This is a genomic window from Microcoleus sp. FACHB-672 (genome assembly GCF_014695725.1).
Lineage (GTDB): Bacteria > Cyanobacteriota > Cyanobacteriia > Cyanobacteriales > Oscillatoriaceae > FACHB-68.
Map to the genome: position 1 here is coordinate 519044 of NZ_JACJOU010000019.1, position 57671 is coordinate 576714.

51 protein-coding genes and 2 pseudogenes (2 of these 53 running past the window's edge) are annotated in these 57671 nt (G+C 46.6%); 28 read left to right on the forward strand and 25 right to left on the reverse strand.

Annotated features, from left to right (window positions below):
* Positions 1 to 74, forward strand: the final stretch of a protein-coding gene (locus H6F56_RS25875; protein WP_199312877.1) for a PAS domain S-box protein. 3400 nt of this gene lie to the left of the window's left edge; the window shows 74 of its 3474 coding nt (coding positions 3401–3474); its start codon lies beyond the left edge, outside the window; its stop codon occupies positions 72 to 74.
* Positions 75 to 207: 133 nt separating this feature from the next.
* Here the strand turns inward: H6F56_RS25875 and H6F56_RS15770 are convergent, their stop codons facing one another.
* Both H6F56_RS15770 and ilvN read right to left on the reverse strand, forming a co-directional pair.
* Positions 208 to 963, reverse strand: a complete 756-nt coding sequence (locus H6F56_RS15770) for an alpha/beta fold hydrolase (RefSeq protein WP_190669763.1) — start codon at positions 961 to 963, stop codon at positions 208 to 210.
* A gap of 223 nt (positions 964 to 1186) precedes the next feature.
* Positions 1187 to 1705 (reverse strand): acetolactate synthase small subunit, encoded by a 519-nt coding sequence (ilvN, locus tag H6F56_RS15775; RefSeq protein ID WP_190669765.1) that lies wholly within the window; start codon positions 1703 to 1705, stop codon positions 1187 to 1189.
* A 185-nt stretch (positions 1706 to 1890) separates the two neighbouring features.
* On the opposite strand from ilvN, the gene H6F56_RS15780 reads away from it, so the two are divergent.
* Positions 1891 to 2259, forward strand: coding sequence for a BON domain-containing protein (locus H6F56_RS15780; protein WP_190669767.1), 369 nt, complete (start codon positions 1891 to 1893; stop codon positions 2257 to 2259).
* 268 nt (positions 2260 to 2527) lie between these two features.
* Here H6F56_RS15780 and H6F56_RS15785 read toward each other — a convergent pair whose 3' ends face one another.
* The 3 genes from H6F56_RS15785 to H6F56_RS26405 form a co-directional block, all read right to left on the reverse strand.
* The gene (locus H6F56_RS15785) at positions 2528 to 3823 is read right to left on the reverse strand and encodes a cation:proton antiporter (RefSeq protein WP_323798606.1); all 1296 of its coding nucleotides are present in this window, start codon (positions 3821 to 3823) and stop codon (positions 2528 to 2530) included.
* A gap of 243 nt (positions 3824 to 4066) precedes the next feature.
* Positions 4067 to 4879 (reverse strand): carbon-nitrogen hydrolase family protein, encoded by an 813-nt coding sequence (locus H6F56_RS15790; RefSeq protein ID WP_190669771.1) that lies wholly within the window; start codon positions 4877 to 4879, stop codon positions 4067 to 4069.
* 304 nt (positions 4880 to 5183) lie between these two features.
* Positions 5184 to 6830 (reverse strand): WG repeat-containing protein, encoded by a 1647-nt coding sequence (locus H6F56_RS26405; RefSeq protein WP_190669773.1) that lies wholly within the window; start codon positions 6828 to 6830, stop codon positions 5184 to 5186.
* Between the two features lie 521 nt (positions 6831 to 7351).
* Here H6F56_RS26405 and H6F56_RS15800 point away from each other — a divergent pair.
* Positions 7352 to 7567 (forward strand): hypothetical protein, encoded by a 216-nt coding sequence (locus H6F56_RS15800; protein ID WP_190669775.1) that lies wholly within the window; start codon positions 7352 to 7354, stop codon positions 7565 to 7567.
* Between the two features lie 695 nt (positions 7568 to 8262).
* Positions 8263 to 9066, forward strand: a complete 804-nt coding sequence (locus H6F56_RS15810; protein ID WP_190669777.1) for a phytanoyl-CoA dioxygenase family protein — start codon at positions 8263 to 8265, stop codon at positions 9064 to 9066.
* Positions 9067 to 9402: 336 nt separating this feature from the next.
* Here H6F56_RS15810 and H6F56_RS15815 read toward each other — a convergent pair whose 3' ends face one another.
* Positions 9403 to 10596 carry a pentapeptide repeat-containing protein gene (locus tag H6F56_RS15815; protein WP_190669779.1) on the reverse strand — a complete coding sequence of 398 codons (1194 nt, stop codon included), beginning with the start codon at positions 10594 to 10596 and terminating at the stop codon, positions 9403 to 9405.
* A gap of 144 nt (positions 10597 to 10740) precedes the next feature.
* Between H6F56_RS15815 and H6F56_RS15820 the strand changes: the two genes are divergently transcribed.
* Positions 10741 to 11952 (forward strand): M20 metallopeptidase family protein, encoded by a 1212-nt coding sequence (locus H6F56_RS15820; protein WP_190669781.1) that lies wholly within the window; start codon positions 10741 to 10743, stop codon positions 11950 to 11952.
* Positions 11953 to 12123: 171 nt separating this feature from the next.
* The gene (gene modA, locus H6F56_RS15825; RefSeq protein WP_190669783.1) at positions 12124 to 12906 is read left to right on the forward strand and encodes a molybdate ABC transporter substrate-binding protein; all 783 of its coding nucleotides are present in this window, start codon (positions 12124 to 12126) and stop codon (positions 12904 to 12906) included.
* A gap of 29 nt (positions 12907 to 12935) precedes the next feature.
* Here modA and H6F56_RS15830 read toward each other — a convergent pair whose 3' ends face one another.
* Together H6F56_RS15830 and H6F56_RS15835 are read right to left on the reverse strand one after the other, a co-directional pair.
* The gene (locus H6F56_RS15830; RefSeq protein WP_190669785.1) at positions 12936 to 13313 is read right to left on the reverse strand and encodes a response regulator; all 378 of its coding nucleotides are present in this window, start codon (positions 13311 to 13313) and stop codon (positions 12936 to 12938) included.
* 127 nt (positions 13314 to 13440) lie between these two features.
* Positions 13441 to 16122, reverse strand: coding sequence for an ATP-binding protein (locus tag H6F56_RS15835; RefSeq protein WP_190669787.1), 2682 nt, complete (start codon positions 16120 to 16122; stop codon positions 13441 to 13443).
* Between the two features lie 420 nt (positions 16123 to 16542).
* Between H6F56_RS15835 and H6F56_RS15840 the strand changes: the two genes are divergently transcribed.
* On the forward strand, positions 16543 to 16830 hold the full coding sequence (locus H6F56_RS15840; RefSeq protein WP_190669789.1) for a YiaA/YiaB family inner membrane protein: 288 nt from the start codon (positions 16543 to 16545) through the stop codon (positions 16828 to 16830).
* Positions 16831 to 16928: 98 nt separating this feature from the next.
* Here H6F56_RS15840 and H6F56_RS15845 read toward each other — a convergent pair whose 3' ends face one another.
* From H6F56_RS15845 to H6F56_RS15855, 3 genes are read right to left on the reverse strand one after another with little or no spacing between them, the layout of a single operon-like run.
* Positions 16929 to 17387 (reverse strand): ferredoxin, encoded by a 459-nt coding sequence (locus tag H6F56_RS15845; RefSeq protein WP_190669792.1) that lies wholly within the window; start codon positions 17385 to 17387, stop codon positions 16929 to 16931.
* Entirely contained in the window at positions 17387 to 17773 is a 387-nt protein-coding gene (locus H6F56_RS15850) for a DUF1257 domain-containing protein (protein WP_190669794.1), read from the reverse strand. Before H6F56_RS15850 ends, H6F56_RS15845 begins: the two co-directional genes overlap by 1 nt.
* Positions 17774 to 17824: 51 nt before the next feature.
* Entirely contained in the window at positions 17825 to 18034 is a 210-nt protein-coding gene (locus H6F56_RS15855) for a DUF2997 domain-containing protein (protein ID WP_190669797.1), read from the reverse strand.
* A 398-nt stretch (positions 18035 to 18432) separates the two neighbouring features.
* On the opposite strand from H6F56_RS15855, the gene bioU reads away from it, so the two are divergent.
* On the forward strand, positions 18433 to 19464 hold the full coding sequence (gene bioU, locus H6F56_RS15860) for a (S)-8-amino-7-oxononanoate synthase BioU (protein WP_190669799.1): 1032 nt from the start codon (positions 18433 to 18435) through the stop codon (positions 19462 to 19464).
* A 110-nt stretch (positions 19465 to 19574) separates the two neighbouring features.
* On the opposite strand, the gene H6F56_RS15865 is transcribed toward bioU, so the two are convergent.
* The 5 genes from H6F56_RS15865 to H6F56_RS15885 all read right to left on the reverse strand — a co-directional run bounded on the left by H6F56_RS15865 (position 19575) and on the right by H6F56_RS15885 (position 25383).
* Positions 19575 to 20174 carry a hypothetical protein gene (locus H6F56_RS15865; protein ID WP_190669801.1) on the reverse strand — a complete coding sequence of 200 codons (600 nt, stop codon included), beginning with the start codon at positions 20172 to 20174 and terminating at the stop codon, positions 19575 to 19577.
* Positions 20175 to 20244: 70 nt separating this feature from the next.
* The gene (locus tag H6F56_RS15870) at positions 20245 to 21390 is read right to left on the reverse strand and encodes a type II secretion system F family protein (protein ID WP_190669803.1); all 1146 of its coding nucleotides are present in this window, start codon (positions 21388 to 21390) and stop codon (positions 20245 to 20247) included.
* A 174-nt stretch (positions 21391 to 21564) separates the two neighbouring features.
* On the reverse strand, positions 21565 to 22671 hold the full coding sequence (locus H6F56_RS15875) for a type IV pilus twitching motility protein PilT (protein ID WP_190669805.1): 1107 nt from the start codon (positions 22669 to 22671) through the stop codon (positions 21565 to 21567).
* A gap of 145 nt (positions 22672 to 22816) precedes the next feature.
* Positions 22817 to 24829, reverse strand: coding sequence for a GspE/PulE family protein (locus H6F56_RS15880; RefSeq protein ID WP_190669807.1), 2013 nt, complete (start codon positions 24827 to 24829; stop codon positions 22817 to 22819).
* 410 nt (positions 24830 to 25239) lie between these two features.
* Positions 25240 to 25383, reverse strand: coding sequence for a hypothetical protein (locus H6F56_RS15885; protein WP_190669809.1), 144 nt, complete (start codon positions 25381 to 25383; stop codon positions 25240 to 25242).
* A gap of 404 nt (positions 25384 to 25787) precedes the next feature.
* Here H6F56_RS15885 and grpE point away from each other — a divergent pair, with 404 nt between their 5' ends.
* The 5 genes from grpE to rsgA all read left to right on the forward strand — a co-directional run bounded on the left by grpE (position 25788) and on the right by rsgA (position 31187).
* Positions 25788 to 26552: a nucleotide exchange factor GrpE gene (grpE, locus tag H6F56_RS15890; RefSeq protein WP_190669811.1), complete on the forward strand. Its 765-nt coding sequence runs from the start codon at positions 25788 to 25790 to the stop codon at positions 26550 to 26552.
* A gap of 125 nt (positions 26553 to 26677) precedes the next feature.
* Positions 26678 to 28543, forward strand: a complete 1866-nt coding sequence (gene dnaK / locus H6F56_RS15895; RefSeq protein ID WP_190669814.1) for a molecular chaperone DnaK — start codon at positions 26678 to 26680, stop codon at positions 28541 to 28543.
* Positions 28544 to 28708: 165 nt separating this feature from the next.
* Positions 28709 to 29830, forward strand: a complete 1122-nt coding sequence (gene dnaJ / locus H6F56_RS15900; RefSeq protein WP_190669815.1) for a molecular chaperone DnaJ — start codon at positions 28709 to 28711, stop codon at positions 29828 to 29830.
* Positions 29830 to 30087, forward strand: coding sequence for a sulfurtransferase TusA family protein (locus H6F56_RS15905; RefSeq protein WP_190669817.1), 258 nt, complete (start codon positions 29830 to 29832; stop codon positions 30085 to 30087). Before dnaJ ends, H6F56_RS15905 begins: the two co-directional genes overlap by 1 nt.
* Entirely contained in the window at positions 30084 to 31187 is a 1104-nt protein-coding gene (gene rsgA / locus H6F56_RS15910; RefSeq protein WP_190669819.1) for a small ribosomal subunit biogenesis GTPase RsgA, read from the forward strand. The genes H6F56_RS15905 and rsgA overlap by 4 nt, the downstream gene beginning before the upstream one ends.
* Positions 31188 to 31478: 291 nt before the next feature.
* Here rsgA and H6F56_RS15915 read toward each other — a convergent pair whose 3' ends face one another.
* Entirely contained in the window at positions 31479 to 33308 is a 1830-nt protein-coding gene (locus H6F56_RS15915; RefSeq protein ID WP_190669821.1) for a bifunctional serine/threonine-protein kinase/formylglycine-generating enzyme family protein, read from the reverse strand.
* 109 nt (positions 33309 to 33417) lie between these two features.
* Between H6F56_RS15915 and H6F56_RS15920 the strand changes: the two genes are divergently transcribed.
* A complete protein-coding gene (locus tag H6F56_RS15920; RefSeq protein ID WP_190669823.1) occupies positions 33418 to 35490 on the forward strand; it encodes a prolyl oligopeptidase family serine peptidase in 2073 nt (690 codons plus the stop codon).
* 37 nt (positions 35491 to 35527) lie between these two features.
* Here H6F56_RS15920 and H6F56_RS15925 read toward each other — a convergent pair whose 3' ends face one another.
* Positions 35528 to 36016 carry a hypothetical protein gene (locus tag H6F56_RS15925; protein WP_242032019.1) on the reverse strand — a complete coding sequence of 163 codons (489 nt, stop codon included), beginning with the start codon at positions 36014 to 36016 and terminating at the stop codon, positions 35528 to 35530.
* A 269-nt stretch (positions 36017 to 36285) separates the two neighbouring features.
* Here H6F56_RS15925 and H6F56_RS15930 point away from each other — a divergent pair, with 269 nt between their 5' ends.
* On the forward strand, positions 36286 to 36642 hold the full coding sequence (locus tag H6F56_RS15930; protein ID WP_190669825.1) for an FHA domain-containing protein: 357 nt from the start codon (positions 36286 to 36288) through the stop codon (positions 36640 to 36642).
* Here H6F56_RS15930 and H6F56_RS15935 read toward each other — a convergent pair.
* Both H6F56_RS15935 and psbQ read right to left on the reverse strand, forming a co-directional pair.
* Positions 36639 to 37760, reverse strand: coding sequence for an NAD(P)/FAD-dependent oxidoreductase (locus H6F56_RS15935; protein WP_190669827.1), 1122 nt, complete (start codon positions 37758 to 37760; stop codon positions 36639 to 36641). The two genes, H6F56_RS15930 and H6F56_RS15935, sit on opposite strands and share 4 nt — an antisense overlap.
* Before the next feature lie 189 nt (positions 37761 to 37949).
* Entirely contained in the window at positions 37950 to 38399 is a 450-nt protein-coding gene (gene psbQ, locus H6F56_RS15940; RefSeq protein WP_190669828.1) for a photosystem II protein PsbQ, read from the reverse strand.
* Positions 38400 to 38755: 356 nt separating this feature from the next.
* On the opposite strand from psbQ, the gene H6F56_RS15945 reads away from it, so the two are divergent.
* Positions 38756 to 38980, forward strand: coding sequence for a hypothetical protein (locus H6F56_RS15945; RefSeq protein ID WP_190669830.1), 225 nt, complete (start codon positions 38756 to 38758; stop codon positions 38978 to 38980).
* Between the two features lie 155 nt (positions 38981 to 39135).
* Here the strand turns inward: H6F56_RS15945 and H6F56_RS15950 are convergent, their stop codons facing one another.
* Positions 39136 to 40311, reverse strand: a complete 1176-nt coding sequence (locus tag H6F56_RS15950) for a histidine kinase (RefSeq protein ID WP_190669832.1) — start codon at positions 40309 to 40311, stop codon at positions 39136 to 39138.
* Between the two features lie 270 nt (positions 40312 to 40581).
* Between H6F56_RS15950 and H6F56_RS15955 the strand changes: the two genes are divergently transcribed.
* Both H6F56_RS15955 and H6F56_RS15960 read left to right on the forward strand, forming a co-directional pair.
* Positions 40582 to 42207, forward strand: a complete 1626-nt coding sequence (locus H6F56_RS15955) for a DUF2079 domain-containing protein (protein ID WP_190669834.1) — start codon at positions 40582 to 40584, stop codon at positions 42205 to 42207.
* 265 nt (positions 42208 to 42472) lie between these two features.
* Positions 42473 to 43660, forward strand: a complete 1188-nt coding sequence (locus H6F56_RS15960) for a glycosyltransferase family 4 protein (protein WP_190669836.1) — start codon at positions 42473 to 42475, stop codon at positions 43658 to 43660.
* A 201-nt stretch (positions 43661 to 43861) separates the two neighbouring features.
* Here the strand turns inward: H6F56_RS15960 and H6F56_RS15965 are convergent, their stop codons facing one another.
* Complete coding sequence (locus H6F56_RS15965) at positions 43862 to 44857, reverse strand: endonuclease/exonuclease/phosphatase family protein (protein ID WP_190669838.1); 996 nt, start codon at positions 44855 to 44857, stop codon at positions 43862 to 43864.
* A gap of 421 nt (positions 44858 to 45278) precedes the next feature.
* Between H6F56_RS15965 and coaD the strand changes: the two genes are divergently transcribed.
* Both coaD and H6F56_RS15975 read left to right on the forward strand, forming a co-directional pair.
* On the forward strand, positions 45279 to 45830 hold the full coding sequence (gene coaD, locus H6F56_RS15970) for a pantetheine-phosphate adenylyltransferase (RefSeq protein WP_309236547.1): 552 nt from the start codon (positions 45279 to 45281) through the stop codon (positions 45828 to 45830).
* On the forward strand, positions 45740 to 46441 hold the full coding sequence (locus tag H6F56_RS15975; protein ID WP_242032020.1) for a hypothetical protein: 702 nt from the start codon (positions 45740 to 45742) through the stop codon (positions 46439 to 46441). The genes coaD and H6F56_RS15975 overlap by 91 nt, the downstream gene beginning before the upstream one ends.
* Before the next feature lie 67 nt (positions 46442 to 46508).
* Here H6F56_RS15975 and H6F56_RS15980 read toward each other — a convergent pair whose 3' ends face one another.
* On the reverse strand, positions 46509 to 47081 hold the full coding sequence (locus H6F56_RS15980; RefSeq protein WP_190669842.1) for a GNAT family N-acetyltransferase: 573 nt from the start codon (positions 47079 to 47081) through the stop codon (positions 46509 to 46511).
* A gap of 686 nt (positions 47082 to 47767) precedes the next feature.
* Between H6F56_RS15980 and H6F56_RS15985 the strand changes: the two genes are divergently transcribed.
* The 3 genes and pseudogenes from H6F56_RS15985 to H6F56_RS15995 all read left to right on the forward strand — a co-directional run bounded on the left by H6F56_RS15985 (position 47768) and on the right by H6F56_RS15995 (position 50070).
* Positions 47768 to 48493 (forward strand): hypothetical protein, encoded by a 726-nt coding sequence (locus H6F56_RS15985; RefSeq protein ID WP_190669844.1) that lies wholly within the window; start codon positions 47768 to 47770, stop codon positions 48491 to 48493.
* 90 nt (positions 48494 to 48583) lie between these two features.
* Positions 48584 to 49485 (forward strand): annotated as a pseudogene (locus tag H6F56_RS15990) (alpha/beta fold hydrolase).
* Positions 49486 to 49713: 228 nt separating this feature from the next.
* Positions 49714 to 50070 (forward strand): hypothetical protein, encoded by a 357-nt coding sequence (locus H6F56_RS15995; protein ID WP_190669847.1) that lies wholly within the window; start codon positions 49714 to 49716, stop codon positions 50068 to 50070.
* 92 nt (positions 50071 to 50162) lie between these two features.
* Here H6F56_RS15995 and tsaD read toward each other — a convergent pair whose 3' ends face one another.
* Complete coding sequence (tsaD, locus tag H6F56_RS16000) at positions 50163 to 51212, reverse strand: tRNA (adenosine(37)-N6)-threonylcarbamoyltransferase complex transferase subunit TsaD (RefSeq protein ID WP_190669849.1); 1050 nt, start codon at positions 51210 to 51212, stop codon at positions 50163 to 50165.
* 168 nt (positions 51213 to 51380) lie between these two features.
* Between tsaD and H6F56_RS16005 the strand changes: the two genes are divergently transcribed.
* From H6F56_RS16005 to H6F56_RS26410, 5 genes and pseudogenes are all read left to right on the forward strand, one after another.
* A complete protein-coding gene (locus H6F56_RS16005) occupies positions 51381 to 51884 on the forward strand; it encodes a Photosystem I reaction center subunit III (protein ID WP_190669851.1) in 504 nt (167 codons plus the stop codon).
* A gap of 42 nt (positions 51885 to 51926) precedes the next feature.
* Entirely contained in the window at positions 51927 to 52055 is a 129-nt protein-coding gene (locus H6F56_RS16010; protein WP_190669853.1) for a photosystem I reaction center subunit IX, read from the forward strand.
* Between the two features lie 297 nt (positions 52056 to 52352).
* Positions 52353 to 52838 (forward strand): photosystem I reaction center subunit XI, encoded by a 486-nt coding sequence (locus H6F56_RS16015; RefSeq protein ID WP_190669855.1) that lies wholly within the window; start codon positions 52353 to 52355, stop codon positions 52836 to 52838.
* Positions 52839 to 52994: 156 nt separating this feature from the next.
* Positions 52995 to 56375 carry an SBBP repeat-containing protein gene (locus tag H6F56_RS16020; protein ID WP_190669858.1) on the forward strand — a complete coding sequence of 1127 codons (3381 nt, stop codon included), beginning with the start codon at positions 52995 to 52997 and terminating at the stop codon, positions 56373 to 56375.
* Between the two features lie 73 nt (positions 56376 to 56448).
* Positions 56449 to 56718 (forward strand): annotated as a pseudogene (locus tag H6F56_RS26410) (transposase); the annotation flags it as partial.
* A 331-nt stretch (positions 56719 to 57049) separates the two neighbouring features.
* On the opposite strand, the gene H6F56_RS16025 reads toward H6F56_RS26410, so the two are convergent.
* Positions 57050 to 57671: the 3' portion of a transposase gene (locus H6F56_RS16025; protein ID WP_309236548.1), read on the reverse strand. The gene runs 140 nt beyond the window's last position; only the last 622 of its 762 coding nucleotides appear in the window; the start codon falls outside the window, past its right edge; the stop codon is at positions 57050 to 57052.

Consider the following 57671-nt stretch of genomic DNA (forward strand, 5'->3'; position numbering starts at 1 on the left):
ACGGGGGCCATATCTGGGCTGAAAGCCGCTTGGGTGAGGGTAGCACCTTCTGCTTTACGCTGCCGGCGAGATAAAGCGCCGATTGGGGATTTTTGAGTTTTGAGGGAGAGAACAGTATTGAGTGGGCGAGGAGGTGATAATAAAGCCGGTTGACGCCGACTCGTTTTTTAGGAGCAAAATCAAGATTAGGCTAACGTTAATCAGTCGTTAATTATCATTAGATTTTGCCGTTAATACTGAGGCAAGGAGATCAGGGCGAGATAAGTGCGGGCAGTGTCCTCCAGGCAGTTCTATAGCATCAACGCCCAAGCGTTTACGTGCAGCGTAGCGTGACCATGCAGGAGAAATTATCCGGTCATCCGTACAAAGAATGTATTTACAATCAACATTGGGTAAAGACTTCAACGGACTGGACTCAACAATATAGGCCATTGATTGCTGTGACCGTGTTTTTGAAAGTGCCCAGTCCATGACATCGGGTTGACAATCGTGATAGAACAATCTCCTTAATACAGCTTCATCTGAAAAATCTTGACCAACCGAATCTGGATTAAATATATAAGGTTCATCATCGAATTGTTCGAGTTGACTTGACTCTTTAGGTTGGTAATTTAATGATTGGAGCTGCTCTGAATCGAGATGATGAGCAAATTGGTCAAGCGTACTCATTCCAGGGCAAGGAATCAGCGCTGTAAGAAATACCAGTTGCCGGACTGGATGTGCTTCTGCAACCAGGGGAATAACAGTACCAGCCATTGAGTGCCCCACTAGCACAAGATCATCATCAGTTTTGGGCAGCACTTGCAATACTACATCTACAAATTGCGATAAGTTTGCAGAGGCATCTTCAATCGGCAAATCCATTGCAACTGTCTTATGACCTTGGGCTTCTAAGTAAGGAATTAACAAATCCCAACACCAAGCGCCTTGGAAGGCACCATGAACTAGACAAAAAAGACTCATAGCGCTTTTAGGTAAATTTTCCGGCTTGTACCTATCTTCTAGAAGCTCAAACAGTTAAGTTTTGGGTGGGAGAGGGGGAGATGAGTTTTGAGCGCTGAATGGGGAGAGTATGAGAAGGCGTGAAAATACACAAAAACCTTAATTTCCTTAGCCCCATGCCCCTACCTTTAGGTTGGCGAAGCCTTGACCTTACCTAAAGGTAGGCGCAGCCTTGCCCCATTCCCTAAATCTTAGCTTCCAAAGACTTGAGATACTCGGTATTGACACCTGATTCGCGGGTAAGGGCGATTTTGCCGGTGCGGGCAATTTCGCGAATGCCAAATTTGTTAAGTACCTGCACAATGGCAACCATTTTGCCCGGATCTCCCACCACTTCTAAAGTGAGTGAATCTTCTGCAACATCCACGACACGGGCGCGGAAAATCTGGGCCAATTCAATCACTTCTGAGCGGTTATTGCTATTAGCATTAACCTTGACGAGCATTAACTCTCGCTCGACGCAGGGAATCTCGGTAATATCCTGTACTTTGAGGACGTTAATCAATTTGTAGAGCTGCTTGGTCAGTTGCTCAATGATCCGGTCATCACCGGGTACGACCATCGTAATCCGAGAAATTCCCATTTGCTCAGCCGGCCCAACGGCTAAGCTTTCAATATTAAAACCACGACGGGCGAACAAGCCGGCAATGCGGGTAAGGACTCCCGCTTCATCTTCAACCAGGACGGAAAGGGTATGTTTCATAAGTTACAGGAAACGCTGCTGTGGGTGAGCAACCGGAGTTTTTAAGCAGCTTATATCTATCTAAAGAATCATTTTACTTGACCTGCTGCGATTACAGAGGTTTTTAACAATATCATGGGGGAGATTAGCCAGAGTCTCAATCACTGGTGAATCAAATTTGTTTAACCTGATTGGAGAAAAAGCTTATGGGTTGGTTAAAAAGATTATTTGGGCTGGAAAAACCACAGAATCAACAGGCTACCGTTCAGGCACCTGATCAACCGCAGCAGAGTTATACAGTGCCGGCTGCACCACAAACACCGGATATCCCACCAGAACGGTTAGGCTTGAGTGGAGAATATGACCAAAGCGGTCTTGCCAAGCGAGTTGCTTTGGCGTTTGATGAAGATGCAGAAGTCGCTGACCTGGACAGAGTTTGGGTGGCTCAAACCGGCGGCACCGTTGTATTAAAAGGGGACGTTCCCAGCCAGGATAAGCTAAACAAACTGGTGTCAATCGCAAAGGGAACTTACGGTGCTACGGGTGTTGAAACCGATCAAGTCAACGTAGGCTAGGCCGGTTTAAAGTTTTAAATACTCGCTTGTTTTCAGGCGCTTGTCTGGAAATGAAGCGGTGACTTAACTTGGGATTTTATCTCATTCTATGTAGGGGGGCTTTATGAAGCGCCCCTACAGTCGTTTTGTGAAGCCGCCATTTGTGCGGCGGCTGGTTTTGAGGGGTTGATTGTAAATTGTTGCTACTTGGCTAATCACGCAGAAAACCAGGCCGGCCTCGCACCCTCCCAGGCGTTGACCTGGGAACGGGGGAGATGTTACGAGAATCTTATTCGGATTTTTGAGGGGTGTCAGCAACTGCCGGTTGTTGAAAGACAACCCGTAATAGGGGCGGCGCAATAAAGGTCGTCAAGATCACCATCAGAATAATCGCAACTTCTAGAGCTTCTGAGAGTGCACCACTGTCTGATCCAACAGCGGCAAACACAAGTCCCACTTCTCCTCGCGGGATCATGCCGATACCAATGGCTAAGCGGTTGATCTTTTCTTGACCAAAGACGCTGAAACCGGCAGCCACTTTACCCAGAATAGCCACCAAAATCAGGAAGCTGGCGATGATCAGACCTTCTCGATTGGCGGGAACGGCTGGATTGAGAACGCCTAGGTTGGTTTTAGCCCCTACGGAGACAAAAAAGATCGGCACCAGGATATCGGCAATGGGGATGATCTGTTTTTGCAACTCTTTGCGCTTATCTGTCTCATCTAAGACGAGTCCAGCAGCAAACGCGCCTAAAATCGCTTCTAAGTGGATTGCCGCGCCAATATAGGACAGAATCAACGCGAAGATAATAGCCGGCATGATGATCTGGCCGCGTGTTTTCAGTTGATCGGCCAGTGCTACAAACCATTGGTTAATAAAACGCCCCAGCAGAATCGCACCGACGAGGAAAACGCTGGCACTGATAATCAGATAAACGACGTTGAACACGTCCACTTCGCCGGTTTTGGCCAAACTTGCCACCACGGCTAGGATGATGATCCCCAGAACGTCGTCGATCACCGCCGCGCCAATGATAATCTGACCTTCTTTAGATTTGAGCGCTCCAATTTCTGTAAGCACTCTGGAGGTAATTCCAATGCTGGTAGCGGTTAAAGCAGCGCCGGCAAACACTGCTGGAACAGTCGGGAAATGAAACAGAGTAATTAGCCCGACGGTGCCGGCAACAAACGGCAGTGTCACTCCCACGACGGCGACAAGGGTTGCCTGAAACCCGGCTTCTATTAGTTCTCTTAAGTTCGATTCCAGACCAATTTCAAACAGCAGAACAATCACGCCCAATTCGGCTAGAACCGAGATGACTTCGCTCTGAATGTGAAATGTGGCCTCTGCTGTCTCAGGAGTCAAGCCGGCAGTAGCTTGAAGCAAAGCGATGATCGCAGAACCAGAACTGTCTGCTACGGCTTCTGGAAATACCAGCAGATGCAAGGCTGAAACGCCGACGATCACCCCAGCTACCAGTTCACCCAGTACGGGTGGGAAACCCAGCCAGTTAGAAAATTCCCCACCGATTTTGCTGGCTAGGTAAATTACAACTAAACTCAGCAGCACGCCGGCTAGGATCATTGGGCCTTGGGCTTCTGTTGCCGTTTCGGTTGCGGCTGCGAGAACCGGCCCCAGCGAGCCGGCTGCTAGGCTCCAGTTGGTTGGGATGAACGTGCTCACCCCGGTTATAACATCAACCATTACTTCCGCAGAACTCATCCTGTTTAATGTACCAGTCAAAAGCTGTGGGGTGGGCAATTGTGCTTTGTTGTGGAATTCCACAACTTGCCCACCTTGCGGTCAATTTTGGTTAATTCAGGCTTTTTAGACAAAAACGCGATGCAGTAGGGAGGGCATTTGCCGGCGCACTTGCTCAATACGGCTGGGTTCAATTTCGGCGATTGCAACTCCCGGTCTGTCGCCGGCATCGGCGAGAATTACGCCCCAAGGGTCGATGATCATGGCGTGGCCGTGTGAGTGGCGCATGGCGTAGTGTCGGCCTGTTTGTGCCGGTGCAATGACATAGCAGGTGTTTTCAATGGCTCTCGCTTGCAGCAGCACTTGCCAGTGATCTTTGCCGGTGTAGGCAGTGAAGGCGGCGGGGACGAATAAAATTTCCGCGCCTTTGTAGGAAAGGTGCCGGTACAATTCGGGGAAGCGGACATCATAACAAACGGAAAGTCCGATGTTACCGAGATGTTCCGAGGGATAAACCGGCGGTAGTGTTGTGCCGGCCATCACGGTGCTCGATTCTTGATAAGTGTTGCCATCGGGCAAGTTCACATCAAACAGGTGCACTTTTTTATACCGAGCCTGTTCGGTGCCGGTGGGATCTACTAGCAGTGCTGTGTTATAGACTTTGCCGCTGTCTTCCGGTACTGGGAAGCCACCGCCCACGATTGTCACCTGAAAGCGCTGGGCCATCGTTTTGAGGAATTTTTCACTCTGCTGCGCGATCTCTTCGGCTTGGGCAATCTTGTCCTTTTCTTCTCCTAGGAAGGAGAAGTTTTCTGGTAAGCTGACCAACTCGGCACCACGACGCACGGCAAGATCAATCAATTCTTCTGCCTGAACCAGGTTTTTTTGCAGGTCAGGCAAGCTGGTCATTTGGAGAGCGGCGGCGAGATAAGATTTCATGGATTGAATTGACTGTGATTGAGCGATAGATTGGCAATCGATAGGTCTCGTTCTACTAGAGTACCCAGATCCAAAATATCTTGCTACTCAGCGTTTTATTACTTTTTCTCACTAAACTTTTAGATGCTTTGCTAATTCCCTAGCTTTTGAGAAGCCCTGACAATTCTGTTACTTTTGAAAATCGATATTTATTTGCTCGATATTTTACCCTGAATGTGTTTATATTTCAATAGGTTTATTAAAAAATAGAGACGCAAATATTTTTAACGTCTCTACCTCAATAAAAATTACAAATGGCTAAAAACTATTTGAGTGGGTTGCGAAGATAAACCCGCTTGCCGCCTTCAAAAACTCCATTGGCTAGCACCTCGTCATTACGCCATTTTCCGCCAATGGCGATTCGTGCCACGCCTTCAGAAAAAGATTCAGCATCCCCAAATTGCGGATAAACTACATACTTGCCGGTTTTATCAATGTAGCCATAGGCGTAGCCAATTCCTTCGGGGCGATTTATTCTGACAAGGGCTAGCCCTTCTGAAAAAGGTTCAACCAGTTGAAACTTCTGCGGGATTACTATCTTGCCGGTTTTGTCAATATAGCCAGATTGGTTAACCGGCGCTAACCCTTCTGAAAAAGACCAAGCGCTGGTAAATTGGGGCTGAATAACAAATTTTCCCGTCTTATCGATATAACCAAATTTGTCGCCTAGTTTGACGGCTGCCAGTCCTTCTGAAAATGACTCAGCTTGGTAATACTCGGGCTGAATGACAAAATTGCCGGTGGTGTCGATATAACCGATTTTCCCATTAAATTTAACTTTTGCGAGTCCTTCTGAAAATGACTCTGCTTCATCAAATTTACTAGGGATGGCAATTTTGCCGGTTTTATCGATATAGCCATATTTGCCATCTCCTTCGACAATGCCGACTGCCGCGAATCCTTCGGCAAAGGGTTTGCAGTTATAAAAGTAATCAGTGTTAATGCGCTTGCCGGTTTTGTCTATATAGGCATCTCTGTTATCGATTTGAACGTAGGCAATTCCTTCAGAAAAAGGCTGGGCAATGTCATACTGTGGCTCAATGACCATTTTGCCTGTGCTATCGATATAACCAAATTTTTCGCCAATTTTGACGGCTGCTAGCCCTTCTGAAAATTCATTGCCGACAGTAAATTGTGGTTGAATCACAATCTTTCCGGTTTTGTCGGCATAACCAAATTTTGTATCATTGAGGGTGCCGGTACTGAATGCTGCCAGCCCTTCGGAAAAATTTGATGCCCAATAAGATTGTGCCGGCGGCGAGATATAATTCAGTCTTGCAATGTACTGCGGAGAAACTGCCTCTGGAATTTGCAAAGCTTGAGCAATTAATGCAGTGACTTCACCCCGCGTCGCATTTTGATTCGGTTTTAATTGTTTGACATTGGGATAATTCACCACAAGATTTCCAAAAATTGCAGATGACACTGCAGTGATTGCATAGTCGGGAACTTGCGTCGCATCCTCAAAATACTGTTTTAGCATTTCCACAGATGGTGAAGGGGCGCTATAGTTCAAACCCTTAGTAAGAATGACTAATGCTTGCACCCGCGGGAGGGTTTGATTGGGTTTAAATGTTCCGTCTGGATAGCCGGCAAAGAAGCCATTTTCAGAGGCAGCTTGAATCGCTTTATAAGCCCAATGTGTGTTAGGGACATCTGTGAAGTTAGCCGGCTTGCGAACCGGCTCGGCATTGGGAAAGGCTTTTAGCAAAATCGCGGCAAATTCAGCGCGGGTAATCGTTCCCTCTGGACGAAAATCTCCCTCTGGATAGCCACTAATTAAATTTCGTTCTTGTAGTTTGACAATTGAAACTTGCGCCCAGTGGGTTTGAACGTCAGAAAAGGTTAAAGCAGTTGCCATCGATGGACTCCATAAATAAATCACAGCTAACGGTATGTATTCAAGCGTCATAGGTTTAATCAGGATAGTTTATTTAAGTTAAAAATATAGCATTCCCTCTAATGTATAGGCATTGTAATTATTCTGAGTTGCCACAAATAATTCAGAATTACTACATAGACAGATTTTATTAATTTTTTAAATTAAATTAAGATTGATATTTGATGATGAAAACATCAGTTAGAATTTTGACAAAGCGCCTTATAAATTAAAGCCTGTCAGTTAGGTGCCGGCTTCATGCAAGTTTTGCAAATTATCAAAATATATTTTTCGCCTCGCTGGATGCCGTAATGATCGAAGGAACCGGCACGCAAAGCAAAGGCAAGCATATTACAAATAAACTTAATTTTGTCAACTATCGCAAGGTATATAAGTATACTTTTGAGAGGAGCTATTTTAAACGGCTGCGGTTGTAGCTGTTTCTTTGGATAGAGATCGCCCTATTTATCCTGCTTTACGAAACAATATAAAGTGAGGCGGGTCTTAACTAACTAACAAAGATTTTGAATGTTAGTGTTTAGGGGGCTGTAACAATGAATGGAATCCGTCCGATTGTCAAGCAAGCATTAGCCACCGGCTATCTTACGGTTGAAGCGGAAGAACAGTTACGTCAGCTTTTACAAACGACTAAGTACAGCATCGAAGATTTTAGAGCTTTCATTACCTTACAGCAAGAAGCAATGAAAGGTCGGGTCATGCAAGAATCTCGTGAATTGCTGCGTTCTCAATATATTTCCGCAGCGGCTTGAACCCTTTATCTAAATTTCGCAAAAGTTGGTTTAATATAAGTGAGCCGGCAGCGGTTGAGTAAAAATGCGAAGAAAGCCAGCATTAAATAAAATTTGGATGCCGGCAGGACAAACTTTTTCAGGTCGTTAGAATAGATTTTTTTCGGGAAAGCGTACAAAGATGGTAGCGAAGAAGCGCGAAGAACTATTAGCAATGGTGGCAGCACACCGGCAGGATTTGCAGGAAATGGGTGTGAACTCTTTAGACTTGCTGGGTTAGGAAGCAAGAAATGAAGCCGATTCTAATAATAATCTAAACCTTTTAGCCAATTTCGAGCGACCGTGCGGGCTATTTCAATTCTTCCGCGTTAAACACTACTTAGAAAATATGCTTGGCTGTCCTGTGAATTTGGCAACGGAGAAGGCTGAGAGAGCGTATTTACAATCGCCGATTCTCCAGGAAGCCCTCCGTAGCTTCTAAAGATTGGCGACTTAGCATTTAATATAGCTCAGCTCGCTGTCAACTTAATAAGCATTTTTATCTAATTTGAATCAAATAATCACGAACGCCGACACCCTCGGTTAAAAATGAAAATCAGGGATAATACTTAGCAATAAAAGGCTGAGTCCGCTGTTCCGTAACGATTGATTAAAACCGGCAATTTTTAGCTTTCTACGTCACCACAAAAGCCGAATGAAATGCTAAAAATTGAAATATGAAGCAACAACGGTATAATCAACAACAAATTGAATCGTTCGCCCAAACGGTGTTGAACGATGGCTATTGCGTGTTGCGCGATCACTTTTCCACCGCAACACTGAATGTTTGGCGCGAAGCGTTTGCGCCTTTGCTACACGATCATATCGAGCGCGAAGGTAAACTTCGCAATCGCGGCTCAGCTCGTTATTATGTTACCCTTCCTTTCAACGCTCCCTTTGCCGATCCCAGTATTTATGAAGATGAGGATGTGCTAGCGCTGGTTGAGCGTTTGGTGGGTGAAGATGCGGTGATGTGCCAGTTGGCAACAGACACGCCGTTGCTGGGTTCTGACTATCAAGATGTGCACCGAGATGCGCCGCCGCTTTTCCCGGAAGCTGGCATAGAAACGCCGCCCTTCCAGTTAGCAATTAACTTTCCACTCGTGGATGTGACGCTGGAAAATGGCCCGTTTGAGGTAGTGCGGGGCACGCACATGATCTCCAAGGCGGAAGGGTTGCAGCGCTTGGAGTCGGGTGAGATCAAGTTAGAGCCGGTTTTGATGAAAGCCGGCGATGTGATGATCCGCGATGTGCGGGGACTTCACCGAGGCACTCCGAACCGCACAGAAATACCCCGTCCGATGGTAGTCATTGGCTACAGCCGGCGCTGGTTATATCGTCCGGAGGTTTGCATTCACATTCCCCGTGCTTCCTATGATGCACTTTCGGAACGCGCCCGTCATTTATTGCGCTTCAATCCGATTGTTGAATCCCTGGAAGAGAAGCCGGCAGTTGAGGTTTATCAAGCGTTTGCTTACTAAGAAATGATGTGATAGGCGTTCGCTCTGTAACATAAAAAGGGCGAGCGCTTTTGCTTTTTTTGATATTAAATTACTTGCAAAAGTCTTGAATTGCCAATAGGTCTTAAATACAAGCTTTTAACTCATCTGTGTTTATATGTAGTTAAAAAAGACTTTTCTAATTCACTTCGCTAAATTACAGGGGGGATAAGTAGATCGATAGCGAAACTCATCTTACAAATAAAGCTTTTCACTTTTTATAGCGTTTCCGGCTCCCGTGAGGTACATGATAGAGGCTCAAAGCCTTGCCCTATATTGCCCCATCTGTACCTCATCCGATAGAGAACCGCTATATTTTCACTCCAGTCCTAACTGTTGCTTTAAGGCTGCCGGTGTATTTTTTGCGCTCTGCAACCCTTGCACATCATCCCACTTCGTACCCTCATTCCAGGTAATGTTTTCGAGATTTGCGCTTCTGAGGTTTGCGGTTCTGAGGTCTGTGCTTCTGAGGTCTGCGCTTCTGAGGTTTGCGCCACTGAGGTTTGCGTTGTAATAGAGTTTTGCGCGAAGATTTGCGCCACTGAGGTTTGCACCACTGAGGTTTGCGTGAATGAGGTTTGCACAACTGAGGTTTGCCTCACTGAGGTTGGCGCGACTGAGGTCTGCGAAGTCGAGGTTTGCGCTACTGAGTTGTGCCCCACTGAGGTCTGCACGGCTGAGGTCTGCGTTTTTGAGATTTGTTCTACTCATATCTGCGCCTTTAAGATTTGCCCGTATGAGGTCTGCACTAATGAGGTCTGCACCAATGAGATTTGCGCCTTTAAGATTTGCCCGTATGAGGTCTGCACCACTGAGGTTTGCATGACTGAGATTTGCGCCACTGAAGTTTGCGTCACTGAGGTATGCGCCACCGAAATTTGCGTCAATGAGGTCTGCACCTCTGAAGTCAGCGCCTCCGAGGCTTGCGTGAATGAGGTTTGCGCCTCTGAAGAATTTACCAACTATAGTGTTGAAATTGGATATTACCTCGCCAAAACAATTGCTGTAGCTAATGATGTGAAGTAATCGGTTCTCGTCAAAACCTTCAGTGTCTTTTTTGCCGCAGGGATAGAAGGCGATTTCATCTTTTAGGTAATCTTTTGATAGAGCGTAGCGATGCAACTCTAAGAGTAAAATCATGACACTCAAGCCGGCATAAATGTCTACCTGCCGCTGTCCTATCTTTTGAGTTGGCAGTTGCTCTTTAAGTAACCGCATTTTTTTCTGAGGGAAATTTTCTGCCGGCGCGTCAATAAATTCCCCATCACACCAGCGAAGATAAAAATCTTCCAGACGCTGGAATAACTGCACGGGTCGAAATTCATCACTTGCATCTAGCAACGACATCAAAGCTTCCACAACTTCTGGCGTTAATGCTTCACCACCCAGCAAATCGTAAATTTCCCAATGTAGCTGCTCATCAGTGAGATTAAATCCTTTCTCTTCATGTTCTACTTGTGTCCACTTCTCTAGACTTTCTAGCAATTGTTCAGGCTGTAGGTTAGATGACATACCTTGCTCTTTGTGTTGATGCTTAAAATATAATCTAAATTTAGGTTTAACACCCTAAAGTGTGCTTACCTCAGCAATAAAAGTGTACACATCGTCAAATGTAAAAATTGATAAAATAAGAAGAGTTTTGTAACAAGTGACACAATGATTGCTCCCTCTATTACCCCAACTTCCGTTAATCTTTCTCAACTGCGACCGACTATTTATGAACTGCAACCACAATTAGTCGAGTGGCGTCGCCGGCTGCATCAACAACCTGAACTTGCTTTCAAAGAAAAGCTAACAGCGGAGTTTGTCTCGCAAAAATTGCGGGAATGGGGAATTGAGCATGAAACCGGCATCGCAACCACCGGCATTGTCGCCACGATAGACAGTGGCAAACCCGGTCAAGTGCTGGCGATTCGGGCGGATATGGATGCACTGCCGATTCAAGAGGAAAACGAAGTGCCCTACAAATCGCAGCATGATGGCAGGATGCACGCTTGCGGTCATGATGGGCACACAGCAATTGCCCTCGGCACAGCCTACTATCTCTCGCAACACCGGGATGATTTCGTCGGCGCAGTTAAGATTATTTTCCAGCCGGCAGAAGAAGGGCCGGGGGGCGCAAAGCCGATGATTGAAGCCGGTGTGCTCAAAAATCCGGATGCAGACGCCATCATTGGCTTGCACTTGTGGAACAACCTCCCCCTCGGTACAGTAGGCGTTCGCACCGGCGCGTTGATGGCAGCAACCGAATGTTTTTACTGCACGATTCAGGGCAAAGGCGGACACGGGGCGATGCCGCATCAAACCGTTGACTCGATTTTAGTCGCTTCCCAAGTTGTGAATGCCTTGCAAACGATTGTGGCACGGAATGTAAATCCGTTAGAATCCGCAGTGGTTACGGTAGGTAAATTTCAGGCAGGCACTGCACTGAACGTGATTGCCGATAGCGCCCAATTAAGCGGAACTGTGCGCTATTTTAACCCAACTTTGGGCGAACACCTTCCCCAGCGACTTGAGCAAATCATTGCCGGTGTTTGTAACAGTCACGGCGCGACTTATGAACTCAAATATGTGCGGCTGTATCCGCCGGTAATTAATGATGCGGCAATTGCAGAATTGGTGCGTTTTGTAGCAGCTTCGGTAGTAGAAACGCCTGCCGGCATCGTTCCAGAATGCCAAACAATGGGCGGTGAAGATATGTCTTTCTTCCTGCAAGAATTGCCCGGTTGCTATTTCTTCCTCGGTTCTGCAAACTTGTCGAAAAACTTAGCTTATCCTCACCACCATCCCCGCTTTGATTTTGATGAAGCTGCCCTTGGGATGGGAGTAGAAATCTTTGTGCGCTGTGTTGAAAAATTCTGTATTTAGACGTGAATAAAGAGCAAAATCAGGGATGCTGGGGTGAGTTTAGTCTGAAATTGACAGGTGCTGGTTTTCAATTTCACGCTTTACCCGTCCCCACTCCATTTTTGCTAGATGTCTAATCCTTTGCTTCTACAGTCTTACTGCATCACAGATAGATAACTTTATGGAGTTGCTTTGAAGAGAACACCAATTCTGACTTTAATTAACTGGATAGCTATTTTCTGTCTGTGTTTAGCCGGTTGTACTCAACAAGCTAAACCTGTAGCCCTCACAATATCTGCCAACCCAAGTTTAAAAGAAACTCTCCTAGAAGTTAGCGAACTTTACACTCAAAAAAAACCGAACGTTACAGTTACTTATAATACTGGTGGTGCCACTTTCCTGCAAGAACAAATTCAACAAGGCGCACCCGTTGATATTTTTATTACAAACAACCTAAAAGTAATCAAGACTTTACAATCCCAGGATTTGATACTTGCTAATTCTCCTCAACCCTTTATAAAAAATGAAATTGTATTGATTACACCTAAAAATTCCACCAGCATCTCGAAATTTCAAGACTTAACCAGTGATCGAGTCGAAAAGGTAGCAATGGGAGAACCAAATAACACACCAAGTGGAATATATGCAAAAGAAGTTTTAACCTTCTTTAAAATTTTTGCTCAAGTGAAAAAGAAAGCGGTTTTTGGCGAATATTCGCTTCAGCTTGTTAAAGATGTTGCTGCGGGAAAAGCAGATGCTGGTATTGTCTACCGTTCAGATACACGATTATCAGATAAAATTAAGATTGTCGCAGTCGCGCCTGAAAATTCTCATTCTTCGTTTGTCTATCAGGTAATGGTAATTAAAAGTAGTAAAAATATCCCTTATGCTCAGGACTTTATCCAATTCTTATCAAGCGAAAAGGCTTTAGATAAGCTTCAAAAAGCTGGTTATTTAAGGGTAGACAAAAATTAATTCTTATGGTAGTTAAATAATTCAGAAATTTATAGTCCTAAAATTGTTTTTGATTTTTCAAGAACTTCATCGGGATCGAATGGTTTTGTCATGTACAAATCAGATCCAACTTCTTTACCTTTTTGTTTGTCAAATTCTTGACCTTTGGCTGTTAGCATAATAATGTAAATATTCAGCATTCCCAGTTTATTTTTAACAACGTCGCACACTTCAAAGCCATTCATTTTTGGCATCATTACATCAAGAAAAACAAGTTCGGGTTTTTCGCTTTGGATGGTTTCAAGCGCTTCTTCTCCATTAGTTGCTGTGAGCAATTCTACACCTTCGTCTTCAAGTTCTTCTAGGGTTTGTTCTAGGAGAATTCTGATATGCGGTTCATCATCTACGATTAATATTTTTTTTGTCATATATTTTATTTTTGGCAAAGTGTGAGTTGAGATTAGCTGATCTGTTAAATCTGTCGTTGCAAAGATTAAGATTCTTTAACCGCAGATTCCGCAGATAAGATTGATGGTGAGATGCAGGGATGAAGGGTTATGGAGGATCTTGAGGGGGGTGATTCTGGATGTCTTTTTCTGCTTTTCCACGAGCTAGTAAAAGGAAGAAGACGTTTTCTAGTCCGTTTTTAAATCTTAAGGTTTTAACTAGGTCGTGTTGTTGCGAGAACAGAGAATCTACAATAATCATATCAGGTTTGGTGGATAATGCTTTTTCAATGCATTCTGGGCCATTAAACGCTTCGACGACGCTATATCCTTTGGTTTGCAGCATATCAGCTAAAATCCTCACGGTTGAGGCATCTTCATCAACAACGAGAACTTTCTTTTTAGACATTCCTTGAGAAATGAGTAAGCCGATTTCTTTCAGCAAGTCTTCGGTATTTACCGGCTTTGTAAAATAGCGATCAATTCCCAGCCGGTAGCCGCGATCTTTATCCTCAATAATTGATAAAATTACGATGGGAATGCCCATTGTCAATGGGTTATTTTTCAAGACAGCCGCCACATCAAATCCGTTGATTTGAGGCATCATGACATCTAAAATAATTAGGTCAGGTTTTTTTACTTTCACCTGGGAAATGGCATCCATTCCATCTGTAGCTTCCCAAACTTCATAACCTTCGGCTTCTAGTTCCTGTCTCAGGAGTTGGCGAATGTGGGCTTCATCATCAACAACGAGAATTGTTTTATGATGTTCTGCCGGCAAGGGCGTCGTTTGGACAAGGCTGTGTTTTAATTGCCTAACAAGGGTGTCAATATTAATTTTTTCAATTTCGACATTCGTCCGAAAACCGATAGGTAAAGAAAATGAAAATTGACTTCCCCTACCCAACTGACTTTCCACCCAAATTTTCCCGCCATGATGTTCGACAATCTGCTTGGAAATCGGCAATCCTAAACCCGTTCCCTTCGGTTTGTCAGTTAGAGTGTCTCCTACCTGCTTAAATCGCTCAAAAACTTTTTCGAGATCATTGGGTTCGATGCCGATGCCGGTATCAATGATATTGATAATAATCTCATGATTGTGCCGACTGGCGGTACAAGTTATCGTGCCGGCTTCGGTAAACTTTACAGCATTGGAAATTAAATTAATAATTACCTGAATCAGCCGATCACGATCTCCCAATACCTCTGGCAGTTTATCTTCTACGTTTAAAACTTTTTCTAGATTTTTCTGCTGAAATAAGGAAGATGTCGCCGAAAAGGCACGTTCGATAATTTCCGCTATGGAAACCGGCTGCATTTGCCACTCTATTTTGCCGGCTTCCATCTTCGCAATATCCAAAACATCATTAATTAGCGAAGTCAGGCGCTCACCTTCTAACACAATAATGTTGATATTTTCTCTGACCTGCCTAATGGTTTTTTGAGTCTTACCATTGTCAGATTGAATTAAAGGAAATAAACCTTCTTCCAGTTTTTTCTTAATAATTTTTGCAAATCCCAGAACGGATGTTAAAGGCGTCCGCAGCTCGTGAGAAACTGTGGAAATAAAATCCGTTTTCATGCGGTCAATTTCTTTCTCTGCGGTGATATCGCGGATCAAAATCACCGAACCGATAAAATCAGCGCCTAACTTTAAACTCTCATCGGCTGCCGGCCCGCTTTCGTTAGCAGGATCATGAGAATTCTTGTAAATACCCGTTGCCAAGGCTTGGCCCAACCGGCCTTCCGCCAGTTCCAACTCTGCCGTAAACACTTCTCTGGGGCGTCCCCTAGTTTTCTCTACCAGTTCTACAACCTCAGTTTTTGACAACTCCAAGCAGTGTTTACCCGTCAAATCGACTGCCGGCAAACCAAACATCGCCAGCAGTGCAGGATTAAACCGGCCTATCTTGCCGGCAGGATCGATCACGAGCAAACCATCGGCTAAGTTGTCAATAATCGCGCCTAAATTCGCCAAGGTATCTGCTAATTCAGTGCTTCGTGCCTCCATTCCCTTCAGGAGGTTGTCGATCTGTTCTGCCATTACATTTAGGGTGTTTGCCAGGATGCCAACCTCGTCATAAGATGCCACTAACGCCCGCACTTTCAAATCGCCGCCCCCCATCCGTCGGGCTGTATGAGTCAACCGGCTGAGGGCGCGAGAAATTTGAGACACCATGAAAAACGCGATCCCGCTTGCCAGCAAACTCACAATCAGCCCCAGTAATAATAAAGACTGATCCCGAACAGCGCTGCCGGCTGACTGCCGATCCAGGGAATATGCCACAGTATCCAACTGGTTTGCTAAGAAAGTGCCCAGATTATTAATGGCTTGAAGATAGCCCTCTTCTGCATCTGGGGTAGCGGTTAGATATTCTTCTAAATTGGGCCTATAAATCTGCCAGGTGTCTTCTACTTTGCCTAACTGAACCAGCACGGTTTGATCGGTAATGGGAGGGACGTTCAATTCAGTTGAACCCTGATGCAATGCACTTAGCAACGTCTCAAACTGCTCAATTTCGTCTTTCATTTCTCGACTTAGGGCAGCTCGATTCTGGGGGTTGGTTTGGGTGCTGCGAGCATTGGCCAAATAGGCCAGTTTAAAAACGTTTCCCCGCTGTGAGGCAATCCGCGTGCTCAAGGAGCTGGCACTGACTGCCTGGTTAAGCGCCATTGCCCCAATCCCTACAGCCATCAAGTTAAGAGTCACAAGTGCACCAAACAGCAGACTCAATCGGTGGCGAATACTAATTTGAAAGCTTTGGTGGGGTCTGTCTGAGCTAGGGTTCATGCAAATAATTTGCCTCAATCCTTTCTTTGATAAGCTAGCGTATATCTAATTCGCTCTGGGGCAACTAGATAAAAAGCTTAATTCCTCCCGGCTGGGTTGATTTGGGCGCACACAGTCTTGCGCCCCTAACTTGCTTTCCTAAAGTTGGGGCTTCTACCATCAACATTTGTGAAAAAAATACTAATTATTTTTGTACAAATAATCTAATTTTTATATAATTTCTCTGCCCTTGTGCCAGTTGCTCAATCGCCACAAGCTCATGCAAGTTAAAGGCACCTAATCGTCTTTAAAGGGATGTATAAACAGTGCCAATTATAAAAACTGTCCCTGAAACAAAAAGTTTCCTGATTCTCAAATTCTATATTTGATTCAAATAATATTTGCGCTGGAAATTTAAGTTTCGCTGGAGGCGACAGGGCTATGCAACCATTAAATACGGGTTCTCATCAAGCACATAGTGCCGCTTGGGTAATTCAGGCATGGGCATCGTTTGTCATATCCGTTGGAGCGACAGGTGCCGGCATCCTGTACTTACCTGTAGATGGCTGGGTAAAAAGCTACATGGGCATGGGTTTAGTTTTCACTGTCGGCTCTACCCTCAGCTTAGCGAAAACCGTGCGAGACGAGCATGAAACGAAACGACTTGCAGCTCGCATTGATGAAGCCAGAGTTGAAAAATTACTCGTAGAACATCATCCTTTAAAATAACACCTCTACTGACTCAACCCGGAAGGGTTTACTGGCAAAAGGTTTATAGAAATATTTAAAGCCCGCATCTGCGGGCTTTATTTGTATATCTTCGGCTTTTATGGCTGAGATTTGCGCCGTTTATCCAGTTTTTGCCGGCGTCGGTTACTCGCAATGACCGCATGATCGATAGGAAATCCCACAACGGGGATAACCTGATATTTCCGCTCTTCTTCAAGTTGTTTGATTTCCGTATAATCAGTCCAATGAATGCAATCAACCGGACAGGTGTCAATAGCTTCTTGAATTAACTCTTCGGAATCGCCATCTTGGCGAACCACGCGAGAGCGGCCATAGTCGGGTTCAATGTAGAAAGTGTTGCGGGCGACGTGAGCACAATGCTTACAGCCAATGCAAGTAATTTCATCGACATAGACGCCCTTTTGCCGCAAGATACCGCCAAGTTCCGGCTCTAAACCGGAACGTTCCGGGCCATTGCGTAAAGCACCTCCTAGCTCCGGTTCCAGCCCCGACCTTTCAGGTTCTTGGGTGTCTGCCGGTGGAGAAAAGTCTGACATTAGGCACTCCAGCGTTGCAGCACTAGGCGAATAGAACCATCTTCATTTTTTTGCTGTTCAGACACTTGGAAGCCTTGCTTTGCGGTTTCATTCACAACGGTATGGTACGCGTAGCGCTGTGACACCATATTAATGAAGCCATCCACAGACCAAGCTTGCTGCCAAAACTGTAGATCAGCAACCAGTTCATATTCTTGGCCATTCCAGCTGAAGCCAACATCGTAACCATTGTTTTGTTCGATGGCAATTTCAGCGTTGTAGGTTTGTCCCTTATAGCCCCGCACTTCTTTGGGGCCGGCTTTCCAGTCAATCCCTAAATCGGTTAAAGCGGCTTCCAGGGAGGTCAGATTGCGGATTTGGGTTTTAATTTGGCTAAAGTGTGACATTGTTTTTTCCTAAGTAAATAAGTAAATCAACCTGAGCTAAACGGAAAAATTTCACCACTCGCTAAAAGTCGTCTGGGCCGTTGCCGTCGCCGACTGGTGAACTGTTTGGGCAAAAAATTCAGAGGTTTGCTCTACAGAGAGCACGTGTCCGAGCTGGGCTTCAATTGCGGCAGTGACCTCCGCGCAAGATGTGCCCACAATGCCGGTTACTTTTTCCTGCACTCGGCCATCCGAATAAATCACAAACTCTAGCGTTTCCATGCGTTTGGGTGACCCTCTAAGTTCCTGACTAGACGAAATCACCCGGCCACGGACGGAGGTGGAAACCCTCGGAGTCCTCTGACATCTCTCCTACCAGGGGAGAAGGAGGGGGTGCCGTCTGAATATGCTTTTGATATGAGAGCTGGGTGGTCGTTAAGTTTATTTTGACGAATTGTTGAACAAAGAGTCAAAACTTAACAAAAATATTTATTTGATTGTGAGTATACGTCAGTCTTTGGTAAGTTTCGCTTAAGTTTACCTCAGCCGTCAAGAGCCTGCGAGGACTGGGATCGCTAAACTCTCCCTAGGGATAGAGGTTTACGGCATAAGTTGTCATGGCGAATCTAACGCAAGGATGACAGCAGGGGATAATAGAATTTGTCTAAATTTGAGCCAAGATGAGTACACAACAATTTACAAATCAAAATAATGCGAGTGCCGGCAACTCAAGTGCGGTACGCGTGGGAGTGTTGGGTTTTGGCGGACTGGGTCAAGCCGCAGCTAGGGTTCTTGCGCCTAAGCACGAAATGCTTTGGGTAGCTGCCGCCGATCAAAAAGGCTACGCCTGCAACCCAGAAGGTTTAAATCCCGATGCCTGCATCAAGGTTTACCAGTCTCAAGGTTCTCTAGGCTATCTGGAGCCGGCAGGCCGTCTCAGCAGCAACAGTATTGCGGACTTAATAGAAAACGCCTCAGTCGAGGGCTATTTTCTCGCACTGCCGAATTTACCAAATACCTTTATGGCTTCTGTGGCAAGGCAGTTTATTCAATCTGGATGGCGGGGGGTACTGGTAGACGCCATGAAACGTACCAGTGCGGTTGAGCAGATGTTGGAGTTACAAGACGAGTTACAGGAGGCCGGTATTACTTATATGACCGGCTGTGGGGCAACGCCCGGTTTGCTAACAGCCGCAGCCGCTCTAGCCGCTCAGAGCTATGCTGAAATCCACAGGGTAAAAATTACCTTTGGGGTCGGCATTGCCAACTGGGAAGCCTATCGGGCCACGATCCGCGAGGATATCGCCCATATGCCCGGTTACAATGTGGAGCGGGCAATGGCCATGACGGATGCTCAGGTGCAAGCGTTGTTAGATGAAACCGGCGGCTTACTGACCCTAGAAAATATGGAACACGCTGACGACATCATGCTGGAACTTGCCGGCATTTGTTCGCGAGATCAAGTCACGGTGGGAGGCGTTGTTGATACGCGCAATCCTAAGAAGCCCTTAAGCACGAATGTTCAAATAACCGGTCGCACTTTTGAAGGGAAAATTTCTACTCACACCTTCACCTTAGGCGATGAAACCAGCATGGCCGCTAATGTTTGCGGGCCGGCTTTTGGCTATCTCAAAGCCGGGGTTATGTTACACCGGCGCGGCATTTACGGTTTATTTACAGCTGCTGAAGTCATGCCCCAATTTGTTCGGTAGGGACTAGAGGCTAGGGGCTAGGGAAGAAGGGGAGAGTTGCAGAAATCTAGCTGATGCCCCATTCCCTATGCCCATACCTTTAGGTTGGCTAAGCCTTCCCCCATTTCCCTTCATGCCTGTGAGTTGCCGGTGGAGAAGGATTCAGATTCTTCTTCCGCTTCCTCCTCCTCTACACCGGCATCTAAAGTTTGGATGACAAAGGGTAAAGAAGCGCCGTTTAAGCCGCGTTTAATTCGTTCTGGTGTTTGTTCAAATAAAACAAACAAGGGGTAAATATTTTCCGCCTCTTCGCTGATAATATAGCGGTAGCGGTGAGGCATCAGCCACTCATAGCCTTTATCAAGCCATACTTGTGTCTGACGCCAGCGCCTCAGCAGGCTGGAAAAGTCTTCTTCGGGACGATGAATGAAGATAAAAATCTCGATGCCGGTTTTAACTTTCCATTCGGGATCGCACATCAAAATCGCTACATCACAAGGAAGACAAACGGCTTCCCCCGCAGCTACACTAATGCCACTGTGTCCAGGTTGAGAAACCGCATCCCGAACACGGACAATTGGCAGAGGAATCGCAATCAAACTGTCTTCAGGCCGGCGCATACTTGGCACCATTTCCAAATAAGGCCGGTATTGCTTGAGTAAGGTGATTAGAGAATAAGCGTCACTGTACTGGGCAAGTAACGCTTCGTAATGAGATGATTTAATACGCATGATTGTTTTAGATTTTACAGTTTGAATTTTAGATTTTAGAAACGATTCAAAATCCAAAATCCAAAACTTTTTAGCCTAATTTGTCAAACACTGCGAACATCGGCAAATACATCGACAGCAAAATTGCACCAACCAACGCTGCAATGCCTACCATCATAATTGGCTCCAGCGTACTGGTCAGAGCTTTAACTGCTTGCTCAACTTCATCTTCATAGAAGTCAGCAACCTTCATCAACATTTTGTCAATTTCGCCGGTTTCTTCCCCAATGCTCATCATGTGAATTGCCATTGCGGGAAATACATCCGCTTCTTTTAATGCAACGCTAATCATGCCACCTTGTTGAATTTCTTGCCTTGCGGCTTCCACTGCATTTGCAATGACTTGATTTCCTGCCGTTTCTTTAACAATTTCCAGGGAAGTTAGCATCGGCACCCCAGAGCGGGTCAACATACCGAACGTGCGGCAGAAACGAGCGACAGCCGTTTTTTTGATCAAATCTCCAAACAAAGGCAACTTCAGCATTATGCCGTCAATTTGCAGCTTACCCACCGGCGTTTTGTAGTACATGTTGTAAGCCGTTGTGATCGCAAAGATCGTACCGATGAGTGAGCCTAATTTCACTGGAGTTCGAAAAAAATCGCTGCACGCCAGCATAAATAAGGTTAAGGCTGGCAATGGTGTCCCAAGTTCTACGAAAATCTTAGCAAAGGTGGGCAAAAGAAATGTCGTCATCCCAAAGAATACAAGAATAGCAATCGTTCCGACGGCCTTTGGATAAGCGGTTGCTGATTTGATGTGGTTCTGCAATCGAGCAGCATCTTCTAGCAGCTTGGCAACTCGGTTCAACACTTCATCAAGGACACCACCGAGTTCTCCCGCCTGTACCATTGCGACATAGAGATTATCAAAGCAGTAATCATGTTTCCGCATAGCCTCCGCAAGCGCCACACCCTCTTGCACATCTGCATCAATGACTGACAGAGCTTTTTTCATCTTGGCGTTATCATTTTGCTCGCGTAAGACGCCGATCCCTTTGACCAATGGCACACCGGCATTAATCAAAACTGCCAATTGACGCGAGAAAACAGCCTTGTCCTTAACCGTGACAGAGGCCATCGCGAAATTGAGCTTCTCTTCTAATTCCTTAAAGTCAAAGCCTTTGGCTTTAGTAGCTTTCTTTTTAAAACCCTGAGCAGCGGCAACATTAGTAGGCATGACTAAACTCCTGAAAAAGACACTGGGAAGTCAATTTGAATGGATGAAATAAGTAAAATCTCATCCATTCAAAGACAAAAAACAAAGAAATTAAATATTTGCCGAGGCTGGCTTTTCTAACTGGCCGCTAATCGCAACTTGTTTAACAGCATTCAACGGTTCTGGGACGCACGGTTAATGAGCTGCTTTAGCCGGTGCCCCTGCCCCTTTGGGTGCCGGCCCAATCAAGCGTGCTAGTTCATCGGGTTTAGAAGATTTGGCCATCGCAGCTTCCCAAGTGACTTTGCCCTCTTGGAAGATTCTAGCCAAGCACATCTCCATCGTCTGCATCCCGACTTTAGCGCCGGTTTGGATAGCCGAGTAAATTTGAGCGCTTTTCCCTTCTCGGATCAAGTTAGCAATAGCCGGCGTATTTACCATGATTTCCTGGGCCGCTATCCGTCCCCCACCGATCGTCGGCACCAGGTTTTGGCTGCAAATCCCCACCAAGGAAATAGACATCTGTGCTCGAATCTGGGGTTGTTGAATGGGGGGGAATACATCTAGCAGTCGGTCAACTGTTCCCGCTGCAGAGTTCGTGTGTAGGGTTCCGAAGACTAAGTGGCCGGTTTCTGCAGCGGAAATTGCTAGACCAATCGTTTCTAGGTCCCGCATTTCCCCAACCAGGATAATATCAGGGTCTTCCCGCAGTGCTGCCTTCAGGGCGTTACCAAAGCTCTTGGTATCTTCACCCTTTTGGCGCTGGTGAAATAAGCTCTTGATATTCGGGTAAACATATTCAATCGGGTCTTCTACTGTCAGAACGTGTTCTGCGCGTGTGCGATTGACTAAATCCAGGATGGCCGCTAAGGTTGTCGTCTTGCCGGAACCTGTCTGGCCGGTTACCAGTACCATTCCTCTCGGCCTTTCAGCCATCTCCCGCATAATTTCTGGCACCCCCAACTTCTCAAAGTTGGGAATTTTAGAAGACAGTGCCCGCAAACAAGCGGCCCAGCACCCCCGTTCCCGGTAGACATTAACGCGGAACCGGCACAAACCCTTAACCCCATAGGCGCAGTCTAACTCCCAGTTCTGCTCCAAATCTTTGCGCTGATTGTTATTGAGCATACTGAAGATTAGCTTCTGACATTCCTGAGAATCCAGACTTTCTCCAAATTGCGGTTGCGGGGTCAGTTTGCCGCTGACGCGGAAGTAGATAGGTGCGCCGGCTTGGATGTGCATATCTGAGCCGCCTTGTTCTACCAAGGACTCCATCACGTCTTCAATCATATACTCTGCCATAGATGCGTCTCCAAATTGTGTTCCGTTGTTATTGAGAAATTTAGTGAAGGTTCAGTCACATCAAACCTTTTCGTTTTTTAGAGAAAGTCGGAAACTAGGGAATTAGTCGGAAATCTCACCCCGCATCTTTAGTTTCGCTTAACCCTTAGTCTTGAAATCGCGGGGTCATGCAGTAGGGGCAATCCAGCATTTCTGGCTGTAATTCGGCAATGCAAGTTTTACAGGTGAGTCCCTGCTTGCGTTTGGCTTTCAGTTCTGCTTCTAGGCCGGTGTCCGTGAATGTTACCCGCTCCACCTCTTCAAAGGTTGTATGGCCCTCGCGCACGAGCTGTAAGCTGTAAGCTAGCAAAGTCTTCATTCCCTCTTCTATTGCCGCTTCTTTGATTCGCTCAGTTGGAGCGCCTTGAGAGATTAAACCGGCTAGCCGTTCAGTTGTCTTTAGGAACTCATAAACACCCACCCGTCCCTTGTAACCAACGCCGACGCATTTGGGGCAGAGTTCTCCGCGATCAGCTGCGACTTTACGTTCTGCCGGCGCGATGGTATTGGCTTTAAAGAAGGTAACGTTGACTTCCTGAGAAGCAGATAAAGCATACCGACCCAGTTCTTCTGGGGTCGGTTTATACTCAATCCGGCACTGGCTGCAAACCCGTCGCATCAAACGTTGGGCCAGCACACCCAGCAAGGCACCGGACACCATAAATGGCTCAACTCCCATTTCGTCTAAACGCGCAATTGCTCCAGCCGCGTCGTTGGTGTGCAGCGTTGTCAGCACTAAGTGGCCGGTTAACGCCGCTTCAATTGCGGTTTTAGCCGTTTCTTTGTCCCGCGTTTCTCCCACCAGAATCACGTCGGGATCTTGCCGCAAGAACGCCCGCAGGATATTAGAAAAGTCCAGACCCTTGGCTCGAATGACCTGCACCTGGGTGATTCCAGGCAAGGCATATTCAATCGGGTCTTCTGCGGTACTGATATTAATTCCCGGATCGTTCCGTTCTGAGAGGACTGAGTACAGAGAAGTTGATTTACCAGAGCCGGTTGGCCCTGTCACCAAAATCAGCCCGAAAGGCCGAGCAGCCACTTCTCTAACTTGAGCAAGCGTTTCTGGATCGCTGATTAATTTATCCAAACCAAGCTGGGTGGACGAGTTATCCAAGATCCGCAGAACAATCTTTTCGCCATACCGACTGGGCAAGCAATTTACCCGAAAGTCAACAGTGCGTCCCTGAAACACCCGGCGGATACGGCCATCCTGAGCCACCCGTCGTTCGGCGATATCCATTTGGGCGATGATTTTGAAACGTGAGGTAATCGCAGGAATCACCTTTTTCGGTAAGCGGGGAAACGGTTCATGCAGCACCCCATCCTTCCGCATCCGAACCTGAAGATACTCTTCTTGAGGTTCGACGTGGATGTCAGACGCCCCGTCAGTGAGTGCCTTGGCCAAGATTTTGTTGACAATGGCAATCACCGGCCCGGATTCTGCGTCTCCTAAAGCCGCGTCGAGGTTCATATCCTCGTCAACGGCTGCCTCTTCTATGTTTCCATCGTCCTCGAAGGCATCGGGTTGGAAGTTTAAATCGAGCGCTTGGGCTTTTGCTTGCTGAGCCGCTTGCTGTTTCATCTGCTCATCTAAATACTGAGAGATGAGCTGCTCATAGTCTTCTGCGGTAATTACCCTTTTTTGCAGCCCCAATCTTTGGGGTTGCAGAATCCGGTTCAGATCGTCGAGAGCGTTTAAATTGTCTGGATCGACCATTGCCACCAAGACTGAGGGTGGCTCAGTTTCATCTTGCTGTAGTGGGATTAACCGATGGCGACGGCAGGTGTCTTTGGATATTAGGGTTTCAATCAGGGAACCGATTTGTTCGCTGGCTATCTGAGTAAGTTCTGGATCGAACGCTTCAACGCCGTAGAGAATTTTGAGTTCAAATAGCTGTAGTTTTTTATACTGGCGCAGTAATTCTGGCGGCAGTTGCTTGCCGGTTATTGCTTCGAGTGCCGAGATTAGGGGTTTACCCTCTTCACGGCTCTGCTTCATGGCTTGCTGCAACTGTGCTGTGTCTGCGAAGCCGGCCTGAATCAGTTTATTCCCAAAGGGAGAAAAATTACTCTGGACAGTAATGAGCGCACGCCGCTGCGATGAAGTGTTAGTCATGGCTGATGAATCAGAACTCCTTTCCCTTGGATTTGCAAAAGTCTGCAAGCAGAATTTATAAAGATGACACCCGCTTTGTCTGAATCTATGTCAGCCGACCGCAACACTTTTGTTGAAGTTTTCATTTTCAACGTCCGAGGCAAGCGGGGCACCCTGACGGGGAAATACCTGGCGCTTAATGCTTCCCCTGGGGGTATGCGGGTCAAGGCCACCGATTTTTTGTGGCGAAAGGCTTCTGTCAAGGTCATCTCTTGCTGAGGAAGCCGATCATTTGAACCGGCGGGCCATGAGCCTGATGGGCTGGGTCGTTGCTGGTGAATAGAAGATGCACTTATGGTTCCCAAATAATAGCTGTTATTAACCGATTGGGCGGATTGGCTGTAATATATGTTTGATTTAGATATCACGACTCAACGGGATACCTGAAGCTCACCGGCTCGTTGATTGAGGGCGGTCAAAAAAGCACTGGCACTAGCATAATTACTAGGGTTGCCTGTCAGTTCCTTGGGCAAGTTGTTAATTGAGGCAGCAAACGCTGCAATTTCTAAGTTCACTCGCAATTTTAAAGTCGAGTCGGCTCGTCACCAGTCTTGATACAGAAGGTTAGGGAGAATGAGTGACCTTAACCTTAGTGTAACCGCGTTAAACACCTTTGAGTAGAGCGCCCATCTTTGGGTAGGGTAAAGAGCGGGTTCTGTACTTAAGGCTTTGAGACAACGCGTTTGTAAAACCGGCTATTGACTTCATGGAACACCAATGGCATGGCTTAACCTCTCTGTCAGGTTTTGCCATTGCCACTGGGAGAATGTCAAAATGTTGAAAGACACATCGCGTAAAAATGCCTGGAACCAGATAAGCTTAACCTTTGGCTACAGTGAGTCAATAAGGAGATATTGCTTATATATAGGCATAAAGTCTGTAGCTAAGTTGGCAATTTTTTGAGTGGGGTTAGTGGAGAATGATGGACGAAGAAAAGCAGCTAGAGAACACCCAAAGCCCAACAAATGACATTGTAGAGGGTTCAGAGTCAATGGCCGGCGAAACAACCGCAGCTCAAGGAAGTGCGAATTCCCCTCAGGAAGATGCCTCCGGGTCGCCCGATTTGGAAGTGTACGCACAAGCCTACGCAGAAACGAATGGAACTGCTGATGATCCGACAGGCCAAGAAGATGTGGCGTCAGGGGGTGTAGATCCCGCCTTTGTCCAAAGCTTGTTGCAAGAAAATGAGTCGCTGAAATCCCAGCAGGAAGAATTGAGAAGTGTTTATGCACGGCTAGCGGCAGATTTTGACAATTTCCGCAAGCGTACTCAGAAAGAAAAAGAAGACTTAGAGGTTCAAATAAAGTGCTCGACCCTCAAGGAACTGCTGCCGGTTGTGGATAATTTTGAGCGGGCGCGTTCGCAGATTAAGCCGCAAACTGACTCAGAAATGAATATACATAAAAGCTACCAAAGCGTATACAAGCAAATGGTAGACTGCTTAAAACGGACTGGGGTGGCCCCCATGCGTCCGGAAGGCCAAGAATTTGACCCCAATCTTCATGAAGCGGTGATGCGTGAGGCAACTGACCAGTTTCCAGAAGGAACGGTGATGGAAGAACTGATGCGCGGGTATATCCTGGGTGAGCGCGTCTTGCGTCATGCTATGGTCAAGGTGGCCGCCGCTCCAGAGCCAGGGGCGCAGTCTGAAGAAACCGCCCAGGAGGAATCAACAGAAAGCTGACAAAGGCTACTCCGAGAGGCCGCAAATTTGTAAAGATTTAGCCTCAAGGTGATAGGGTTTCCGCAATTTTGCGGAATACTGCCAAAAAATGGATTTCACCGACACTCACATTTTGTCCAAATTCTATGGGAAAAGTCATTGGTATTGACTTAGGCACAACTAACAGTTGTGTCGCTGTTTTAGAGGGTGGCCAACCTATCGTTATTTCCAACTCGGAGGGGGGACGTACAACTCCGAGTATGGTGGGGTTTGGCAAGGGTGATGAGCGCCTAGTCGGTCAGCTGGCGAAGCGACAGGCGGTGACCAATGCTGAAAATACAGTATTCAGCATAAAACGCTTTATTGGCCGGCGCTGGGAAGACACGGAAGAAGAACGGTCTCGGGTTCCCTACAATTGCGTCAAGGGCAGGGACGAGACGGTTGATGTCCAAATTCGCAAGCGCAACTACACCCCCCAGGAAATTTCGGCAATGATCCTGCAAAAACTAAAGCAGGATGCGGAAACTTATCTGGGCGAACCCGTGCATCAAGCAGTGATCACGGTGCCGGCCTACTTTACAGACGCCCAAAGGCAAGCAACCAAAGACGCCGGCACCATTGCCGGTTTAGAAGTGTTGCGGATCATCAATGAACCGACAGCAGCCGCTTTATCCTATGGGTTGGACAAGCAAGACCAAGAGCAGACCGTCTTAGTGTTTGACTTGGGCGGCGGCACCTTTGATGTATCCGTGTTGCAGCTGGGGGATGGGGTATTTGAGGTGAAAGCTACCGCCGGCAACAACCACCTAGGGGGCGATGACTTTGATACCTGCCTGTCTCGGTGGATTGTCGAGCAATTTGAAGCCCAAGAAGGCACGGACATTTCGGCAGACAAAATGGCCCTTCAGCGCATTCGAGAGGCAGCGGAAAAGGCCAAGATAGAATTGTCCAATATGGCTACCACCACCATAAACCTGCCGTTCATTACAGCAGATGAAACCGGGCCAAAACATCTGGAAATGGAGCTGAGCCGCTCCCAGTTTGAAGAACTGGTTAAACATTTAGTAGATAGTACAATCGAGCCGGTGAGTCAGGCGCTCAAAGACTGCGCCCTCTCAGCGGATGACATTGACCGGATTATTTTGGTAGGTGGCTCGACTCGGATACCGGCAGTGCAAACAGCCATCAGCAAGTATTTTGGTGGCAAAACACCGGATCGCTCGGTGAACCCAGATGAAGCCGTTGCCCTTGGTGCGGCCATTCAAGGGGGCGTCTTGGGCGGCGAGGTGCAAGACTTATTGCTGCTGGATGTGACGCCCCTATCTCTGGGGATTGAAACCTTAGGAGAAGTTTTCACCAAAATTATTGATCGCAATACTACGATCCCCACCAGTAAGTCCCAGATGTTCTCTACGGCAACTGACGGACAGCGATCAGTGGAAATTCACGTCCTGCAGGGCGAACGGGCGATGGCAAAGGATAACAAAAGCCTGGGCAAGTTTTTGCTCACCGGCATTCCCCCAGCCCCGCGTGGAGTGCCTCAAATTGAAGTGTCTTATGATATCGATGCCAATGGCATTCTCGAAGTCTCCGCACAAGACAAAGGCACCGGGCGCGAGCAAAGTATTCAAATTACGAATACCGGCGGCCTGACAGAAAGCGAAGTGGAGCGGATGCGGCAAGAGGCCGAACTGTACGCCGAAGAAGACAGGCGACGCAAGCTGCTGGCTGAACTGAAAAATCAAGCCGATAGCTTATTCTATAATTATGAGGCGACGCTCCAAGATCACGGCAACATTCTTGATGATGACCTCAAAGCCGAACTCAGCCAAAAAGCAGACGAGTTCCGGGCCGTCATCGCAGATGAGTCTATAGACTTGGAAGTAATGAAGCAGCAAATTGAGGCATTTCAGCAGACCTTGTTCTCTATCGGAACTGCTGTCTATCAAGGATCTGCCAGTTCTGCCGGCGATTTCGATAGCGCGGCAGCAGCACAAAAGCCTGGAAAATAAACCGCTCACAATCGTTAAATAGCAGCGCTGGATCGCAGTTGCTCCTATACTACAGGTAGGACAGGACTGTTGCTGTGACGGCTAATTAGCAAGCCGGAAAGCGATCCAACCCAAAGTCCTAAGATTTGCGTACTTTTTGTTTTTTATACCTACCTACAGCGCTCTATGGCCGGCGACTACTATGAAATTCTTGGTGTCTCCCGCGATGCGGACAAAGAGGAAATTAAACGCGCTTACCGGCGTTTAGCTCGGAAGTATCACCCGGACGTTAACAAAGAAGAAGGGGCTGAAGAGCGCTTTAAAGAAATCAATCGCGCCTACGAAGTCCTGTCGGAACCAGAAATGCGGGGTCGCTATGACCGCTTTGGTGAGCAGGGAGTTTCCGGAGCCGGTGCTGCCGGCTACAGCGACTTTAGTGAAGGCTTTGCAGATATCTTTGAAAGCTTCTTCAGTGGCTTCGCCGGCGCAGGGGCGGGCCAGCAGGCTCGTCGGCGCGGTGGGCCAGTCCGAGGCGACGATTTGCGCCTGGATCTGCGGTTAGACTTCCGGGAAGCCGTCTTTGGTGGGGAAAAGGAAATCCGCATCAGCCATCTGGAAAGCTGCGAGGTTTGCAGTGGCACCGGCGCGAAGCCAGGAACTCGCCCCCGTACCTGCCCGACTTGTACGGGTTCCGGTCAGGTGAGACGTGCCACTCGCACTCCCTTTGGCAGCTTTACGCAAGTTTCTGTCTGCCCGACTTGTAACGGCACGGCCCAGGTAATTGAAGATAAATGCGAATCTTGCACCGGCAAGGGTCAAAAACAAGAAACGAAGAAGCTGAAAATTACCGTTCCCGCCGGCGTTGACAGTGGAACGCGTTTGCGGGTTTCCGGCGAAGGAGATGCCGGTCAGCGCAACGGCACACCGGGGGATCTGTACGTTTACTTGTTTGTTAATGAAGATGCCGAATTTCATCGCGAAGGCATTAACATCCTCTCGGACATTAAGATTAGCTACCTGCAAGCAATTTTGGGGTGCCGGCTTGATGTTAATACCGTTGATGGGCCGGCAGAATTGGTGATTCCCCCCGGAACCCAACCGAGTACCGTTTTAACCTTAGAAAATAAGGGCGTGCCGAGGCTGGGCAACCCGGTTAGTCGCGGGGATCATTTAATTACCGTATTGATTGAAATTCCCACTCGCTTGGGTGCCGATGAGCGCACCGTGTTGGAGAATTTAGCGAAAACGAAAGGGCTTAACGTCGGCAAAGGGGGCCAGGGCTTCTTAGGAGGGCTGTTCAACAAGTGATGAACCATCCAACCGGCTCACAACCCGACGCTGAGATGGATTTGCGGGGCACCCCTTGCCCGCTGAATTTTGTTCGCACCAAACTCCGCTTGGAGAAAATGGCAGCCGGTGAACTGCTAGAAGTGTGGCTTGATGCCGGGGAACCGATCGAGCAAGTTCCCGACAGCTTAGCGATGGAAGGCTATAAAATTGAGCAAATTGAGGAGCGCACCGGCTTTTTTGCAGTGAAAGTGCGCCGTCCCGTAACGTCTGCATGAGTTCACCGGCACCAGAGAGCAATCCAAGCGGGGCGGAAGTTCTGCTCACCGGCACCGTCGTCGCAGTTCAGGCAAATTACTACCAAGTTCAGCTCGATTTGCCGGCACCGGAGAACGGGAATACAATTCCTCCTTCCCCTACTCTCCTCTGCACCCGCCGCGCCCGCTTGAAGAAAATGGGCCAGCAGGTGATGGTAGGTGATCGGGTAGTGGTGGAGGAACCGGACTGGGCCGGCGGACGCGGGGCGATCTCTCAAGTTTTACCCCGCGAAAGTGAACTGGATCGGCCTCCGGTAGCGAATGCGAATCAAATTTTGCTGGTTTTTGCTTTGGAAGAACCGCCGCTTGATACCCATCAATTGAGCCGGTTTTTAGTGAAAGCTGAAACCACCGGCTTGAAGATTTGTCTTTGTTTGAATAAAAGTGATTTAATTTCCCCAGAGCAGTTGCAGCAGTGGAAAGAACGCTTAGCCGGCTGGGGATATGAGCCAGTGTGTATCAGTGTTGAAGCCGACATTGCTTTAGATGAATTGTACACACAACTCAACGAAAAGATTACGATTGTTTCTGGCCCTTCTGGAGTCGGAAAATCGAGTTTAATTAACTATTTGATTCCCGATATTAACCTGCGAGTGGGAGAAGTTTCGGGAAAACTTAATCGAGGCCGGCATACGACGCGACACGTTGAATTGTTTAAGCTGCCGGCGGGTGGTTTGTTAGCAGATACTCCCGGATTTAATCAACCCGATTTGGATTGCGAACCAGAGGATTTAGCCTTGTATTTCCCAGAGGTGCAGCAGCGTTTAGCTGAGGGAAGGTGTCAGTTTAATGATTGCCTACACGCAGATGAGCCGAATTGTGCGGTGCGGGGCGATTGGGAGCGTTACGAGCATTATCTAGAGTTTTTGGCAGAGGCGGTTATACTGCATGATAGTTTGCAGCAGCAGGCGGATGCTGAATCTAATATGAAGATGAAGAGTAAGCGTGCCGGTGAGCAGCAATATGAGCCGAAGTTAGAAAGTAAGAAATATCGTCGATCTTCTCGCCGGTTTCAGACCCAAAATATAGAAGATTTGCATGGAGATATAGAAGAGGTTTGAGGGAATTTTTAATCGCAGATAAACGCAGATAAACGCAGGCATATGCGGGATATTCCAATTTATTTGTATGGGATATTGGCATAAAATTTTTTGTGAAAAAATACAGAAAATTTGAAGTTTGTGGTATTATAAACATAATGAGAAAGCTGCCGCCATATATAGCCCTTCAAAAAAGGCCGACTAATTTCCTAGACAGTATTTAGCTTTAGAAACAATGAGCCGGCATCAGTAAATTTTGTTTGCAGATCGCCACATTTCCACCTAGAGAAAAAGGCACAATGATTCAGTAATCTACACCAAAGAAACAGCCACGCGAAAACCGCAATTCTTCCATCCGCTATTAGGCTCCTCCCTAGCGCGACCAGCACTGCGACAATTGCCGGGGGACTCGGTCAAAGCACCACCACGCAGCATCCGGTATTGTTTGTTTCCACCGGCATCCCACACACTGCCATCAACCGGCGCACCATGATAATTTTCATGCCCAGGATCGGCGCACCATTCCGCGACATTCCCGTGCATATCATAAAGTCCAAAGGCATTGGGTGGAAAACTCTCCACCAACATTGTTACGTGGCGAGACTTACCTTCTGGCTCAGAAGCATAGGTATGATTCCCGTCATAATTGGCTAAATCTGAGGTAATTGTCTCGCCAAAGTGAAAGGGTGTAATTGTTCCCCCGCGACAGGCATATTCCCATTCAGCTTCGCTGGGTAAGCGATAAAATCGGCCTGTTTTTTTAGTAAGTCGCGCACAGAATTCTACAGCATCGTGCCAGGTGACGTATTCAACCGGCGCGTTTGCTCCTTTAAAATGGGAGGGTTCTAGACTCAAATATTGTTTAACTTTAGGTAAAGACGCAACCGCTTTCCATTGCGCCTGAGTAACGGCAGATTTTCCCATAAAAAAGGGCGCTACAGTGACCCTGTGCTGCGGACTTTCGCTGTCGTCACGCTCTTTTTCAGTAGTGGGTGAACCCATCCAGAAAGTCCCCCCCGGGATAGAAACCATTTCCAAAATTACTCCGCCTCCCAGATTTTCGGCAAAGTATTCGGCTTCGTGGCGCTGTAGGTTAATGGGGTTTCCCGACGCATCCACTGTCACCACTTCAAAGTTAAAAGATTGTAAATTGACTTTCCCTCTACCACCTTGGACAAATGTAGTGGGGGTTGAGGTTGGTAGGATTGTAAGATTTCTGGGAGCAACCGGCTGAACATTCAAGGCTTCTAACACTTCGGTTGCTGATTGATAGCGATCTTTAACATAATCTTGGAGCAGCTTATCTAAAACTTCTCCTAATTGAGTGCTAACAGTTGTGCCACGTGGCAGTTTTTCTCGCCATAACCAACAGGCTTCTAAAGGATCGTACAGCTCATCTGATCCATCTAAATCTGGGAAAATGCCGGTCATTAACCGAATGCAAGTTACCGCTAAACTGTACAAATCACTCGCCGGATAGGCCACACCTCGCATTGCTTGTTCTATTGGCGCATAGCCGGGAGTTCCTAAGAGTGTTCCCTGCTGACTTAATGAAGTGCCAGACATTTGTTTAGCCACTCCAAAGTCAATTAAGATTAATTTGCCATCACTTACCCGGCGAATGATATTTTCTGGTTTAATATCTCGGTGAATGACTGGGCGATTGTGTACATACTGAAGAATCGGCAACAAATCATTTAATAATTCTCTAATTTTTGCTTCGCTGAACGTTCCTTTCTCTTCGAGTTCTTCAATTAAAGTTTGCCCTTTGATGTACTGTTGCACCAAATATAGATAAGTATCCTGCTCAAAATAGGCAAATAACGTTGGAATTTGGGGATGATCTTCTAAGTGCAACAGTCGTTCGGCTTCTTGATGAAACAGTTCAATTGCCTTTTGTAGTGCCGGCGCAGAGGTTTGAATGGCCGGCGAGGGTGAAAACTGTTTGACCACACAAATTGCTTTGCGCCGGTCTTCGTCTTCTGCTAAATAAGTTTTGCCAAAACCCCCTTGACCCAGTGCAGAAATTATGCAGTATCTCCCTCTGAGCAATGGCACCAATTTTGTGCCACAACTAACACAGAAATTTGTGCCATCTGGGTTTTGTGGTTTCTGACAGGAGGGATTGAGACAATAAGGCATGGCAGAGGCGAAAGGCGGTGGGGGTTGTCTCTATTCTGCCATCGGGTCATCATCAATTGCTATGTCTTTCTAACGCTAAACTGGACAGTGTTGATTCAAATTCCTCACCATGTCAGATTCCAATCAAGCTCTAGAATATCCAAAAACCCGCAAAGCTGATCAAATTGATGATTATCACGGAACGCCGGTTGCCGACTTTTACCGATGGCTAGAAGATCCCGATTCAGAGGAAACAAAAACTTGGGTTGACGCGCAAAATCAAGTTACATTTAGCTACCTTGAGCAAATTCCCGCACGAGAAAAAATCAAACAACGCCTTACCCAACTTTGGGATTACGAAAAATACAGCATTCCTTTCAAAAAAAACAATCGATATTTTTATTTTAAAAATGATGGATTGCAAAACCAAAGTGTGTTGTACACGTTAACATCCCTTGACGACGAACCAAGATTATTGTTAGATCCGAATAAACTTTCTGAAGATGGCACGGTTGCGCTTTCGGGTTTATCTATCAGTGAAGATGGGCAATTTTTAGCGTATGGTTTATCTTCTTCTGGATCGGATTGGCAAGAGTGGAAAGTGCGGGATATTGAAACCGGCAACGATCTTTCCGATCATTTGAAATGGATTAAATTTTCTGGCGCTTCTTGGACTCACGATGCTCAAGGCTTTTTCTATAGCCGGTATGATGAGCCGAACGAAAAGACCCAATTAGAAGATGTTAATTATTACCAAAAACTATTCTATCACCGGCTCGGCACTTCTCAATCTGAAGATGTGTTAATTTATGAGCGTCCCGACGAAAAAGAATGGGGGTTTGCCGGCGGTGTTACCGAAGATGGCAAATATCTCGTCATTTCTGTTTGGCGTGGAACTGACCCTAAAAATCTGGTTTTCTACAAAGATTTAACCAACTCAGATGCTCAAATCATCGAACTGATCAGCGAGTTTGAAGCCAGTTATAACATGATGGATAACGATGGCTCACTTTTCTGGTTTCGCACAGATTTAGATGCATCCCGTGGACGGGTAATTGCCATTGATATCAACAAGCCGGCGAAGGAAAACTGGCAAGAAATTATTCCCCAATCTGATGATGTTCTGGAAGGCGTTGGCTTACTTAATAATCAGTTTGTCGCTGATTATTTAAAAGATGCCCAAACTGTCGTTAAAATCTTTAACTTAGATGGCGCGTTTGTCCGAGAAGTGGAATTACCCGGAATTGGTTCAGCCGGCGGCTTTGATGGCAAGCGCTACGACACAGAAACTTTTTACAGTTTTACCAGCTACACAACACCGGCAACGATTTACCGCTACGACATGATCAGCGGGAAGAGTACCCTTTTCCGTCAGCCAAATGTTGATTTCAATCCCGATAATTACGAAACCAAACAAGTTTTCTATACTAGCAAAGATGGCACCCAAGTACCAATGTTTATTACCTACAGAAAGGGAATAAACTTAGATGGTAATAACCCAACCTATCTCTATGGCTACGGGGGCTTTAATATCTCCCTGACACCTAGCTTTTCAGTCGGACAATTGGTGTGGTTAGAACTCGGCGGAGTCTTGGTAATTCCTAATCTGCGCGGCGGTGGGGAATATGGCGAAGATTGGCATCAAGCCGGCATGAAATTAAATAAGCAAAATGTTTTTGATGATTTCATTACGGCAGCAGAATGGCTGATTGATAACCACTACACTCGCCCAGAAAAACTTGCAATTGGTGGCGGCAGTAATGGAGGATTATTAGTCGGTGCTTGCATGACTCAGCGCCCCGATTTATTTGGTGCTGCACTGCCGGCAGTCGGTGTAATGGATATGCTACGATTCCATAAATTTACCATCGGTTGGGCTTGGTGTTCTGAATATGGTTCCCCAGAAAACCCCGAAGAATTTCAAGTGCTGCATCAGTATTCGCCGCTGCACAATCTTAAGCCTGAAACTGCTTACCCAGCAACCCTAATTATTACAGCGGATCATGATGATCGGGTAGTACCGGCACACAGTTTTAAGTTTGCCGCTGCCTTACAAGAAGCACATCAAAGCGAGAAGCCGGTGTTAATTCGCATTGAAACCAAAGCTGGACACGGTGCCGGTAAACCCACTGCTAAAATTATCGAAGAACTTGCCGACAAGTGGGCTTTTTTAGTGCGAACACTCGATATCGCTGTTAACTAATCCTCTTAGGTAAGGCAGAAATTCTCCAACTTACTTGCTAAACATTGGCTGACAGGAAAGGTAAAGCTTCAGCGATGGTATCTTTGACTGTCAGCCCTTGTTCTTTTGCCCAAAACTCGCTTAAAAAATGAATTTGTCGCAATCCAACAATTAAATTTAATCCCGGTATAAACATCCACCAAACAACAAGCGGTTCTTTCATTCCGGCTTGCCGGTAGAGTTGATTGACTGTGTGATAAAGCTTGAATTGCACAATATAAATCCAGACTATTCCCAGTAGAGAAAACCATCCGAACCATCCCGGAACATCAGGATCAAAAATCCGCAGCAATTGAGGAATGATAATACCTAATACAAACGGCAATAAACATCGCGTACCAGACCAACCGTAACCATTATACCGGCGCAACTCTTCTTGAATAATCCACTTGTACCAGCCATAGTACAGCAGCAGGCTAAGTCCAGATAGGAAAATCACTCGCCACAGGGGACGCGGTTTACCGAAAGGCTTTGTAGACATACTCATGGGATTAGGAACTAACTATTTTTCCAAGTAGTTAACATTTCGTAATATACAACAAAGGTTTGCAGATGTAGCCACAACTACAGCTAATTTTTCAGTATTTCCCCCAAATTTATAGAAAGTATAAAATTTAAATTTCCGCATTTCTACAGAAAAAATCGAGAAAATTTAACGATTTGTGAGATTAAAATTAACAATTTTAGAGAAACATTTGATTTGATAATTTCGTCGCCACTTGATGAGTATACTCACTTAATTCTCCGGGGTGGATCGTGATTACTCTGATCTTGGTGCATCGAATTCCTAATCTACCGACTCAAAGTTGGACTTTTGAAGACGAATCAGTGATTCGCATCGGGCGATCATCTGATAATCATGTGATTATTCATAGCGCTGTGGTTTCCCGCTACCACGTTGAATTGCAGCGCAAAGGTTGCAAATGGAAGATTCTAAATTTAGGCGGGAATGGAACTTATTCGGATGAAAATCTCATCACCCAAGCGCCGGTTGTGGATGGAATGCTTTTGCGCTTGGCGCGTTCTGGCCCTCAGCTACAAATAAAAGTGGGGGCAAATGTATTTAAAAATACGCCAAAAATCTTGCCGGCAAAGGAGGTATTGGCCGGCTAGGCAGGGTTGGGGGCAATCAGCTGGCAGATAGCTTGAGCAGTTGCCGGCGCGAGTAAAACACCGTTGCGATAGTGGCCGGTGGCGAGTAAAACATTAGAATAGCCGGCCAAATGACCAATCACCGGCGCGGGGCGTCCTTCCGGGCGAGGGCGCAAACCCGACCACTTTCTAATCACAGCAGCCTCGGCTAAAGCTGGGCAAAGAGCGATCGCTTGCTGCAAAACTGCCTCAAGCTGTGTGGCATCAGCCACCGGCTCATTTCCATTTTCAGGAAACTCAACCGTCGCCCCCACCCAATAATCTGCGGCAGCTTGCGATTGGGTGCCACAAGGCACGATATGCACATCATCGCCGGTGATCACCGGCTGCAAATCCCGACGCCCTAAAGGATGCCGTAAGCGCAGGTGCAAGGCTTGCCCCAGCACAGGTTTAATCTCAATCGGCTGTTTTAATGCTGAACTTAGCTGGGTGGAACCCAAACCGGCAGCGAGCACAACCCAGTCTACCGGCATGAGTCCGGCTGTTGTGTAAATGTGCCGACAAACCTGCTGATCATCCGGCATTGTGGCCCGATTAAATTCTTCCGCCGCTACGCCAAACTTAAATATCACGCCATTGCGCCTCGCAGCGTCAACCAAAGCTTGCGTTAGCGCCACCGGATCAACTTGCCGGTCTTGGGGCGAATAAATTGCGCCAATCAGCTGCTGGCAACCAAGTTGCGGAAAGTTAGACTTAACCGTAGTTTTATCTAAAATTTTTAACGCCAAACCCTGCGACTGTCGAATATCCGCCAATATTTGCCACCTGGCCATCTCCTCATCCGCAAAACATAGCATCAGAATGCCCTGCCGGTTGTAAGGAATTTGGCGACCCGTCAGCTTCTCTAACTCTGGAATTAACGTTTCATAGCGCTGCAGACTCGCAAGGCGCATTTTCCACGCCCTGCCCTTCACTTTCTGAGAAATCGCGCCCATTAAAACACCGAGGGCCGCGCCCGTAGCCGCCTCTGCCGGGGGTTGCCGGTCGAGTACCGTAATTTTTAACCCCTCAAGCCGACTAAGTTCATAAGCGATCATCGCCCCAACGACACCGCACCCGATAACTGCAACATGACTCATTAATTTAATCTAGCAGGCGAGTGGAGGAGAGTGGGACAGTGGCGGTTTACTTGTATCTATCTGCACTAGAGCGATCAAACTTAAAATGTGGAAGATTTGCTCTACAGTTGTGAGTTCATTTCAGAAAGAAGTCTAGAGTTTAGATTTAAAAGCTCAATCTAAACTCCAAACTTTAAACTTTAAACTCGATCACACTTGGGGAATTGCTTGCAAGAAGGCGTTGAAATCCTTCATCGCTTCCCCAAAATTTTGCACGGCTACTTCATAGTTGCTCTCTTGAGCGGCTTTATCAAGCGCTTCTAGATGAACAAAAATGTCTTTAGCTGCTTGACGTGCTGCCGACTGCTCTTTGGGAAGGAGATTTTGGCTGAGGTAGGCCATGTCTTGACGCAGGCTGCCCAAGGGGCCATGAATAAACGTCTGCACATTTACCCAGTCGCGGTTTTTGAGCAGGCTTGGGAGTGCACCCATACGATCGCGCAAATCAGTGATTTTTGGGACGTATTTGTGAATTTGCTCAATTTGAGCCGTGGTGTAGGTGGGAGGCTTGGTTGCTGTCGGACTGCTACAGCTGACCACAAATACAGTCAGAATTGCCAGAATGCCGGCCAGAATTGAACGATAGCGTGCGGTAAACATTATTTTTGCGATTAACTACTGAATAGTCTTGCCAACAAAAATATATCAACATGGGGGGGCACAAATCGGCACTTCGTTGCCAAGGATAAATAATCTAATGAGCCACACAGACTCCTAAGGACTACAGCGCGGGCTTCTCTTCTCAATGACAACCTTAACTTAAGTACCCCGCTTGCCCAGAACGTTTTGATTGGCGTAGGTAGCAAATTGAGCCATCTATATACTAAATTATTTTATATCTGTCAATGACTTTTGTCACCGAGATAGCAATATCTTTTCACAAACATTCATGGAACACATCACCTCCTACGCTCAAGCAATCAAGCATATTGAACGAATCGAGTTTGCGTAGAACAATGAAATCTCAGGCTCTGCTGGAAAGCATAGATAGAATCAGCTTTAGTTCAGTTACGCTCGAAGAATTATTTGCTCGCAGCTTGAGTACAAGCAGCATCACCCGGAAAGATTGCTATCTCCTGCAAGAGGCTCTGTTGCGTAATTCCCTTAGTGAAGACCATCAAGCAATTATTACCCGGATACTCTACTGCGTGCGTCGGGGAACGCTGAAACTGATTGATTAAATTTTAATAAATTAAAGAAAAGGGAAGAAAATTTTGAATTCGTGAATTTGAATTGAGAAATCTTACTCAAAATTCATGCCTTCAGAATTTTTCCTTTATCCTTAAGCGATAACCTGGAATATATTAAACAGTTAAACTTTTTTTAAAATAAATGTTTATTTCCGATAAACCGGCAGCGTGAAGTGAAAACAACTGCCTTGATCGGGAACAGAATCTACCCAAATTTGGCCGTGATGCGCCCGAATGATCCGCTGGCACAAAGAAAGACCGATTCCATAACCGTCTTGAGTTTCATCGCGTTTTAGGCGGAAATGGTCTTCAAAAATGTGCTGTTGATTTTCCTTAGGAATTCCCAAACCATTATCGCAAATACTTACCTGAACTTTTTGAGTCGTGCGGTGAAGCACAGAGACTTGAATGATGCCGCCTTCAAGCGTATATTTAATGGCATTATCTAAAAGATTAACGATTACTTGGCGCACCCGCTCTTGATCCGCATAAACGTTAGGTAAATCGCTGGGAATATCTGTTTTCAAAACCTGGGATTTTTGGCTTAAGCGATCTTGAAATTGTTCAATCGCATCCTCGCAGAGATTGACAAGATTGAGCGGTTTGGGGTGAATGCGTAATTGAGCATTTGAACCGTTCGCCGCTTGCAGAAGCTCGGTGATCATTCGGTTAATAAAACGGGTTTGAGTGCGGGCGTGTTTTATTAACTGAGCAGTTAAAGCCGGCGTTAAGCTAAAATTTCTGCCATTTTGGGGCGCATAATTAGTCTCTAAGGTTTCTAGCGCAATCGAGGCTGCCGTGAGGGGATTGCGGAGATCGTGCGCTAGCATCGCAATTAGCCGGTCTTTGAACTGTAGCTGATCGAGCAGTTCTTCTTTTTCTTGCTTGAGACAAAAAATTTCGTCCGACAGTCGCATCATTTCCGCCGAATAAGTCACCGAACTGATACAGGTTTCTGAAGTGACCGATTCGACTGATTCGGCTTTAGACTTTAAGTGAACCATGTAATCGGCAACACAGCGCTGCCACCGCGACCAGCAATTTTCTAATTGGCCAACCAAATTCGAGCCGGCTAGAATCTGCCTAGGTTCAGGATGGATTTTAATCAGCGCCGGCGTGGCGATGAGTTTGAAGTGTTCTGCTAAATAGGGGTGTTCTCCCACATCAACGATCTGCAGCTCAAACGGGTAATCTGTCTTCACTTCTTGCAGATAATGGCGAATTTGCCGGATGTGGTGCCGGGAGTTCGGACGTTTATCTACAAACAGCAGCAGCTGTAAAGGTGCATCAGAGTTGGTAGGCTTTTCAAAAGATGCTAACATCCAATCCCTTTTGAGCAACGCTGGTAAATAGGTTACGCATTTTTCACTGCGGGCTAATTGAACCTTGCCCAGGAAAATATCTTTCTTTTTTCTTTATATATCTAAATTAACCTGTTTGGGTGTATAAATCATCATGTTACGCATCTGTCGTTGGTATGGCATTGTGTGTGAGTGGGCGACAACCCATCATGGGGAGGTGACACAGCAGGGATATCTTGAGCCGATGAGTTAAACATGAGAGCCTTAACATTCTGTCAAAGTGAGTGAGTGATGTTGTTGCGCTTGCATAAAGATCCCTGGCGGTTAGTCGTGAGTGTTGCGGCTGCGTTTTTTGTCCTCAGCCTAATCTTCACGCTGCACCGGCACTTCAGTTTCTACGCCTCCTATGACCAAGGAATTTTTAACCAGGTCTTTTGGAATGGCATTCATGGGCGTTTCTTTCAAAGTTCTCTCTCTTCTACCCTATCAACCAACGTCGTTCACGATGGTCAAGTTCCAGAGGTTTTTTACCACCGGCTAGGGCAGCATTTTACCCCAGCTTTGTTGCTGTGGCTGCCTCTATACGCCCTGTTTCCCTCTCCCGTGACCCTGATTATATTGCAGGTAACATTAGTCACCTGTGCCGGCGGGGTGCTGTATTTACTAGCTAGAGAGTATTTAGAGCCGACTTTATCAGCCCGGATCGCCGTTAGCTTTTATGCAGCCAATGCCATAATTGGCCCAACTTTATCAAACTTCCACGACCTCTGTCAGATCCCCCTGTTTGTATTTGGGCTGCTACTGGCGATGGAAAAACGCTGGTGGTGGCTATTTTGGCTTTTGGCAATTTTGATTTTAGCCGTTAGGGAAGATAGCGGAGTTATCTTATTTGGCGTCGGTTTTTATGCAATTGTCAGCAAGCGATTTCCCCGCGTTGGCTTAGCTGTATGCACCCTCAGCTTTGCCTATATGGTGATTCTCACCAATGCAATCATGCCGTTATTTTCCCACGATATTTCTCGCCGGTTCATGATAGAGCGGTTTGGTCACTTTGTAGACAATGACAAAGCCACTACGCTAGATGTTCTTTGGGCTATTATCAGTAAACCGTGGCGATTGATTGCAGAATTATTCTCACCATTTTTTGGCACGATTAAATATTTGCTAGGTCAATGGTTGCCCTTGGCATTTGTGCCGGCAATCTCACCGGCTTCTTGGGCAATTGCTGGATTTCCCTTACTGCAAATTTTCATGCAGCGCGGCGAGTCTTCAATCGCGATTAATATTCGCTATGCAATGGCAGTTGTACCAGGGCTATTTTACGGCGCAATTCTCTGGTGGCACCACCATCCAGAATGGTTTAAAAAGCCATCATTTCGACGGTTTTGGACGGGTTGTATCGGCCTTTCCTTGATATTTTCCTTAACCTCCAACCCGAATCGAACGTTTTCTTTCCTAATCCCAGATTCCATTCAGCCATTGGTGTATGTGTCACTGCCTAGACAGTGGCATCATGTGGGTTGTATCCGCTCATTTTTAAAACAAATTCCACCGGATGCCAGCGTTTCTGCCAGCACCTATATTGTGCCCCATCTGTCTAGCCGGCGAGAAATCCTTCGCTTCCCTGATTTACAGCTACGCAATGATGCCAGGGAAATTGAGAAAGTTGACTATGCGATTGCTGACTTGTGGCAATTACAGCAGTACCAAGTTGCCTTTAAAAGTGATCGGCATAAATTGACGAAGGAAATGGTGCCGGTGATCGAGCAGGTCACGGGGAACGGAGAATATGGCATTGTTGGTTTTAAAGATGGCGTCATTTTTATGCAAAAAGGTACGGCTACTGAACCGGCTGCTGTAGCCGCATGGCAAGCTTTTCGCAAAGAAATTGAACCGATCTTGCAGAAACCCCTCTAGAAGGATGGGGCAAGGCTGCGCCAACCTAAAGGTATAGGCGAGTCTGTGGTCATTCCCCACAGGCGAGGGATGGGGGAAAGTGGAGAAACGTACCACTTTCCCATCTCTCATCGTTCCTCTCTGCTTCCTCTAGCCTCTAACCAGTCATTCCCTCAAAAGAGTTTATGCGGAAGGATTTTTTTTGTGCCATTCTGGGGATATTAAGGTAATAAACATTCATAAGTTTATGTAAAGTTCTAGAAATCCTTGATTGAGATTTAAAACGATGAAAATTCTTGTATTGAGTTGGGAATTTCCACCCAGACTTGTAGGAGGAATTGCCCGCCATGTAGCAGAGTTATATCCGGAATTGGTGAAGTTGGGACATGAGGTTCATTTAATCACCGTAGAGTTCGGCCAAGCACCCATGTATGAGGTGGTGGATGGAATTCGGGTGCATCGGGTGCCGGTGGGCCACAATCACGACTTTTTCCAGTGGATTGGCAACATGAATATAAGCATGGGCCATCATGGGGGCAAGTTGATGTTAGAAGAAGGCCCTTTTGATTTAATCCACGCCCATGATTGGCTGGTGGGAGATGCGGCAATTGCCCTGAAGCACAATTTTAAGGTGCCCCTCATTGCCACGATCCACGCCACAGAATATGGCCGGTATAACGGCATCTACAAAGATGAAAACCGCTACATTAGCGACAAAGAAAAAGATTTGGTTTATAACGCGTGGCGTGTCATTGTCTGTAGCGACTATATGCGGCGAGAGGTGGCGTTGGCGTTAAATAGTCCGTGGGACAAGGTGGATGTGATTTACAATGGCATCCGTTCGGAGAAGAAACCGCGCTTGCACCAATTTGACGCTTGGAACTTCCGCCGGCGCTTTGCTGCTGATGATGAGAGAATCGTCTACTATGTAGGCCGGATGAGCTATGAAAAAGGTGTGTCTGTCCTGCTAAGTGCCGCGCCCAAGGTGATTTGGGAAATGGGGGGTCGTGTTAAATTTGTGATTATTGGCGGTGGCCCGACTGACCATTTGAAGAAAGCCGCTTGGGATATTGGGATTTGGGATGATTGCTATTTCACCGGCTTTATGCCCGAAGATGATTTGCATAAATTTCAGGCAATCGCCAATTGTGCGGTTTTCCCAAGTCTCTACGAACCTTTTGGCATTGTGGCACTAGAAAGTTTTGCGGCGCGGGTGCCGGTTGTCGTTTCAGATACCGGCGGTTTACCAGAGGTAGTGCAGCACACCAAAACCGGCATCGTGACTTGGGTGAATAATTACCATTCTTTAGCTTGGGGCATTCTGGAGGTGTTGAAGAACCCTGGTTACGCCCAGTGGCTGGTTGATAATGCTTACGAGGATTTGGAACGCCGGTTTAATTGGCCAAAGCTGGCGCTACAGACTGAGAACGTCTACCGGCGCGTTGTTCAAGAGCGAGTGCAGGTGACATGGTAAGCAAAGAATATCAATTTGTGGGGCCGGCTTCTCGCCGGCTTATAAAAATGATAGGTAAAGTGGTTAGCTTACAAAATTTATCGGCTGGTGTTTTTATTGCACCACTCATCAATTTTCTTTTCTATTAAATAATATTTAATTTTTTTAATATCTGCTGAGAGTTGCAAGAACACTGGACAATTTTTCCACTAATACACAAGCTCAGGTTTTTCTTGGGAGTGCAAGATCGCAGATCAAAGGTAGATGATCTGAACCTATATTCCCAAGAGTTTTAGTATCTCTAACTTTAATTTTTGAACTAACTAAACAATGATCTAAAGGAATGTACAGCAGGGGAGATTGAGCCGGCCAAGTTGGTAAAATACCAAAGCCGGCCCTTGTGTTATGAAGTCCGGATTTTTGGATAAACTGTTTATAATAGGGCGACCACATCGTTGCATTCAAATCTCCAACAACTAAATGTGGATTTTTGAGCTGCTGCACATATTTACTAATTTCTTCGAGCTGTGTGTTTCGCCCGTTAAAGTATTCTTGATTACTGGGGGGTAGTGGATGTGTGGCAACGATGGAAATGATTTGGTCGGAAAACCTGACATCTGCCAGTAAACTCACCACATCTTCATCCGCAAAAAACTTATAAGCTGGATCGTTAAGGGCTGTTTTGCTGTATAGGGCGATACCAAAGTTATCTTCTCTGGGATAAACCAAAGAATAAGGCAGAATATCCTGAATCGCTTCTAGCTGTTTTGACCAAACTTCATTCACTTCTAAGAAAACTGCAATATCAGGTGAGTTTTTCTCTACCAGGGAGATAATTTTTGAGTATTGTCGGTTAGAAGTTAAGACATTTGCCAGCAAAACCTTCATCGGAGTGCCGGCAGGAACAGCGGCATCTGTTAGTTGAGGGATATACCAAGGAACGATAACAGCAAGGTTGAGCGCGACACAGAAGAGGCTGACAAGACTCAACCACTTGCGACGTGTCACAGAGAAAAAAATTAAGGCAATACACCCAACACCCAGGTATTGCAGTTTAAAATGGCTCGTGAGTTCTAAATACCTGTGGGAGCCTCCCAAATAACCTGTCAGAGAAAACAGTGTAGAAAAAACTGTTCCTATAATTAGCCAGCGTAAAAGCGCGTTTTTAACTTGAGCCTGCCAGCCTTCAATTTTCAAAAAGTGCTGTATAAACTGCATAAACTATGTTAGTAGAGTGTTTTTCCTTGACAACCCCCCTTTATGGATAGGCAAGAGCCGGCAAGCCGATGATAACGCAGTCAATTTTACCGTTTAAATTTTAGATTTTTAGGTTTGCAGAACAATAGCAAGTATGATGTTGTCAGCGCATTTTCTAGCACTTAAGCGGCTAGAAAAACTTATGGATCAATCAGGGTGCTCACTATCTACAACTGACCAGCTAGCTTACCTGTGGGCGTAATCGCTTAACTATTAAGCTGAAACATACACCCCGCACGGGCCTCAGCGCAATTACGCAGCCATTTTTAGCCGAATGGTGTGCGATGACACAACAACCATCAGCCCACAAAGCTATGGTTGGCGCTAGACAAAGCTTCGGAATACTGTAACATTAGCATTACAAACTTAGATGCCAACGCCGGTGATCGCAATCTATCCTGGTAGCTTCGATCCGATAACTCTGGGTCACCTCGACATCATCGAGCGAGGCTGTAGGCTCTTTGAGCTTGTGATCGTGGCGGTGGTACGCAATCCCAACAAAACCCCCCTATTTACTGCAAACGAGCGCATCAACCAGATTCGCGCTTCTACTGGACATTTGTCAAACCTTGAAGTGGATAGCTTTGAGGGACTAACGGTGCACTATGCCAAAATGCGACAAGCCCTAGTCTTGCTTCGGGGGTTGCGTGTCCTCTCAGACTTTGAGATGGAACTGCAAATGGCGCTCACCAATAAAACCCTCTCAGATGAAATTGAAACAGTTTTTCTAGCCACTTCCAAGGAGTACAGTTTTTTAAGTAGTAGTGTAGTGAAAGAGATCGCCAGGTTCGGTGGCTCTGTCGATCACCTTGTTCCTAAACACGTCGCCCTAGATATTTCCAGATGCTACGCCAGGACACATCCCGGATCAATACCGACCGCACAGAACTCAACCCTCAGGATGAATCACTCCAGGGTGGATCAGGAGGGATAGATATCCAGCGCGAACTCAATCGGCTTGAGGAGATGATCCTCGACAGTCCGCGCATTCCGCTCACCAGACGCACGCTCATTGATGAAGAACAGGTGCTAGATCAGCTCGATCTCGTGCGCCTGAATCTGCCTGCGGCTTATCTCGAAGCCGAAGACGTTATCCGTCGCAAAGAGGAAATTCTGGGCCAAGCGGAACGGTACGCTCAGGAAATCCTTGCTGCTGCAGAGCAAGAAGCGACTCAGATTCTAGATGAAATGGGCCTAGTGCGGCAGGCCAAATTAGAAGCTGAGCAAATCCGGCTGCAAGTAGAGGAGGATTGTGAGTTAGCTCAAGAACAAACTCTTGCTGAAATTGAACGGGCACGCCGGCAAGCTCAACAGGAAATTGAAGAAATGCGGAATCGCGCCATAGCGGAGTGCGAAGAAATTCACAACGGCGCAGACGACTACGCTGATCGCGTCCTGAGAAACATCGAGCAGCAGCTGGGCGAAATGATGCGAGTCATCCAAAATGGCCGGCAGCAACTGCAGCAAGAGTCCGCCGCGCCCCATGCAGCTCCAGCACCTCAGCAGCGTCAGGTTCCGTCGCCGCGTCCTCCAGCTAGAAGCTAGGGACTAGGGGCTAGGGACGAAGGAGACAGCACTAGCTACCCAATCCCATCCCCACTTCCTCTAGCCTCTAATCTGGATACCAAAACATTCCTTTGATGCCCTCTGGATCGGGCATAAAGCCAAGATTTCGGTAAAAATCCACAACATGAGGATCAGCGAAGAGGGTGATGTTGCTGATATCTTCACTGCGAAGTTTTTTGATCAGGTACTTCATCAGTGCCTTACCCAATCCCTTGCTTTGGTAATCTGGGTGAACCACCACATCCCAGAGTGTGGCATTAAACGCATGGTCTGAGGTGGCGCGGGCAAAGCCTATAAGACGGCGCTGGGTTCCTCGCTGCTCCCACATCGAAACGACGAGAAAACTGTGCTGAATGGCTTTTTTGACCTTGCGGAGCGGACGTCGAGACCAACCGACGGCATCGCAGAGTTCTTCAAGTTCGTAGAGGTCAATGTCCCGATCTGTACTGAAATAAATCCGAACATTAGAACCGGCACGTTCGCGTAGCATCTCCGGAGAAGAATCGCGCAGCGTCTGGGTAAAAGAATCGCCGGCACCAAAAGGATATTCTTCACTTGGGCCTTTATTAGGAGCCGAAGAGGCGTCAGAACTGCTAAACAAGTTTTTCCAAAAACCCATGCAGGCTTGGTAATGGTAGTACAAGTAAGTTAACGCGCCTAATCCTTATAAAAGGAAAAGGTTTCTCAGGGAGGAAGTGTACCACTTATGCGGATTTTAAGCATCAAAGCAGTGTCACGAACCGTTAGCCGAGCGTTTTGACAGTGACGCCAGAACTTAGTCTGCATCCGAACCGGCGTTCGGTCTGACCAAGGCCAAATCTTCGTTTATCTAAAGTCGGTTTGCCGCTGTGATTACTGTGCGCCAGACATTGACCTTAAATCTGCACATGGGTGAGACGAAATGTTTTGGGAAAACCCCGCTGCAGCGCCCGCACCGTCGTGGATTTGCTGTTTCAAGTTTAACGTGTTTGCGGTTGATTGCACGAGCACCCCAGAACCCAATCCCTCAAAGGTTTTCGCTAAGAATTGCTGGGTGCGGCAACTCGCGGTAGCAACCTTAAGGCCGTTAGCTTGAGGGCGCACCCTGACAGGCGGGTGGAAAAACTGCGCTGGATACACCGGCCTCAACTTTTATAATCAAAAGTTCCCACACCCCTCAATTCAAGAATACGATGAGAAAGCCAGTGCATCATTGTTTTTCTGGAAAGTTGAGACAGATGAACCAGAACAGAGAGTTCTATAGTAGATGCACTGGGATTTGTATTCTCTAGTGCATTTGACCGGGCAAGCGAGTTTTTCCCAATTATGGCTGCGGGTTTGAAATCATCCACACTAGAACTTCTGAAGCGCTTTAACCGGGCGTTTCCTCAGTTCTATGAGCAATTCGTCAGCAGTGAAATCCAACTGCAAAACCTCAAGCTCGCCTACCAGCTCTACAAAACCAAGCAAGCTGTGATTGAGCTGAGACCTGAAGGTAACAAAAGTGCGCTGCATTTTGCCTACCGGAACCAGTCATTTTTACTGAGCGATATTTTTGGCGTTTTGGCTGCCTACGGACTAACGATCCACAGCCTGAGTTTGTATGGCCAAATCTATCCGCCTATGTTGGTTTTTATCAAGCTGGTGGTGTCGCGGGGGGGCAAAGCACTGACGGATAAAACTTCAGAAAATGTCTGTAGAGCCGTGCGAGAGGCACTAGCCGGCCATTTTGAAGTTGAAGAGATGCTGGCAGTGGAATTTAACTTGGATGCCGGTTTAGAAGACGTAGAGACTGAATTTTATGTTGACCCCGTCTTCCACCTGCCGGCTTTGTTAATTGAGGCGGATAACCAACCGGGATTGTTTTACAAGGTGATGTACGCGATTTGGCAAGAGGATCTATTGGTTGTCAATGCGAATTTGCTGGTTTGGCGGGGGCGAACTCGGTTGATTCTATACCTCTTAGGCCCAAATGAAAGCTTGATTCCCGATTACCTTGGCCACAAAATTTCCGAAAGTGTGCGGCAGAGATTGCTTGGCCGGCGATTTTGATGCCGGCTGTTATTGCTGATTCCTCGGCTCCGGTACACCGCTGTTCTGATTGCCGGTCTTTCCCGCAGAACTTCGGGATAGGATAAAAATATGGCAACTATTGATATTCAGGGCGTGCGGCACGCTTACGATTTAACCGCTCCCACTCCATGTGCTCCTGTACTCGTCTTCATCCACGGCTGGCTGCTCAGTCGTGGCTACTGGCAACCCCTAATTGAACGGTTGGCACCGGCTTATCAGTGCCTTGCTTACGATCTGCGCGGGTTCGGTGATTCTCAACTGTGCCAAAATCATCAGCAAAGCGACGGCAAAACCTTAGAGTTGGCCGCTTCTGACAGCACCTGTGTCGCAGTTTCCCGTTATACCCCAGCCGCCTACGCTCAAGATTTGGCCATTTTGCTGCAAGATCTGAATATTTCTAACGCTTGGGTGATCGGTCATTCCCTTGGCGGCAGCATTGGCTTGTGGGCGGCTTCCCAAATGCCTGAGTGCGTTAAAGGTGCAATTTGCATCAATGCCGGCGGTGGTATTTATCTCAAAGAAGAATTTGAACGATTTCGCTCTGCCGGCCAACAAATGTTGAAACTCCGCCCGCGCTGGCTTTCCTCTTGCCTTTCATCGATTTGCTGTTTGCGCGGGCGCAGGTGGCGCGTCCGATTGAGCGCATTTGGGGCCGGCAGCGGTTAATTGATTTTGTCATCGCTCACCCAGAGGCGGCTTTAGCAAGCTTACTCGATTCCACCACTGAAGCTGAGGTCAACAAATTACCGCAAGTTGTGTCAGAGCTTGAGCAGCCGGTTTATTTCATTGCCGGTGCGCGAGACTCGATTATGGCACCTAAATATGTACGCCATTTGGCTAGCTTTCACCCACTATTTCAAGTCGATGGTGACAATGTGATTGAAATTCCTGACTGCGGGCACCTGGCAATGCTTGAGCAGCCCGATGCAGTTGCCGGTGCCATCCGCAGCCTACTTTACCGCCACCTTTAATGAAGTCCAGCATTTATACATCTATCTTAAGATAGATGCCTCAAAATTTAATAATTTATTAAGATTGTATAAGCTTCTTTAAGAATTTATAAGAATTTTAGCTCTAACTCTTGCAGCACTCTATTTTTAGTCCAATATTTTTTATTTCATAAGACGATTTATCAATCAGTCTTTAAAGAAATCCCTAACTCAAGTACAGCTCAGATTAACCTAATGTTGCCGGGAAATATGATTGACTCCAGCCAAAATCTTCAACTTTCATTAGAGTTTTCTGATGAACAACTGCTCGCGCTTTGTGAAGCCGCCGATGTAATAGCCTGCGAGTGCCCTAGCTATTTAGTTCGTCTATTGCATGAAGTTAGAGAATTTCGTCATTACACCAGCGAATGTATTGAACGCTTTCCCGAAGATACCGCAACTCATGAATGGCTCAGCAATCGGGCGGCTCAGGTGGAAATGCTTCTAAGTATTACGATTTTAGAGTTTTTGGAAAAAGAAAATCTCCTAGATAATCACAATGAACTGAATCTTGCTCGGCTCTCGGAACGCAGTCGGAAACTTGCTCTGAGCAAAGTCCTGAATTAGTTTTTTGCAACGTACAATTAATTTTTTTATCTGAATTGAAAAAAGCCGAGTTTTACCCTGTTGATTTTTAAGGAAAACTGCGGCTTTTATGTTTAACAACTCTTTTGATAAAGCTGCATCACGTCTGAAAGCGACAGCCGAGACTGCACACCTAGGCTTAAGGGGGAAGTGTGTCCCCGATTTAAATGCTCAGATGCGGCACAGCCAATCATCGCAGCGTTATCGGTGCAAAACTTGAGGGGAGGAAACAGTACCCGTAAATTGTGTTCGCCGGCAGCCATTTGTAAATGCTTTCGCAGTCCACTGTTTGCCGCCACACCCCCACCCACAGCAATCGTGTTCAGTCCGTTGCTAATCGCACAGGCGATTGCTCTTTTTGTCAAGCTCCTAGCCACAGATTGCTGAAAGCTAGCTGCGATATCACTCACCGGCAACTCGTCTTGTTCCTGTTGCAGCTTTTGCACCAGCCGCAGCACGGCTGTTTTCAAGCCACTAAAACTTGAGTCATAAGGATGGTAACCGCCGGAGGGTAAAGAAATATTACCCTCTGGTAGCGGAAACGTTTGAGGGTTGCCTTGTGCGGCTAGCCGGTCAATGGCTGGACCTCCTGGATAGCCTAATTGCAATAACCGGGCCACTTTATCAAACGCTTCGCCGGCAGCATCATCACGCGTTTGTCCCAGGGTTTCATAGTTGCCGCAATCTTTAACATGAATCAAGCTCGTGTGGCCACCTGAAACCAACAAACAGAGAAACGGCGGGTTTAAAGAAGGTTCACTGAGATAGGAGGCGTAAATGTGACCTTCTAGGTGATGAACACCTAAAAAAGGCTTCTGATGGACAATGGCCAGGGTTTTAGCCGCACTTAACCCCACCAAAAGCGCCCCCACCAAGCCCGGAGCACAGGTGGCGGCGACCCCATCAATTTCTTGCCAGTTGAGGTTGGCTTCTTGAAATGCTTGGGCGATCAGTTGATTGATTGCTTCTAGGTGTTGACGCGATGCCACCTCAGGCACAACGCCTCCATACTGCCGGTGTGTGGCAATTTGAGAGGCAATAATACTGCTGCGAACTTGACGATTCTTAACAATCGCCACTGCTGTTTCGTCACAACTTGTTTCAATTGCTAAAACCGTTCCCATTGGCTGGTAATGTTTTGAAATGGATTGGCTACTACAAGTAGCTTAGACTTTCCTGAGTTCACTCAGAAGAGTAAAATTGCATCCAACTGAGGGCAAACTGGCCTGTATTAAGTCGCGGGGCGGTTTGTCCAAAAAACTTTGTGTTTTGTAACAAAAGGAAACAATTCCATGCGACGATTGTTAGCTTTAATTCTGGCGATTGGTCTTTGGATCAGTGTTGCCCCAACTGCCTTTGCCGGTGAGCCAAATGTGGCGGGGCTAGTGCCATGCAGCGAATCCCCTGCTTTTCAGCAACGGGCGCAAAATGCACGCAACACGACCAGCGACCCCCAGTCTGGACAAAAACGTTTTGAGCGTTATTCTCAAGCGCTATGCGGCCCTGAAGGGCTTCCTCACTTGATTCCCGATGGCCGCTGGAGTCATGCTGGAGACTTTATTATTCCGGGCATTCTCTTTCTCTACATTGCCGGCTGGATTGGTTGGGTGGGCCGCGCTTATCTCCAAGCGGTTCGCAAAACCGATAGCCCTGAAGAAAAAGAAATCATCATCGATGTTCCCACGGCAATTAAGTATATGCTAACCGGCTTTACCTGGCCGCTAGCAGCTATCAAAGAAGCCCTCAGTGGTGAACTGTATGCCAAAGATAATGAAATCCCGGTATCACCCCGCTAGTCCACTCTCAGTTGCTTAACTTTTTAAGGAGAATCAACCATCATGCAAGGTTTACCCAGATATCTTTCCTCCGCGCCGGTTCTCGCCACAATTTGGATTTCCCTTCAGGCTGCCGGCCTGATTGTGTTTAACTACTACTTCCCTGATTTGCTGTTCCATCCTCTCCCGTAGAGGGTTGGCGATCAGTTTGTAGGGGCGGGTTTTGTCGTTTAATATCGGGTTCGACATTAAGTTGTCAGCCAAACCCGCCCGTACATCTATTCGTGGCGACTCATAGCCGGTTTAAAACACAAATCTAGAAAACAAAACTCGTGGTCGTGTTGGGCAAGTGTGCCGCACAGAGCGCGAGTTTTATTATTACAGCAGAAAACGGATTTAGGTATAATTATTGTGTTTCTATTTTCCTTGAGATGATGCTTGTAAAAGCTGATTGATGGGAGAAGACATTGCAAACTTTTTTATTTAAATATGAGCCAATCTGTGCAATCGAAAAGTGACCCTAGGGATCGTGAAGTCGTCTACCCTGCCGGCGAGACGCAAGTGGGAAATCTGGCAACGCCGGTAAATGCTTCAACGCTAACGAAGGCTTTTATTAATAATTTGCCGGCTTATCGGAAGGGTTTGTTACCCCAGCGTCGCGGTTTAGAAATTGGGATGGCGCATGGATACTTTTTATTTGGCCCCTTTGCCTGGACAAATCCAGTTCGCGGCACTCAAGCTGGGAATTTGTTGGGATTAATGGAAGCGGCTAGCATCGTCGTGATTTTGACGTTTGCTTTGTCTTTGTATGCGACTGTGCTAGATGAAAACAAGCCGGTTTCCACAATTACCACACCCCATCCTCCAGAAGCCTTCAGCACACAAGAAGGCTGGAGTAATTTTGCAACAGGTTTTCTTGTCGGTGGAATAGGGGGCGCGATTTTCGCTTATTTGGTGTATCAAATTTTCATATAAATTGATAGACCTTAACAAGCCCATCATTATTTCAAAAAGCTGAGAAAAAACCACCCGATTGGAGGCTAGCCAAACCCGAGGGAGTCGAGTATAAAGGGGGAGTTCATCATCGCTTGTCGGCTGGGCTAACTCAGTGGCAAAAAGGAAGAGATGGCAATGGATAATCTCGGCGTGCAAGCATTTAACGAGTCCGTCTCAGAGAATTTATTCACCACAGATCAGGGAAACAAAGATATATTATCAATCGGCTCAAATCCCAACACTCCCCCAGCCGGATTTGATAGTGACTATTACCTAAGAGAAAATCTTGATGTAGCCGTAGCTGTTAGCAGCGGAGTCTATGAAAATAGCTGGGAACACTGGCTATTGCATGGCAAAGAAGAAGGAAGACTGCCCGCTGTCGGCACAACGCCAGATTTAATCAGCCAGATAACAGAAAATACCCCAACCGTCGCCCAGTCGGAAAATGATGCCCTCAGCAATGTGGGCATAAAAAAACAGCAAGAGTGGGGAAAAGTCGGGCTAAGTTTTATAGAAAATGCCGGCCAAGTAGACGCCGAAGTAAAATACCAAATAAAAGGTGCCGATCATACCTTCTATTTCACCCCCAATGAAGTCATCTTCACCGCACAATCAGAGGGAGAAGGAGAAACAGAAAACACATCCTCTGTAGTGCGAAGCAACTTAATCGGAGGCAATTTCAACCCCACCATTGAAACCCTGGAAAAATTGCCAGGAGTCGCTAACTTCCTAAATGGAGACGATCCAAATCAATGGCAAACGGACGTTTCTACCTATGAAGGCGTAGTGTATCGAAACGTATACGAAGGCATCGACCGAATTTATAAAGGAACAGAAGGGCATTTAAAAGGGGAATTTATCGTAGCAGCCGGCGCAGATGCGGGACAAATAAAGATTCAATACAAAGGAATAAAAGACCTGCAATTGCGAGAAGATGGAGCGCTAATAATCAAGACAGAAACCGGAGAATTAATCGACTCAGCGCCCTATGTTTATCAGGAAATAAACGGAGAAATCAAAGAAGTTGAGTCGGCTTATAAATTGTTGGGAGATGGCACAGTCGGGTTTAGTTTAGGTGCTTATGATTCGGCACACACCCTGGTAATTGATCCAGTGCTGATTTACTCCGAAAACTTCCCAGATATATCAAATCAGGCAGCTTTTCTCGTAGGTGATAGGAGTAATAAACTAGCAGTAGACAGCGCCGGCAATGTTTATATTACCGGGTCTACAATAGCAGACAATTTCCCTACGGTTAATGCTTACCAAGCCACTCCCCCTGCTCCCTCGTCATCCAATATCTACAATATTTATAATGCTTTTGTTACCAAACTCGATGCCTCTGGCCAAACAATTATCTACTCTACCTACTTGGGTGGCGGCGGTGGTGATATGGGTGGCGACATTGCAGTTGACAGTGCCGGCAACGCCTACATCACGGGAGTAACCTTTTCCACCGACTTCCCCACAGTCAATCCCCTGAAACCTTCATCAGCTGGCAATGACGCCTTTGTTACCAAACTAAATGCCACGGGTAATGCTTTGCTCTACTCGACTTACTTGGGTGGTAGTTCTGAGGATATCGGCAAGAGCATAGCCCTTGATGGTGTCGGTAATATCTATGTGATGGGATCTACAAACTCCACTGACTTCCCCACACTGAATCCTCTACAAAGCCAGAGGGCCGGCGAGGATGATGGCTTTGTGAGCAAACTTAATCCCAGTGGTACAGCTTTAATTTACTCGACTTACTTGGGCGGCAGCGACAATGATGTGTTCCAAGACATGGCTTTAGACAACGCAGGTCATGTGTTTGTAACTGGATACACCAACTCTGATAATTTTCCCACCCAAAACGCTCTGCAAGGTCAGAGGGCAGGTGGCGGTGATGGCTTTGTCAGTAAGCTCAATGTCAGTGGCACCGCTTTGGTTTATTCCACCTACCTCGGCGGCAGTGGAGAGGACGGAATTAATGGCATTGCTGTAGATAGCTTGGGCAATGCCTATGTAAGTGGAAATACAGGGTCTAGTAACTTCCCACTTAAAAATGCCTGGCAAGTGGCGAAGGCAACCCTTACCAATAGCTTTGTGAGTAAGCTCAATGCCGATGGGACAGCTTTGGTTTACTCCACCTACCTTGCCAGCAGTTTTACTCACAATGATCAGGGTTCTCCAGCCGGCGCTGCTGACTATGGTAGCACTGTCCACGGTATTGCAGTAGACAACTCAGACAATGTCTACGCGACACTTAGTGAATACTACTCGTCATATGTAAATACAAGTTATGAAGGCCAAGAGTATTATTTTTATGGAGCCCGAACTAACTATTCTTCTCTCTTCAAGATTAATCCCCTTGGTACCAGTTATACAGTATCTCAAAATTATTTTTCTAGTTCTACAGGTTCTACTGAAATTGCGGTAGACAAGATGGGCAGTGTTTATGTAATGGGCTATCTGAATGCCAGCAGTAGTAGTGGTCTTTCGCGCAATACTAACATCGCCAAATACTACACCGGCAATCCCCTATTCACATTTGCCGAATTACTCGAACTAGAAAGCCAAGGCAAAGAACCCACCACCCTATACTTTGACGAAAAATATTATCTAGCCAATAACTCAGACGTCGCTGCCGATGTCGCAAAAGGTAACTATGCCGGTGGCGCACTTGAACATTATCAAAAATACGGTCAACTAGAAAACCGGCAACCCAGCCTCATATTTGACCCCATACTCTATCTCGAACAAAACCCAGATGTCAAAGATGCCGTGCAGAAAGGCGTTTATCGCAGCGCTTGGGAACACTTCGCCCGCTATGGGCAATATGAAGAACGTGACCCCAGGCTACAAATTTATGATGAAGCCTTCTATCTCGCCAACAACCCTGATGTCAAGCGGGACGTAGAAGCCGGAGTTTACCGCTACGGCTTTGAACACTTTATCCGCAATGGACAGTTTGAAAAGCGTGACCCTAGTGCTCTATTCAACACTCAATATTATTTGGCTACCAACCCCGATGTGGCAGAAGATGTCAGCCGAGGCGGTAGTGCCTTTAATCACTTTGTGCGCTACGGGATCTTAGAAAACCGACCCAACTTGTTAGAGAAAAACCGCAACCCCACCAATTTGTTTAATGCCAACCAGTATCTTAACCAAGATGAAGGTTTAGCAGCAGCAACGGCAACAGGCGAAGTGACAAGTGGGATTTTCCATTACTTAAAATTTGGTCAATTTGAGGGACGTTCACCGCGTCTGAAGTTGTTTGATGAAAAGTTTTATTTGGACAACAACCCGGATGTTGCGGTAGAGGTGACGAAGGGAACGTATCGCAGTGGATACGAACACTTTATCCGCCACGGACAAACCGAAAAACGCCGGCCTAGTGAGCAATATAACGAGGCTTTTTATCTAGCAAATAACAAGGATGTGGCGGCAGATGTAGCAAAGGGTTTATACCGCAGCGGCTTTGAACATTTCGTTAACTACGGTTCATCTGAAGGGCGGGCCGGCATCGGTTAAGGCAAACAAGTAATCCCTCTTTTGTTATTTCAGGGAGAGTAAAATCAGGGTACAACTCCTAAAACATTGCACAATAATGGTTACACCCCGTCGCCCAGCCGCTCCCACACTCAAGTTCATTGATGAGTATTGTCAAAACTATCAAGGCCTGTTTTCTCAAGTCAGAAATTACGAAGCCTTTAAGCTGTTACATCTTGGACTTCTATCAGAACTCCCACGTAAGTCTTTGCCTAAAATAGCGAGAGCTGCTGGATTATCCAATAGTCAATCCTTACATCATTTTTTAAGAGATTCTACCTGGTCAAGTCAAGCTTTCATACAGCGGAGATTACACTTATCCCTCTTTTGATTACTTCAGGGAGAGTAAAAGTTAGGCAGCAACGGAATAGGCAGCCTAGAAAGGTGTAGAACAAACGGGAAAAGTGTCCAAAATTTGCCGGAATTCGCTGAACTTGCGTTGAAACCGGGTCAGATTAAAGACCTCTAACCCAGGAGAGATTAAACAGTAAAAAAGGAAGGGCTGAATAATTAATCTGATATTGTTGAGTGCACTCTTCCAAGTTGTGCCATGCTCCCAACAACATCGTTGTTGGGAGCATGGCAATCAAGCGAGATGGAGCGGTTAACTGAGTCGATTGAACACAGAGATGTTCATCCGCCAAAGTTTGAAAATTCTAGGTCTTTAGACTGACCAGGAGGTAAGCACTAAAAACCAGTTCCCACCAGCGTTGGATACTGGCATAATCTGTCAAGCGATAATCGGCCCATCCTAACTCATTCTTGACTTGTTTAAAGCCGTATTCAATCCAATTTCTTAAGCTATAAAGTTGGGCCACTTGGAGGTCAATCTGACCCTTAAGATTTGTCATAATATACCAACTCCTGACCCCATTGGGGTCAGGAGTATCTCCTTTGGTAATTTGGTAGTAGCGAATTTTACGACGTTTACCGAAAATAATTTCTCGCAGAAATCTTGGTTCCGGTTGACGGTGAGACAGTTGCTGTTGGTAAGCTTTCCATCGGTTATACCGCACTCGGTCTCCAGGAGCAACTAATACGCTATGATTACTACGAATCGCCACAATAAAGTCTAGATTGAGAGCTTCTAAGGTGTCGATGACACGGCTACTCTCCCCATATAAACTATCGGCCAAAACGAGTTTTATGCGAAATCCCAGTGCTTTGAGTTCACAGATGATTTCTCTGGCTAATTGGGGTTTAGTTTTATAAGTATCCCCCAGCTTTAAGCAAGCTTTGGGTTTGAAAATCTTAAACAGCAACGGATAAGGGATTGTG

Excerpts from the sequence above, each read along its gene's own strand:
- H6F56_RS15770 (WP_190669763.1), bottom strand. The coding sequence starts at position 963 with ATGAGTCTTTTTTGTCTAGTTCATGGTGCCTTCCAAGGCGCTTGGTGT.
- ilvN (WP_190669765.1), bottom strand. The coding sequence starts at position 1,705 with ATGAAACATACCCTTTCCGTCCTGGTTGAAGATGAAGCGGGAGTCCTT.
- H6F56_RS15780 (WP_190669767.1), top strand. The coding sequence starts at position 1,891 with ATGGGTTGGTTAAAAAGATTATTTGGGCTGGAAAAACCACAGAATCAA.
- H6F56_RS15785 (WP_323798606.1), bottom strand. The coding sequence starts at position 3,823 with ATGATCCTAGCCGGCGTGCTGCTGAGTTTAGTTGTAATTTACCTAGCC.
- H6F56_RS15790 (WP_190669771.1), bottom strand. The coding sequence starts at position 4,879 with ATGAAATCTTATCTCGCCGCCGCTCTCCAAATGACCAGCTTGCCTGAC.
- H6F56_RS26405 (WP_190669773.1), bottom strand. The coding sequence starts at position 6,830 with ATGACGCTTGAATACATACCGTTAGCTGTGATTTATTTATGGAGTCCA.
- H6F56_RS15800 (WP_190669775.1), top strand. The coding sequence starts at position 7,352 with ATGAATGGAATCCGTCCGATTGTCAAGCAAGCATTAGCCACCGGCTAT.
- H6F56_RS15810 (WP_190669777.1), top strand. The coding sequence starts at position 8,263 with ATGAAGCAACAACGGTATAATCAACAACAAATTGAATCGTTCGCCCAA.
- H6F56_RS15815 (WP_190669779.1), bottom strand. The coding sequence starts at position 10,596 with ATGTCATCTAACCTACAGCCTGAACAATTGCTAGAAAGTCTAGAGAAG.
- H6F56_RS15820 (WP_190669781.1), top strand. The coding sequence starts at position 10,741 with ATGATTGCTCCCTCTATTACCCCAACTTCCGTTAATCTTTCTCAACTG.
- H6F56_RS15830 (WP_190669785.1), bottom strand. The coding sequence starts at position 13,313 with ATGACAAAAAAAATATTAATCGTAGATGATGAACCGCATATCAGAATT.
- H6F56_RS15835 (WP_190669787.1), bottom strand. The coding sequence starts at position 16,122 with ATGAACCCTAGCTCAGACAGACCCCACCAAAGCTTTCAAATTAGTATT.
- H6F56_RS15840 (WP_190669789.1), top strand. The coding sequence starts at position 16,543 with ATGCAACCATTAAATACGGGTTCTCATCAAGCACATAGTGCCGCTTGG.
- H6F56_RS15845 (WP_190669792.1), bottom strand. The coding sequence starts at position 17,387 with ATGTCAGACTTTTCTCCACCGGCAGACACCCAAGAACCTGAAAGGTCG.
- H6F56_RS15850 (WP_190669794.1), bottom strand. The coding sequence starts at position 17,773 with ATGTCACACTTTAGCCAAATTAAAACCCAAATCCGCAATCTGACCTCC.
- H6F56_RS15855 (WP_190669797.1), bottom strand. The coding sequence starts at position 18,034 with ATGGAAACGCTAGAGTTTGTGATTTATTCGGATGGCCGAGTGCAGGAA.
- bioU (WP_190669799.1), top strand. The coding sequence starts at position 18,433 with ATGAGTACACAACAATTTACAAATCAAAATAATGCGAGTGCCGGCAAC.
- H6F56_RS15865 (WP_190669801.1), bottom strand. The coding sequence starts at position 20,174 with ATGCGTATTAAATCATCTCATTACGAAGCGTTACTTGCCCAGTACAGT.
- H6F56_RS15870 (WP_190669803.1), bottom strand. The coding sequence starts at position 21,390 with ATGCCTACTAATGTTGCCGCTGCTCAGGGTTTTAAAAAGAAAGCTACT.
- H6F56_RS15875 (WP_190669805.1), bottom strand. The coding sequence starts at position 22,671 with ATGGCAGAGTATATGATTGAAGACGTGATGGAGTCCTTGGTAGAACAA.
- H6F56_RS15880 (WP_190669807.1), bottom strand. The coding sequence starts at position 24,829 with ATGACTAACACTTCATCGCAGCGGCGTGCGCTCATTACTGTCCAGAGT.
- grpE (WP_190669811.1), top strand. The coding sequence starts at position 25,788 with ATGATGGACGAAGAAAAGCAGCTAGAGAACACCCAAAGCCCAACAAAT.
- dnaK (WP_190669814.1), top strand. The coding sequence starts at position 26,678 with ATGGGAAAAGTCATTGGTATTGACTTAGGCACAACTAACAGTTGTGTC.
- dnaJ (WP_190669815.1), top strand. The coding sequence starts at position 28,709 with ATGGCCGGCGACTACTATGAAATTCTTGGTGTCTCCCGCGATGCGGAC.
- H6F56_RS15905 (WP_190669817.1), top strand. The coding sequence starts at position 29,830 with ATGAACCATCCAACCGGCTCACAACCCGACGCTGAGATGGATTTGCGG.
- rsgA (WP_190669819.1), top strand. The coding sequence starts at position 30,084 with ATGAGTTCACCGGCACCAGAGAGCAATCCAAGCGGGGCGGAAGTTCTG.
- H6F56_RS15915 (WP_190669821.1), bottom strand. The coding sequence starts at position 33,308 with ATGCCTTATTGTCTCAATCCCTCCTGTCAGAAACCACAAAACCCAGAT.
- H6F56_RS15920 (WP_190669823.1), top strand. The coding sequence starts at position 33,418 with ATGTCAGATTCCAATCAAGCTCTAGAATATCCAAAAACCCGCAAAGCT.
- H6F56_RS15925 (WP_242032019.1), bottom strand. The coding sequence starts at position 36,016 with ATGAGTATGTCTACAAAGCCTTTCGGTAAACCGCGTCCCCTGTGGCGA.
- H6F56_RS15935 (WP_190669827.1), bottom strand. The coding sequence starts at position 37,760 with ATGAGTCATGTTGCAGTTATCGGGTGCGGTGTCGTTGGGGCGATGATC.
- psbQ (WP_190669828.1), bottom strand. The coding sequence starts at position 38,399 with ATGTTTACCGCACGCTATCGTTCAATTCTGGCCGGCATTCTGGCAATT.
- H6F56_RS15945 (WP_190669830.1), top strand. The coding sequence starts at position 38,756 with ATGAAATCTCAGGCTCTGCTGGAAAGCATAGATAGAATCAGCTTTAGT.
- H6F56_RS15950 (WP_190669832.1), bottom strand. The coding sequence starts at position 40,311 with ATGTTAGCATCTTTTGAAAAGCCTACCAACTCTGATGCACCTTTACAG.
- H6F56_RS15955 (WP_190669834.1), top strand. The coding sequence starts at position 40,582 with ATGTTGTTGCGCTTGCATAAAGATCCCTGGCGGTTAGTCGTGAGTGTT.
- H6F56_RS15960 (WP_190669836.1), top strand. The coding sequence starts at position 42,473 with ATGAAAATTCTTGTATTGAGTTGGGAATTTCCACCCAGACTTGTAGGA.
- H6F56_RS15965 (WP_190669838.1), bottom strand. The coding sequence starts at position 44,857 with ATGCAGTTTATACAGCACTTTTTGAAAATTGAAGGCTGGCAGGCTCAA.
- H6F56_RS15975 (WP_242032020.1), top strand. The coding sequence starts at position 45,740 with ATGCTACGCCAGGACACATCCCGGATCAATACCGACCGCACAGAACTC.
- H6F56_RS15980 (WP_190669842.1), bottom strand. The coding sequence starts at position 47,081 with ATGGGTTTTTGGAAAAACTTGTTTAGCAGTTCTGACGCCTCTTCGGCT.
- H6F56_RS15985 (WP_190669844.1), top strand. The coding sequence starts at position 47,768 with ATGGCTGCGGGTTTGAAATCATCCACACTAGAACTTCTGAAGCGCTTT.
- H6F56_RS15995 (WP_190669847.1), top strand. The coding sequence starts at position 49,714 with ATGATTGACTCCAGCCAAAATCTTCAACTTTCATTAGAGTTTTCTGAT.
- tsaD (WP_190669849.1), bottom strand. The coding sequence starts at position 51,212 with ATGGGAACGGTTTTAGCAATTGAAACAAGTTGTGACGAAACAGCAGTG.
- H6F56_RS16005 (WP_190669851.1), top strand. The coding sequence starts at position 51,381 with ATGCGACGATTGTTAGCTTTAATTCTGGCGATTGGTCTTTGGATCAGT.
- H6F56_RS16010 (WP_190669853.1), top strand. The coding sequence starts at position 51,927 with ATGCAAGGTTTACCCAGATATCTTTCCTCCGCGCCGGTTCTCGCCACA.
- H6F56_RS16015 (WP_190669855.1), top strand. The coding sequence starts at position 52,353 with ATGAGCCAATCTGTGCAATCGAAAAGTGACCCTAGGGATCGTGAAGTC.
- H6F56_RS16020 (WP_190669858.1), top strand. The coding sequence starts at position 52,995 with ATGGATAATCTCGGCGTGCAAGCATTTAACGAGTCCGTCTCAGAGAAT.